Source organism: Anaerophaga thermohalophila DSM 12881, from assembly GCF_000191885.1.
In the GTDB taxonomy this organism is placed as follows: Bacteria; Bacteroidota; Bacteroidia; order Bacteroidales; family Marinilabiliaceae; genus Anaerophaga; species Anaerophaga thermohalophila.
In genome coordinates this window covers 57,672-115,342 of the sequence record NZ_AEWI01000037.1, presented here as the reverse complement: position 1 = coordinate 115,342, position 57,671 = coordinate 57,672, and the positions used below count along the sequence as shown (strand labels likewise).

Below are 57,671 nucleotides of genomic sequence, written 5' to 3'. Positions count from 1 at the left end.
AATTAAACCTCAAAACCTTTGAGGGGAAGTATAAGGTTATGATTATCTGGCAACCTGAGAAAATGCACAATTTTGCTGCCAACAAGCTTCTTAAAATATTGGAAGAGCCACCGCCAAGAACTTTGTTTGTACTGGTTTCGGATTATCCCGCTGGAGTGTTGCCAACGATTTTGTCGCGTACCCAGCAACTGAAGATTCCCAAAATTGATGAAGCATCACTTGCAGAAGCTCTGAAAAGTACTTTCGGTATTACCCGGGAGGAGGCGGAAACAGCAGCCCGCATTTCAAGAGGTAACTTTATCGAAGCCCGTGACATTATAAGCAACAGTGAGGAAAAGCAGTTTTTTCATGATATGTTTGCATCTGCAATGCGTAATGCCTTTTCCGGGAAACTGGATGCCATTAATGATTGGGTCGACAGAGCGGCAGCATTGCCCCGTGAGCAACTGAAGAACCTTTTGCTTTATTGTATTGATATTCTGCGCGAGAGCTATATTGCTAATTATGATATACCGGAGTTGGTCTATGCCACTCCGTCCGAAAATAAGTTTATCGGAAATTTCAAGTCTTTTGTGAACGATCGCAATGTGCAACAAATGGTAAAAGAATATGAGCTGGCTTTGGCCCACATTGAACAGAACGGTAACGCTAAACTTGTACTTTTCGATATGTCGATGAAGATAAGCGGTTTGTTCAGGTTAACCAACAACCTTGTCTGAGTCGATCTTTAGTTAAAATTAATATATACCCAGAGAGTGTTGACCGGGATAACGGACAACGGTCCGCCTGTTTCGCGGCTATTGTTGAGTGGTTGAGTGTCCGATATCAGAAAATACGATATGGGAATCGCCATTATGTTAACTGTGGGTTTTCCGGGGCAAGGCTCTCTTAAAAAAAGTGTTTTTTATGGATACAGAAGCTATTCCGCAAAATAGTAAATGTGATACATGTAGCAGCCGGTGTGGTAAACTTGAAGTGTTTGACTGGTTGTCTGATCTCCCCAGGGCCGGGAAAGAAACGGATATTGTGGAAGTTCAGTTCAAGAATACAAGAAAGGGATTTTATCGGAACAGCAATCATCTTAAACTAAAAAAAGGTGATATTGTTGCTGTTGAGGCGTCGCCGGGGCACGATATCGGGGTGGTTACCCTTACCGGAGAGCTGGTGCTTTTGCAAATGAAGAAAAACAAACAGGATCCCTCTGATTACGAATTCAAAAGAGTTTACCGGAAGGCTAAGCCGGTGGATATCGATAAGTGGGAGGAAGCCAAAGCTCTGGAACATGAAACCATGCTGGAGTCTCGTCGCATTGCCGAAAGGTTGAATTTGAACATGAAAATTGGCGATGTTGAATATCAGGGGGATGGTACTAAAGCAATTTTCTATTACATTGCCGATGAGCGTGTTGATTTCCGGGAATTAATAAAAGTACTGGCCGATCGCTTTAAAGTCAGGATTGAAATGCGACAGATTGGGGCCCGTCAGGAGGCCGGTCGTATTGGCGGAATCGGTCCGTGCGGAAGAGAATTGTGCTGTTCTACCTGGATCACTAATTTCGTTTCTGTAACAACCAATGCGGCCAGGTATCAGGAAATATCTTTGAATCCGCAAAAACTGGCTGGTCAGTGCGGAAAGTTGAAATGTTGCCTCAATTATGAGCTGGATGCATATATTGATGCGCAGAAAGACTTTCCGCCAACAGATGTGCCTCTGGAAACAGAAACAGAAACTTATTATCACTTCAAAACCGATATTTTTAAAAGGCTGATGTGGTTTTCCACCGGAAGTGAAAACACCGGCAATGTGGTGATGCTGGCCGTTGAGAAAGTTAAAGAGATCATTGAACTCAACAAACAGGGCCGTAAAGTAACCAGGCTGGCCTCGGAAACCGTTACTTCTGCCGTGGTTTCCGAAATCGATTATACCAATGTGGTAGGAGAGGACAGTATTACCAGGTTCGATGAACAAAACAAAAAATCGGGGAAAAAGAGAAAAAGTAAACGAAGAAAAAGTTCAAATAAATCCGGAAATGCAATTAATCAGAACAGAAGGCGCAGGAAAAACAGATCATCCAACTCTTCCGGGGATAATGAGGTTTAGTACTTTATTAATATTCCTTGTCTTTATCCTGGCGTTTACCGCCTGTAACCGGGGTACGATTTACGAAACCGGCAAAGCGTTCCGGGATCAGTTGTGGCATAAAGACTCAACACTGGTCTTTAAACCGGTGGTGGAAGATACTTCGCAGGTAATAAATATTGGGTTTTCACTTGAGCACAACAACGACTATCCATACAGTAATTTATGGCTTTTTGTCGATGTGGAAAGTCCTGACGGAAAAATGCAGACCGATACCATTGAATATTTTCTGGCCGAGCCGGACGGTCAGTGGATCGGAAAAGGGAGCGACAAAGAACGAACTTTATACTGGCTTTACAGAAGAGACGTAAAGCTGAGTTCTCCCGGTCAATTGACATTTTCTGTAACTCAGGGCATGCGCCGCGATGAATTGCCTGGCATTCAATCGTTTTCATTATGGATTGAAAAGGCTGAATTGTCTGAGGATAGTTCGGAGAGATGAGTGCGGTATAAAAACAAACAAATTGGTTGTGGGGAAAAACAAGTTAAAAAAATTTGCTGAAATGGCTACTTACCCGCATGTGGTTCAGGTCAGTTTTGATGAAGTTTTCAATGCCGATCATGCATTAAAGGGAAAGTGGAAAAGTGATTTTTTTAATAATGAGCATCCGATCGTACTGGAACTGGGTTGCGGAAAAGGAGAATATACAGTTGGCCTGGCTCGCCGGTTTCCGGAGAAAAATTTTATCGGTGTCGACATAAAAGGTAGCAGGATGTATAGCGGCGCTACCCAATCATTAAAAGAGGGCCTGGAAAATGTTGGATTTCTGCGGACACGAATTGAGGTTGTTCAGTCTTTCTTTGCACCGTCCGAGGTGGATGAAATCTGGCTCACATTTCCTGATCCTCAAATCAAAAAAGCAAGCAAACGTTTAACCAGCACTTATTTCTTAAAACGATATGGTAGTTTTTTGAAACCGGGCGGAATAGTGCATCTTAAAACCGACAGTAACTTCCTTTATACATATACCAGGGCGCTTCTGGAGGAAAATGCCATTACTCCGCTGGCCGATGAGACCGATTTGCATGCAAGCGGATATAAAGACGAAATTACAGGAATCACGACCTATTATGAAAGTAAATGGCTCGAACACGGCATCCCGATAAAATATCTGAAATTCAGACTCCATGATGCTGAACGACTTAAAGAACCTGATATTGAAATTGAACCCGATAGTTACAGGAGCGCAGGAAGAAGTGTGAAGCCCGCGCGTTCAGCAAACAACAATATACTATAAGCGATTGTCATGTCTGAAAACAATGATTTTTTTTCACGGGTTTACGGGGTAGTGAAGCTAATACCTGCCGGCCGTGTTACCACTTATGGTGCTGTGGCTGCCGCCATTGGTTCGCCGGGTGCTGCACGGATGGTGGGATGGGCTATGAATAAAGCTTTTTCGCACACCGGGTATTTACCTGCTCACAGAGTCGTCAACCGCAATGGTATGCTTACCGGAAAACATGCCTTTCCTAATGCGAATACAATGCAGGAATTGCTTGAAAGTGAGGGGGTTAGAGTAAAAAACGACAAAGTGATGGATTTTCAGAAAGTTTTTTGGGCACCTGAGGTGATAGATTTATCTCATCACGAAAACTCATGAAACGAGCATGGCAAAGTTTGCCTTAACAGATTATTAGATTTTTAGATATAAGATTTAAGATGAAACAAGAATGACGGGGTTTACCTCAATAAAGTCAAGTATAAATTCTTACATGCGAGTTCTATTCGACCAATAACTTAAGTAAATTATATACTGATGAATAAATCTGACTCAAATAAACCATTGTTCGCATTCTGAAAAATTTTTTATCTTTGTCCTTATATTTAAAAAGTTTAAATAAATTTAGTTATGAGTTTTTACCCCCAGTTGGTCATTGATGCCTTGAAGCATGTTGTGCATCCCGAAAAGGAAAAAGATATTGTTACGTTGGGGATGGTTGAAGATGATATCCGGATAGACGGTAAACGTATCAGTTTCAGTCTGAAGTTCGACAGAGCTAATGATCCATTTATCTCTTCCATCCGGAAGGCTTCGGTTCAGGCCATAAAAAAATATGTTGGTGAGGACGCCGAAATAGAAGGAAATATTTTTATCAAAGTAAATCCCAGGGCTCCGAAACCGGCTGCAAAGTTTTTGCCTGAAGTGAAAAACATTGTGGCTGTGGCGTCCGGTAAAGGAGGCGTCGGCAAATCAACGGTTGCTGCAAACCTTGCAGTGGCTCTTGCCCGTATGGGATATAGGGTGGGACTCCTGGATGCTGATATTTACGGGCCATCCATTCCTAAAATGTTTCATACCGAAGATGCGAGACCTTTGCTTCGAAAGGTTGAAGGCAAAGACAAAATTATTCCGGTTGAAAAGTACGGAGTTAAGATACTGAGCATTGGGTATTTTGTTGATCCCAATGATGCACTTGTCTGGAGAGGAGCAATGGCTACCAATGCTCTCAAGCAGCTCATTGGTGATGGCGATTGGGGAGAGTTGGACTATTTGTTCATAGATTTTCCACCCGGTACCAGTGATATTCATCTGACTGCCGTACAGACCATCTCCATTACAGGAGCACTCATTGTCAGCACCCCACAGGATGTTGCCCTTGCTGATGCACGCAAAGGAATCAGCATGTTTACCGGCGAGAATATCAATGTGCCTGTATTGGGATTGGTTGAGAATATGTCGTGGTTTACGCCTGCCGAACTTCCCGAAAACAAGTATTATATCTTTGGAGAAGGTGGATGCCGCCGACTGGCCGAAGAGTTGAATGTGAGACTGCTGGGGCAGATACCCATTGTACAGAGCATCCGCGAAGGAGGAGACAGCGGACAACCATCGGCACTGAATCCCGACAGCGTTACCGGTAAAGCTTTCACCTCCCTGGGCGGGGAAGTTGTTAAAGCGGTTGAGGAACGCAACCAAAAACTGCCACCTACCAAAGTGGTTGAAATAAACAGAAAATAATCAGAGTATGGATTTCGACAAGGAAGAACTGACCAGAGAGGTACTGGAAGCATTGGATGTAATCAGGCCCTACCTGCAATCCGATGGGGGAGATATTACATTTGTGGAGCTTACCGATGATCTGCGTCTGAAAGTTAAGTTGACCGGTGCCTGCGACGGATGCCCCATGAGTATTCAAACGCTCAAAGGAGGTGTTGAAATGGTGGTTAAGCAGAGAGTGCCCCGGATATCGGAAATAGTGCCTGTGTGATCGGATAAAAAGCGAAAACGTGAAGTTTATTGAATTAAATTGACTTGTCGTTTTTGAGGGATGTTGCACTATGCTGTTTCAGCAAATTGTAAATGGTAGATTTGCCTATTTTCAGCTTATCAGCAACCACCATTACATTATTGTACTTATTCAGAAAATGCATAATGATTCGTTCGTTGTATTCTTTGAGAGTGAGCTCCTCGTGAAGTAATTCGGGAGTAGATTCCGAAGTACTGAAAACAATGTGTTCTTCCCTGATTGATTCATTGTTAGACAATACTGCCGCCAATTCGGTTATAGATTTTAATTCCCTTACGTTACCGGGAAAATTGTGCATAAGTAGTTTTTTTTTGGCCCCTGGCGTTAAAGTGATTGGAGCCATATTATTCTCCCTGCAGAATTTGTCAAGGAAATAATCGGCAAGCAAAATGATGTCTTTTCCTCTTTCCCTGAGCGGCGGGGTAGCAATTGGCAATCCGATTAAATGGTAGTAAAGGTCTTCTCTGAACCTTTTTTCACTCACTTCCTGAAGCAGGTCCGAACTTGTTGCGCTTATGAACCTGCATTTCACCGGAATTTCCTCGGTGCCACCAATTCTGGTAAATTTTTTCTCTTGTAGAATATTCAGGAACAATAATTGCATTTCCGTATCCAGATCGGTGATCTCATCAATAAATAATGTGCCGTCACCTGCCTCTTCTATCTTGCCTTTGGTCGTCATCAGGGCATCGGTAAAAGCTCCTTTTTCAACACCAAACAGGACGGTTCTCAACTGGTCTTTCATGTGTGAGCTTACATTCAGAGTAACAAAGGGATTATTTTTGCGCGATGAATTATAATGAATGGTTTTTGCTGTCAGCTCTTTTCCTGTTCCCGTTTCTCCGTGCAGCGAAATATTGATGTTTGGGACTTTAATGGCCTTTTCGATGAGGGTAAACGTGTTTTTTATAGCGTAACTGTTACCTATAATGCTTTGCCGAAATTCATAGCGGTCCGAAACTTCATTTTTTAGTTGTGCCAGCTCTTGTTTTAAGCTGTTATGATGTTCTATTTTCTTTAAAGTATGCAGCAATCTGTCTTTAATGTTTTCATCTTTGGTAATGTAATCGTAAGCGCCTTGTTTCAGAAGTTGTACCGCTAAAGGCAGGTTGTCCTGACCCGATATTACAATTATTTCGGTTTCGGGGTTGTTGGATTTTATTTTTTCCATTAGCTCGGTTCCCGATATGTCGGGCAGACCAAGGTCAAGTGTTACAACCTCAACCGAAGATGGTTGTTCATTCAGAAAGCTTTCTCCGTTGAAGTGTACCTTTACCTCATGATACCCGTTTTGTTTAACCACTTGTTCTATGATGCGGTTGAAAAAGGGATCATCTTCTATAATATCTATTCTCATATTCTTTCGAAGGTATGATTATCTTTGTTGTTTTAAAGTATCAGTCAAGTTTTACCAGACACAAGTATAAAAGTATTTTTTCTGATTCATTTTGGGAAATATTTTTGCTGCATGGCAGTTTATAATGTATTATCGGTAGGGATTTTTACATGAAGAAACGAGTCGCGATTACCCGGGACGAGTTCCATCCGACCATAATAAATAAATTTTATACGGATGAAGAAATACCTGACATATATTCTTATTTTGTTTGCCTTCTGGGGTTGTTCTGTGCAGAAGAATACCTGGTTATCGAGGGGATACCATAATCTTACCGCAAGATACAATATTCTTTTCAATGGTGTTCAGAGTTTCGAAGAAGGCCGCGAAAGAATGCGTGAGACGGTAAAGAACGACTATACAGTTGTGTTGCCTGTGTTTGCTTATTGCAAGGCAGCTGGCGGACAGGTGCCTGCATCACAGATGAACAGAGCCATTCGAAAAGGACATAAACTGATCGAAAAACATTCCATCACTGCAAAACCCCGGCGAGAACCTTCAGGAGGCTCAGTGGATTATCGCGATTTTTATAATCAGCGCGAATTCAACCGTTGGGTCGATGATGCCTGGATGCTGATAGGGAAAGCCCATATTTATTCTCAGGAATGGTATGAGGCGATCAGTGCTTTTGATATGGTGCTGCAAATTTTTCCGGAAAAGGATACACGGTTTGAAGCCTTGCTGTGGATGGCAAGAGCTTATATAGAAATGGATGAGTTTGAGAATGCTTCCCGGATTTTACAGCAATATTCATCCGAAATTGGCGATGAAAAAAAGTATTTCGTGCTGGAGCAATCTACCTATGCCTGGTATTGGTTGGCTCAGGGAAAGTATGATAAAGCTATTGATTATTGTTTCAAAGCAGCAGAGAACACGGGCGACCGGTGGGAAAAAATACGCTGGCACTTTGTGCTGGGGCAGCTGGCACAAAGAACCGGAAGAGAAAATATGGCGCTCGAAGCCTTTACCCGGGTCATAAGGTTAAAACCCGATTATGAAATCACCATTCATGCTATGATAGAGCAGGCCCTGCTGGAGGGCAGGCCGGATAATCCTCAAAAAGCCAGAAATAAACTGGAAAAATATGCGAAAGAATTTAAAAACCTTGATTATCGCGATCAAATTTATTACGCTATCGCAGAAACATGGTTCCAGGAGGGCGATACCCTGATGGCGTTAACCAATTTGGAACTGGCTGCAGGGTACGGAGGCCGCAACCGTATCCTGGCCGGGAACATCTATAAGCGAATGGCCGATGTCTATTTTGAATCCGGCGACTATATTGCCGCTGAAGCCTACTACGATTCTACATTAGCATCTCTTCCGTCAGACTATAATGATATTTCTGAGGTTGAAAAGATAAAAAAACGGTTGGAACCGCTCGCTCAAAGTCTCCGAACCATTGAATATGAAGACAGCGTCCTGAGAATAGCGGAACTGCCCGAAGAAGAGAGAAACATCTTTATTGATAATTTGCTTGCTCAAATGCAGCAGAAAGAGGAAGAGAGCGGGTTTATCGATACCACCGACGACGCCTTCTTTTATCGTAATTTTGCCAACCGTGGTAACAGGGAAACGGATGAATCGGGGAATTGGTATTTCTATAACCAAACCATGGTCAGTCTCGGTCAAATGGAATTTGAAAAACGCTGGGGAAGACGCAAGTTGGAAGATAACTGGCGGCGTTCCAATAAACAAGCTCAGGAACAACAGGATGACGGAAATGATCGTATGATGCCTGGCGATCCTTTTGCTGATAGTCAGGCCCGACCGGGTAAAGATACACCGTCAGCAGAAGAAACGATTCAAACCGGGACACCAACCCGGGAAAGTCTTATTTCCGGGCTTCCGCTTACCTCTGAAGAAAAGGCCGTGTCTCACCAGAAAATACAGAAATCGCTCTTCAGTGCAGGAAATATATTGGCCAATAATTTTAAAAAATATTCCGAGGCGGTGACTTTTTATGAAGAGCTTCTGGCTCAATATCCTGAAACACCCTACAGAGAGCAGACTCTTATGGGAATTTACCTCGCTTGCCGCGAATTGAACGATCAAAAATGCATTCAGCATTACGGTGAAGTTATCACAGATGATTACCCCGACAGCCGTTTTGCACAGTTTGTCAATGATCCTGATTATTTCGAAAAGCTGGGTGAATCTGAGCATGAGATGGAGCAGATTTATACCGGTGCTTACAATCATTTTAAAAATGGTGAATGGAATGCCGTTTTGAAGGCAACGGAGCCAATATTCAGGCAACATTATGAACCATTGCTTCCACAGGCTTCCTTGCTGAATGCATTTGCTTATAGTCAGCTTAACAGAGCACAATTGTTCAGGGAATATCTGCAACAAATTGTGGATGATTTTCCACGCACTACCCAGGCTGAAGTAGCCGGATATTGGCTTCAACAACTCAATGAAGGTCAATTGCCCGGAAAAATTGATCTTGCATCGTCACTCCGGAGCAGTGTTTCATCCGCCCAGACAACAGAGACAGCCACTTCGGAGAAATTGGCCTCAGGAAAATTTACGGAAGCACCGGATACAACCCATTATTTGATGATTGTTCTTGATAATGAGACAGATATTAACGAGCTTATGTTTCAGTTGGCCAATTTCAATTTTGACCATTTCGCAACAGGGGGTCTCCAGCTTGAAACGTCGCAGTTGTCGCCTGCGCTCTCAGTTTTGGAAACAGGACCGTTTGCCAATAAACGAACGGGACTCGACTATTTCTTTTCGTTGATCAATCAGCCTTCTGTTTTCAATGTGAACAATGTTAAGGAACCACTTGTAGTGATTATATCCGAAGATAACCGGCAAAAAATAGAGAATGCTACTGATGTCGAAGATTACAAAGCATTCTTTTTGGAGAAATATTTGCAGGGGAGTGATCCTTCGGCCGTTATCATAAATGAAAGTGAAATTCCCGAACATTCCTATACCGAAAGAAACAGATAAAGACTGTCGGGAAAGTTGTTTTGAAGGAGAATTTACCATGGAAGAGACAAAAAAAATCAGGATACTCTGGGTGGACGATGAAATGGAACACCTGAAATCACATCTGATATTTCTAAAGGAAAAGGGATTCATTGTAGAGTCAGCAACCAATGGGAACGATGCTGTTGATATTCTGGAAGAGCATAATTTTGATCTGGTTTTTCTTGATGAAAATATGCCCGGCATGAGTGGCCTCGAAACCCTTTCTCAAATGAAGGAGATCAGACCGAGCCTGCCCGTGATCATGATAACCAAAAGTGAAGAAGAGGACATAATGGATCAGGCCATAGGGAGCAAAATAGCTGATTACCTTATCAAGCCTGTTAAGCCTAACCAGATTCTGTCATCGATAAAAAGACATGTTGACCGCGATCGGCTGGTTTCACAAAAAGCAACCAGCGATTATCAGGCCGTGTTCTCTAACATCGGATTCAGGCTCAGTGACCGGCTCAGCATAAATGAGTGGAGTGAGGTGTATAAAAAGCTGGTTTACTGGGAACTTGAGCTTCAAAGTACCAACAGTCCTATGGATGAGGTATTGAAAATGCAGAAGAGTGAAGCAAACCAGCTGTTTGCCCGAACCGTGAAAGACAACTATGAAAACTGGCTCACCGATAATTCCGGTCCCATGATGTCGCACCGGGTATTCAAAAACTATGTACTTCCGCATCTTGACAAAGGGGAAAGGGTCGTTTTGGTAGTCATCGATAATTTCAGGCTCGACCAATGGGAAACCATTCGTCATGACATACGTCCTTATTTCGATGTGGTAGCTGATAACCTGTATTGCAGTATTTTGCCAACGGCAACTCAGTATGCCCGGAATGCTCTGTTTTCGGGGCTTTTACCCACTCAGATAGAAGAGATTTATCCCGATTTGTGGGTAGACGAGGACGACGAAGGTGGCCGTAATCAATACGAAGAAGAGTTGATAGGTACTTTTCTCAAACGGATGCGGCGTTCTTTTACCTACTCATATCATAAGATTAGTGATACGGAAGCCGGGAGGAGGTTGGCCGATAATCCCGGGCAATTGAAAACCTACGATCTGAACGTTCTGGTGTTCAATTTTATTGATATGTTATCGCATGCCCGGACAGAAATGAAGATGATACGCGAGTTGGCTTCCGATGAGTCGGCTTATCGTTCTTTAACACGTTCGTGGTTTTTGCATTCACCCTTGTTTGATTTACTCAAGAAGCTTTCTGGAGAAAAGGTGCGGGTTATTCTTACCTCCGACCATGGTTCCGTACGTGTACAACATCCTCTGAAAGTGGTGGGTGACCGCAATACTAATACAAATCTGCGCTTCAAACAGGGTAAGAATCTGGCCTACAATGCAAAAGATGTATTTGAAGTAAAAAGACCGGAAAGTGCGTTTCTTCCCCGGGTCAATGTGTCTACTTCTTATATTTTTGCCAAAGGAGATGATTTTTTTGCTTACCCCAATAATTACAACTATTACGTTAATTATTACAAAGACACATTTCAGCACGGAGGTATTTCGCTTGAAGAGATGCTGGTTCCACTGGTACAACTCGTCCCGCTTTAACCGGAACAACGCTTTAATCAGGGTTATACGAACGAATCGTCTTAAATCTGATATCAAATCTAATGATCTGTTGTAAATATATGATGCACATTTTTACCATACAGTCGGAACAGGAAATTGAAAAAGTGGCGAAGGAATTTTTGCCACTGCTACGTGAGCACAAGGTGGTAGCATTTTACGGCGAGATGGGCGTGGGTAAAACCACTTTTATCAAAGGTTTGTGTCGTGTTATGGGGGTAACCGGTACGGTGACCAGCCCCAGTTTTGCTTTGGTTAATGAATATACCACTGATAATGGAACTGTTATTTATCATTTTGATTTTTACCGGTTAAAAAATGTGATCGAAGTTTTTGATATGGGTTATGAGGATTACTTTTTCAGTGACCATATCTGCCTGATTGAATGGCCTGAGAAAGTTGCCGATGTTTTACCCGATAACCGCCTGGATGTTACAATTATTGAAAATCCGGATGGTTCCCGTACCATTCGGGCAACAGAGTAAGCTATATACATCTGCTACGGTCTTCATTTCCATGCTTCAAAATTTCGGAACTCGATATATTTTTTTGTAACTTGACCGCAGAAAATTTCATGTACACGGTTGTTCTATAAAATTCCGGCTGCATCGACAGGTTGCATCTGCGTCCCTGTCTTGTGAATATTTTGAATGATTTGTTTTTTTGGTTACTGTATTTGGTTTTATTAATATGCTGTATGATTGAGTACGGTATAAAAAGCATATTTTTTTCAAAATCATGGCGTTTTAAATTTTTTTACCGGCGTTAACTCATTGTTGTTAGTGAGGTTTCAAAAATTGAAAACAACAATGGGATTGGTAACAAAGATGATTTTTATACCAGTCTCATAAATTATTTCGTAACACATTTAAAATTCGTATCTAACGATTTATCGTATGGGGGACATCGGGGAAAGTGCATCATATTATTTTGCCATGAACCAATCAGGCTTAATGCCCAAAGAGGAGTTAATGGAAGTGAGGAGAAAGCAGAAATCCATGTCTTTTGGTATTCCCTGCGAACGCGAAGATGATGAAAACCGCATTCCTTTAACGCCTCAGGGGGTAGAACTGTTAACAGCCAACGGGCATGAGATTGTGATTGAAAGCGGCGCAGGTAATGCTGCCAGTTATTACGATCATGACTTTTCTGAAGCAGGTGCCCGCATTGTCAATAATCACGAAGATCCATTCCGCTGTGATGTTGTTCTTAAAGTAGCCCCTCCCGATGAAGAAGAACGACAGTTATTATCTCCCGGGCAGCTGTTAATTTCGTTGTTGCATCTTGTGAAACAGGATCGCAACGCCATTCAGCAATTGATGCATAAGAAAATTAATGCATTGGCTTATGAATTTCTGAAAGACGAATCGGAATGCTACCCGGTTGTCAGGAGCATGAGTGAAATAGAAGGATATGCCGCCATTATGATTGCTTCCGAATACCTAAGTAAGGAAAAGGACGGCAAAGGGGTTCTTCTGGGCGGAATCACTGGAATTTCGCCTGCCGAAGTAGTTGTTATCGGGGCGGGAACAGCCGGTGAATTTGCAGTCAGGGCCGCGTTGGGGCTTGGTTGTCAGGTTAAAGTGTTTGATAATTCTTATCGTAATTTGCGTGAGCTTGAGCGAAACGTAGGTCAACGGCTTTTTACTTCCATTCTTCATCCGCAGGTGCTTAGTAAAGCCTTGAAATCTGCCGATGCCGTCATTGGTAGTTTACGGTATTTCGACCCGCAGAGTGGTTTCCTTATTTCGGAAGAACAGATTGCCGGGATGAAACCAGGCTCAATTATTGTCGACCTGAGCATGGGAAATGGGGGATGTATTGAAACTGTGACTGCTTCATCCAACCAACAGGAACCGGTTATAATCCATCATGGGGTTATCCACTACAGGGTACATAATATTTCATCGCGGGTTGCCCGTACGGCGTCTATTGCTCTGAGCAATATTTTTGCCCCGGTTTTGTTGAGACTGGCCATGTCTGGTGGTGTGAGCCAGCTAATAAAGGAGGATATGGGCGTCAGTCACGGTCTTTACCTTTACAAGGGGATCCTGACCAATCGCACTATCGGGGAAAAATTTAATCTTCCTTCCAAAGATATTGGATTGCTGATGGCCGCCTTTTAATTTTTCCGGTCTCTTTATTGTTGTTTTTCTGGTTTGGATGATGATGCTGAAGACTGGAGCTGTCGAATGCTGCCGCTGTTTCCTCTTTTTCCCTGGTACTTATCATCAGAAATGGGTTCTTTTTTGATTTCAGGATGGTATGGAAGAGTGAATTTGAAGGTAGCGCCACATCTTTCGTTTTCATTGTTGTGGCACCATATCTGACCGTTCATGGCACTAACGTAACGTTTGGCAATGGCCAGTCCGAGGCCTGTTCCTCCAAACTGACGGCTCAGACGCAAATCTCCCTGTCTGAAGAGATCAAATATTACATTTTCTTTTCCTTCCGGGATACCTGTTCCGCTGTCCTTTACAAAGAAAAGAATATGTTTTTCCCGCATTTCATAGCCGAAATGAACATATCCTGATGCAGTGAATTTCACGGCATTATCCAGAAGGTGATTCAGTACTTTATAGGTAGCTTCTTTATCAAGTGATACAATGTCTTTCCCGTCGGGCGCTCCAAGGGTGATTTTCAGATTCAGCGGTTTCCCTGTTATAGTGATTTCCGAAAGATAGTTGTTATGAAGCTGCTTCATGATATGGTTGAGTGAGAAGGCTTCCTGTTCTTTTCCGGTATTTTTGGCCTGAAAACGTGAAATATCGATTAAAGAGTCCATGATGTGCAAAAGGCGTGTGCCGTTTTGCTGGATTATGTCGATGTAATGACAACGCTGTTCCGCCGACATGTTTTCGGCACTCAGCAATTCGGTAAACCCCATAATTACATTCATCGGTGTTCGTATCTCATGACTGAGATTGGCCAGAAAAGCCGATTGCAACCGGCTGCTTTCGTCAACAACCTGTTTGGCTTTCGAAATGTTCTGGTTTAGGTTGTCCAGCAGTTGGTTCTTAAGTTTTAGTTCTTCTTCGGTTCTTAAAAGCTCCTTGTTTTTCTTTTCCAGTTTTTCTTTGTTGATGAGATGCCTTAACTCGGAGGCTGCAAAGAAAGAAAAAAACTGAAGAGAGTTAATGGTGGTTAGCGTCGGGTGTTTTTTCTGCGAGAAAACAAAAATTGCTCCTATGGAAATGCCCTCATTGTTTTTGAGTAACATGGCTGTTACCGATTTAGCACTATGTTTTGTGGTTCCGATCGGTGACAAAATTTCAGCGGGATCATTGCTGTGAGCAGTATTATTTTCCAGTAAAGCGCTCAGTAGTTTTGTTTCAAACTGCAGCGATTTTTTTTGCTGATCAATTTTGTCACCATGCGTAAATGCTTCAACCTGGAATTTTTGTTCCGGGGTTAACCGTGCTATCAATATATATTCGGCCTGGCTGGTTTTTGATATTTTGAGTGCAAGGGTGTCAATCGATGAAATGATTTTTGATTCAGGTATGTCAAAATTTAACGAACGAATTAACTCGGTAGCATCTTTGCTTGCAAAAAACCCGGATGGATTTCCTGAGCAACTGAATTTCCTGCGGGAGGGTAAAAATTTCACAATTCTGGCTCTAATATTCATCCGTATAAAATTTATTTATTAAGGTCGGATGGAACTCGCATGCAAGGATTTATACATGTTCTTTTGAGACAATCTTTGTCATGCTCGTTTCATACCTTCAAAAAAAAATTCGTGCTTCAAAAAAATACTTTTACTGAGATTAATCCAAAATCTTTTGACGAATAGCTTTTTAATAGTGATAATTTAACATGTTATCGTTTTCGATTTTGGCAGATATTTGCATGAGTCTGCAACAATGTGATTGGCAAAAGAAACTCAGGTTTTAGGAGTAGACTCATATACTAATAGCCAGCAGCTTGTCCGTCTTTTCTGGACTCTGAAGCACCGATATATATGCCTCTCTCCTGGTCGTACATAATTCCCTGGAATCCACCATAAATACCCAATTCGTAAGTTACTTTATGTCCCATTTGCATTAAGGCTCTTATGGTCTGGTACGGTATGCCTTTTTCTGCATGGATTTCTCCGGTGGATTTCTCTCTGATCCCGGTAGGAGAACTTCCGCCTGAATGTGCAAATCTCGGAGCATCACCTGCTTCCTGAAGATTCATCTTGAAGTCAATCAGATTCATCAATATTTGAACGTGTCCCTGGGGTTGAAAATCGCCGCCCATTACGCCGAAACTTAACCAGGGTTTGTCGTCTTTGGTAACAAAAGCCGGAATGATTGTATGAAAAGGTCGCTTCCCCGGGGCATATTCGTTGGCATCTCCGGGTTTCAGGGAAAAAAGCTCTCCTCTGTTTTGAAGCATAAAGCCCAGCTCCGGGGGAACCATGCCCGATCCCATGCCCCGGTAATTGCTTTGAATGAGCGATACCATATTACCCCATTGATCAGCCACAGTCAGATAAACGGTTTCGCTATGGTATTCAGTGCCGGGTGAATAGGCGCCGGCTTTAGCAGTATCTATCAAAGCTCTTCTTTTTGCAGCATATTCATCGGATAGCAGTTGGTTGAGAGGAATATTTGCAAAATCAGGGTCGGCGATAAATTTGGCTCGATCCTCGAAGGCCAGCTTTTTGGCTTCTGTCACAAGATGTAAATGGCGAGCTGTACCAAAATCTTCAGGGGAAAATTCATAACCTTCAAGAATGTTGAGCATTATCTGAGCGATGATTCCCTGGCCGTTGGGTGGAAGTTCCCACAGGGTATAGCCCCGGTAATCCACAGGTATTGGGTCTACCCATTCGGATTTATGAAGTGAAAAATCCTCTTTACATAAAAATCCGCCCTGGTTTTGTATAAAGTTTACGATGGTTTCCGCAATGGGGCCGTTATAAAAAGCATCTCTTCCTTCTTCTGCTATTAAGCGATAGGTACCGGCAAGATTCGGATTCCTGAAAATATCTCCTTTTTCAGGGGCTTTCCCGTCAATAGAAAAGGTGCTTATTACATTCGGGTATTCAGAAAATCGTTTGAGCGAAAGCGCCCAATAATGGCTGATAAGTTCGGTCACGGGGAAACCTTCTTCAGCATAGGTGATTGCAGGCTGAAGTATTTCTTTCATGGATAATTTTCCGAACTTGTCATGAAGTTCGAACCACGCATCGACACAACCGGGCACCGAAACCGCTAAAGGTCCGTAAGCCGGTATTTTTTCCATCCTGTTTGAAAGAAAGTAATCGATGGTCAGCAACCTGGGGGAACGTCCGCTTCCGTTGATGCCATAAAGATTTTTGGTTTGAGCATCCCATACAATGGCAAACAGATCACCTCCGATTCCGCTTCCCGTGGGTTCCATTAAACCTAATGCCGCATTGGCAGCAATGGCAGCGTCGACGGCTGTTCCTCCCTTCTTAAGAACATCAATGCCAATTTGCGTGGCAAGGGGCTGGCTTGTAGCCACCATTCCTTTTTCGCCGATTACTTCGGACCGGGTGGCGAAGGTTTTCCCGGTAATTCTGTCCTGACCTGATGATACAGAAATAAATGCAAATAAAATTACTACTGTTAGGCACAGGCGTTGAAGGTTTCTCATTTTAATTTATTGTGTAATGCTTAAAGCTGGTTTTCTTAATTTCTCTTGCAATGTAAGAAAAACAAATATGTAAATCAATAGTGTAATCTATTTTTTGGTTCATAAGGTGCCTTTTGCAGATACTAAAATCGCATGGTTTATTGAAAGAGAATTCCCCTGCTAAATTAAGGATCAATAGTTCGTTAAAATGAAGCCAGGACGCATAGTAATACTTTTATTATTAGTGAGTTATGTTAACAGGTCGTTGGATTTACAGTTAGATATAAGATGATCTTGATATACTGAATATTGAGGCCGGTCTAAAAAGCATCTTTGATGCCAATCTCGTTGTTGTTTTAAATTTTTGCATCTTCATTAACAATAAGTTAACTCCGGTACAAAAATTTAAAACGCCTTGATTTTGACAAAGTATACGGCACTCAATATTAATAAGCAAAACCTTTTTGCCATAAAAAGTTGGTTTGCAGTGTATTGTAAAAGTCTGACAGATTGTTGAAGAATAAAAAAACCGTAAAACCAATTGGTTTACGGTTTTTAGTAGCGGGGGCCAGACTCGAACTGACGACCTTTGGGTTATGAGCCCAACGAGCTACCAACTGCTCCACCCCGCAATATATTTTATTACTTTTTGTTCCTGTTTAGCAAGTGCAAATATAAAAGCTTTTGGCGGCTGTTCCAAATGATTTGGGTGTTAAATTTTGATAATTTCTGACTTGCCGGCTGTTGTTTAATAATTCCTGGAAGGAATGTCTATTGTGAAATTTTGTTTCGTAACATCCATAATATTGCTTAATTTTGTCAGGTTAAAGTAGCCCGACAAGCAGAAGTAATAAATTTTATTGAGAATAATCTTTCAGTTTATTGCGAAAAATAGCCTGGTAAGTAAATAGCTGACTTCATATATTAAATACTTGAAATATAGATTTTTTGAATTTTGAGTTAGATGAAGGAGATAATGACAATTGATGTAAAGTGAGATCATGGCAGGTATCAATAGAAAAGAATTCATTAAAAAGCTGAAAAGTAAATATAAGCTGGCCATATTCAACGAACAGACGTACCAGGAAGTATTGGTGATCAGGTTATCTCGTCTCAATGTATTTACCATGGTAGGTTTTTCTGCCATTTTGTTGATTATACTGGTAACACTTCTCATTGCTTTTACGGGGCTGAGAGAATACATTCCGGGTTATCCGGATGCCAAGCAAAGATTGTTGATAGTGCGGAATGCACAACGAGTTGATTCTCTTTTTCTGGAGATTGAAAAGAGAAATAAGTTTATCGACAATATGCAGCAGATTATAGGGGGACAGGTTCCGGAAACGGAAGAGAGAGCAAATCCGGTTAGACAACAGGCTGCTTCGGAGGAAGATCAAACTGAAGATACCGCCGGATGGAAGGATATTGAATTTACCAGGTCGGTGGAAGATTCCATTTTCAGAGCATTGGTTGAGCGGGAAGAAAAATTTAATGTTTCAGAACAGCCGGGAAATGATTTAGGTGCTCTTCTTGAAAATACTTTCTTTTTCCCCCCTTTAAAGGGTATGGTCGTCAATAGATTTGGTGATCCGCGCGGTCATTTCGGGGTGGACATAGTAGCCGGGCCGGGCGCCCGTGTGTCGGCCGTTATGGACGGGGTTGTTATTTTTTCGGGATGGACTGTAGAGACCGGTTATGTTATTCAGCTCCAACATGCCAACAACTTCATTTCAATGTATAAACATAATGAAAGATTATTGAAAACGACCGGTCAACATGTTAAAGCTGGCGAAGCAATCGCTAATGTCGGCAATTCCGGAGAGCTAACAACAGGACCGCACCTGCATTTCGAACTCTGGCATAATGGTATTCCTCTCGACCCTCAGGAGTATATATCTTTCTGATATTAAACAGTTTAGCGGACTCCTGTTCCTTTTAAAAAATGTCGGTTAGTTTTCCTTAAGTTAAGTCAATTTTATATGAAACCAGTCCCGAGTAATCGGGATGAGTTACATTCGACTTTAAAAACAAATTTTATACTGATGAAACGACGTATCGCGATTCTTGGTTCTACTGGGTCTATAGGGACACAGGCGCTTGAGGTAATAGACCAGCATACCGGTCTTTTCGAGGTCGAAGTGCTGACGGCCGCGAAAAATGCCGAACTTTTAACTGAACAGGCGAGGAAGTACCTCCCTAATGCCGTGGTGATCGTCGATCAAAGCAAATATCAGTGGGTTCGTAATCAATTATCAGACTTGCCGGTAAAAGTTTATACCGGCAGTGATGCTCTGGCTCAGGTAGGGGCAATGAGTACCGTGGATATGGTTTTGGTGGCATTAGTGGGATTCTCCGGCCTGCTTCCAACCATTAAAGCCATAGAAGCTGGCAAACCTGTTGCTCTGGCAAATAAAGAAACACTGGTAGTAGCAGGAGATTTGATAATGGAACTGGCGCAAAAAAGGAATGTTCCGGTTTTACCCGTTGATTCAGAGCATTCAGCAATATTTCAGTGTCTTGAGGGAGAAAATAAACGATCTGTCGAAAAAATAATACTCACTGCCTCAGGAGGTCCATTCAGGGGCAGAGATACTGAATTTTTAAGGAAAGTTACCCGGTGCCAGGCACTGAATCACCCAAACTGGAAAATGGGTGACAAAATTACCATCGATTCAGCCTCTTTAATGAACAAAGGATTTGAAGCCATTGAGGCTAAATGGCTTTTTGACGTACAACCCACACAGATTGAGATTGTCGTACATCCTCAATCCATCGTTCATTCGATGGTACAATTTGAGGATGGATCGATTAAGGCACAGATGGGATTGCCTGATATGCGACTACCAATACAATATGCACTTGGCTATCCGGAACGTTTAGCGAATAGATTTCCACGATTTAATTTTTCCGATTACCCAACCCTTACATTTGAAAAAGCGGATGTGAATGTTTTCCGAAACCTCTCGCTTGCATTTGAAGCTATGTGTAAAGGTGGAAATATGCCCTGTGTTTTAAATGCTGCCAACGAAGTGGTCGTAGAGGCTTTTCTGGCTTCGAGAATCGGGTTCGTGCAAATGTCAAACATCATTGAACAAACTATGTTAAAAGCAACTTATGTAGAGAAGCCCGGCTTTTCAGATTATCTGGAATCCGATAGGGAGGCCAGAGCATTAGCTGCTGATTTAGTCAAAAAATAAAGAAAAACAATATATTTGTGACGCTTTCAGTATTTTAAATCTGAAGAAGGTGGATTTTTAACCCTGTTGTTATATGTTTTGAAGCAATTATGAGTGTGGTATAAAAAGCATATTTTTGGCAACAAAGATGCGTTTTAGGACGGTGTCAATTATAATACTATCTAATAAAGGAATTAGTTTTGTGGATCATTTTTTTTGCCTGATTAATAGATCAGGTTCGTTGAAACCAGTACAATAATAAAAGAGCATGGAATTTTTAATAAAAGCATTACAACTCATTCTCAGCCTTTCTATCCTGGTCATTCTTCATGAATTTGGACATTTCTTTTTTGCAAAAATCTTCAAAACACGTGTTGAAAAGTTTTATCTGTTCTTCAACCCCGGGTTTTCCTTATTCAAATTTAAGAAAGGAGAAACCGAGTACGGAATTGGATGGCTTCCGCTTGGAGGATATGTAAAAATAGCCGGAATGATTGATGAATCGATGGATAAGGAACAACTAAAGCAGCCCCCCCAGCCCTGGGAATTCAGGTCGAAGCCGGCATGGCAGCGACTTTTAATTATGGTTGGCGGCGTTTTGGTTAATTTTATTCTGGCATTGTTCATCTTTTGGATGATACTTTTTAAATGGGGTGAATCTTATATCCCTGTTGAGGGTGCCAAATACGGGTATTCATACCATCCTATTGGTCATGAAATCGGTCTTGAAGATGGCGACATCATCCTTTCGGCAGACACATTTAAAGTTGAAACCATTTCTGATGTTGTCCGTTACATTCTTCTTGAAGAACCTGATTCTTTTACTGTTCAGAGGGGTGATTCTGTTTTTCGGTTAACCGTGCCTGACGGTTTGGGACAGCGGTTTCTTTCAGAGGGTGTGAAGCAGTTTGCACAATTCAGGATCCCCTTTGTTGTAGATTCTGTTATCAGCGGAATGCCTGCAGAGGAAGCCGGGATAAAAAAGGGTGACAGCCTGGTGGCCGTTGGTGGCACAGAGGCGCCTTTTTTTTATGAATTTGTAGCAGAATTGAATAAATATACGGGAGATACCACGATAATTTCACTTTACAGGGATGGTGTTTTAATGTCGTTGCCTGTTATGGTCAATAAGTCGGGTAAGATTGGAATTGCACCCAGGTCGCCTTCCAATTACCTTGAAATAAAGACAAACAAATATGGTTTTTTTGAAGCTTTTCCGGCCGGAATCAGTAGAGGTGTCAGCGTGTTGGTGAGTTATGTGAAACAACTGAGACTTATTTTCACCAGGGAAGGGATGCGTCAGGTTGGAGGTTTCGGAACCATTGGCAGTTTGTTCCCGGCCAGTTGGGATTGGCTAAGCTTTTGGAGAACCACTGCCTTTCTGTCGTTGATTCTTGCATTTATGAATATTTTGCCAATTCCGGCTCTTGACGGCGGACATGTTTTGTTTCTTCTTTATGAGATGGTAACAGGCAGAAAACCCGGTGAAAAATTTATGGAATATGCCCAGCTCATCGGAATGATTTTGCTGATTGCGTTACTTTTGTATGCCAACGGAAACGATATTTTCCGATGGCTGAGTGAATAAGTGGCATAAATAATTGTTACAAATATTTTTCATAGACAACACTTTTCACGATTAATTAATACATTTGTGAATATGAGGCAGACTACCTCATCTGCATAACTTTTTAGTTATATAACGACATGTTAATTTTAAACAGGAAAATATGGAACCTTCTTTATTATTTTTGGTCATACCAGGTGGTTGGGAATGGATTGTAATCATTCTGGCCATTTTATTGTTGTTCGGGGGTCGAAAAATTCCCGAGCTGATGAAAGGACTCGGACAGGGAATGAGAGAATTTAAAAAGGCACGGAATGAAGCTGCTGAAGACAAAAGGAATTCTGTGGAAGGGGAGGTCAATTCCGAAAAAGAGAAATCCTGAGCGGAAGGATTATCCAGTGTATGTCTTTAAAATGATCTGATTAGTGTCCGACTTTATCGACGAGCATGAATTAACGAAAGGGAGATTTCTCCCTTTTGTTATCTTTTTTAAACCGCTTTCACTTGGTTTGTATGACTGGACTTCGGGTGTTTAGAGTATTTGTACTTTTGATTTGCATAGCGCAACCGAAATTAACCGAAAAGATATCGGGGAGTAATCGTGTTCCCGTTTATCTGGTCGAATCCAGGATAGAAAAACTGGATTTGCAAACGCCCATACCACTTCATTACAATCAATTTGTTCAGGCTTATATTGATGTTTATACAATTAAGCGACCTGAGCATCTATCCGGTATATTGACCCGTTCCCAGTTTTATTTCCCTATTTTTGAGGAGTATCTGGATAAGTACGAACTTCCGCTGGAATTGAAATATCTGGCTGTGATAGAGTCTGCCCTCGAGCCACAGGCAAAATCCACATCCGGGGCTTACGGACTTTGGCAATTTTTATATCAGGCCTCGCGGATGTTTGATTTAAGGATAACTTCCTATATAGACGAAAGAGCAGACCCTGTGAAATCGACCGATGCTGCCTGTCGTTATCTCAAATATCTGTACGACAACTTTAATGATTGGTTATTGGCTATTGCTGCCTATAACGGTGGCATTGGGGCAGTTAAAGATGCGATAGAAAAATCGGGAGGTGAAACAGATTACTGGAAACTTCGCCCATATCTGCCCGAGCAGGTAAGAGGTTATGTCCCGGCATTCATGGCAATCAATTATGCCATGCAATATCATCATGCCTATAATATTTATCCTGCACCGACGCAATATCGTTATGATGAGTTGCTGACCACCTCTGTCCCCGGGGGTATTTCATTTGACCAGATATCCAGATTAACCGGTATTTCTGTTGAGCTGCTTCGTTTGCTGAATCCCGTCTATAAAATGGACTATATTCCGGTTCAAAAGGAGCCGGTCAGGATTGTCATTCCCGAGGATAAAATTGAAGTTTTCCATCAACAGCGTCCATTTTTTCAGACTGAAGAGCATCCTGCTGTGGAAAATCCGCAGGCTTATGGCGATACCACCGGGCGACAAAAATCTACTCATATTGTGAATCCCGGTGAATTTTTTCATGCCATTGCAATGCAATATGAATGTAGGATTGAAGATATTATGATTTGGAACAATCTGGAAGAAAAGCATCTTTATGCCGGGCAGGAATTAATTGTTTGGGAACCTGTAGAAAAGAAGAAAGACCCGGGCATTCATCGTGCCGGTTCGGGCTTTGAAAGTCAATGGTTTAAGGCTGACATCCAGGGTAAAATATCAGAAGATGAAGTGTCACGGTAAAAATGAAGGTGAAAAATCTTTATCCTTGAGTGGACTCATCCATTTTTTTGTAATTTTACGATAACCTGATAAATTCAAAAAACAAAAACCGGCGGTGTCAAATAATCAGAATAGAAAAAGTATCATCGAAATTTTCACTCAAAACTAATAGTATGACCTTAAAAAATATTACATCTAAACAGATACGGATACTCCTTTCTGCCGTTGCTTTTTTGGTTTTATTTTCATGTAAGGATAAGGGAGGGGCTTATAAACCCAATATTTCTGGTAGCATGGGAGAAATGCTTATTGTAATGAATGACTCGGTAAAAGAAAGTACGGGCGGAAAGACTCTGGTCTCTGTTATGCGTCAACCAATGGTTGGCCTTCCGCAGGCAGAGTCTCTTTTTGATGTGTCTGTTATCCCTCACCGTGCCTTCAGCGAAAGGTTGAAACCTTTTAGAAATCTTATTATTGTCTATCTTGGAAATAACCGGGAGCCTGATATCAGCTTTTATAAAAACAGGTGGGGAAAGCAACATGCCATGGCCGAAGTTTATGCACAAGATACCTGGCAGCTCGATTCTCTCGTTAAGGCCGAAGAGATAAAATTAACCGGTTTTTTTGTCCGGGCTGAACGGGACCGGAGCCAGGCTTATTACAGGAAATACATAAACAAAAACCTGACCGATAAATTTAAAGAAGTCTGGGATGCATTCATGATTATCCCCGTCAATTTTAGTGAAAATAAACCCGGAAAGAATTTTATGTGGATGTCGAATGAAACACCATTAACCAGCCAGGGTTTGTTTGTATATTCATTTGAGTATACCGGATATGAAAGCATCACGGAACCATACTTGTTGAATAAGCGGGATTCAGTTCTTCGTGTGAATGTTCCCGGGCCCTCTGAAGGGTCATATATGACCACCGAAGGCCGGGTGCCCGTAACCTATAAACGCTTTGAACACAACGATCACCAGATAGTTGAAATCCGTGGTCTTTGGCGTGTTGAAGGTGATATGATGGGCGGTCCTTTCGTGAGCTTTGCTCATATTGATCCAGAAAACGGTCGTGTTGTGGTGACCGAGGGATATGTATATGCTCCAGAGAAACCCGAAAAACGAAATCTGGTCTGGCAACTGGAGTCGGTTCTGTATTCTTTCAGATTTTTAGATGATGATCAGGAGGAAGACCAGCAGGGAAGGGAGGAACAATGAATCTTCCTTCATTTTCTGAAGACGATCTGAGAAAAGCTTCAAAACGGGAAGACCTGATACGCGAAACAGCCCAACAAATTATCAAGGACTTTACAGAGTTCGATTTAGCCATCAGTTTTTCCGGTAATATTCACGATTTTTACCAGGAGCTTTTTGTGCAAATGCAACAGCATGTGGCTTACCTGCTTACAGAAAAAACAGAAAAATTTCTTAATTTGCTTTACCGAATCGATGTGGATATTTCAGACATCGAAAGCTATCAGATACAGGTGCCTGAAGTTCCTTTCGATTCTCTTGTCACGGAGCTGATCATTCATCGGGAACTCAGAAAAGTATTAATGCGCGATTTTTTTCGACGTTCAGGAAGATGAAACGGGCATAAATCTTAAATCTAAAAATCTAACCATCTATTTAATATGAGCAGTGAAAAAATAAAAGTTGGCATTACCCAGGGAGACATAAACGGTATAGGATATGAAGTGATATTTAAAACGCTGGCCGATCCCAAGACAACAGAGCTGTATATACCTGTTATTTATGGGTCTTCCAAAGTGGCTGCTTACCATCGGAAAGCTTTGAATATTTCAAATTTTAGTCTGAACAATATACGTTCCGGTGAAGAAGCTCACCCCAAGCGGGTAAATATTGTTAATTGCCTCGATGATAATGTTCGTGTTGAGCTTGGAAAGGCTACCGAAACAGGCGGTATCGCTGCATTTGAAGCGCTTAAAAAAGCGGTGGAGGATTTAAAAAACGGCTTTGTTGATGTACTGGTGACAGCTCCCGTCAATAAAAATGTTATTTTTTCCGACAGATTTAACTTTCCCGGTCATACCGAGTACCTGGCTGAACAGTTTAATGCCACTTCGCATATCATGCTGATGGTCAGTCCGAAGCTAAAAGTTGGCGTGGTGACCGGGCATGTTCCCCTGAAAGATGTTGCAGGATTAGTGACGATGGAAAGAATCCTGGATAAAATCAGAGTGCTGGATAAAACACTCCGTATAGATTTTACCATCAGAAAGCCGCGCATTGCCGTATTGGGACTTAACCCGCATGCCGGAGATAACGGTCTTATCGGGGATGAGGAGATTAATGTTATAACACCTGCTATCGAAGTCGCCAGGAATGAGGGGATAATGGCTCTTGGCCCTTATTCGGCCGATGGTTTGTTCGGGTCTGGTGACGTTGGGAAATTTGATGCGGTTCTGGCCATGTATCACGATCAGGGACTGGCACCGTTTAAAAGTATTGCTTTTTCGGAAGGGGTAAATTTTACCGGTGGTTTACCGGTTGTAAGAACCTCTCCCGACCATGGTACAGCCTTTGAAATTGCGGGCGAAAACAAAGCCGATGAGAGTTCTTTCCGTGAAGCTGTTTATCTGGCCATTGATGTTTTTAAGAGACGTAAAATGAATGAAGAGTTATCTTCCGATCCCTTGAAATCGGTCGATAAGGATGATTATGAAAAGGATTGAAAGATCAAATGAAACGAGCATGACAAGGTTTGTCACAAAAGAACATGTATAAGTTCTTGCATGCGAGTTCCATCAGACCAATAACTTAGACTTATTTTATACTGATGAAAAGCATGTTTAGTGAAACTCAACCATCCAAATTATTATCAGAGTTGTAATAGCCTTTTATAATTCCGCGTTGTGAATTTTTTACGAAGAGAATGATTTCATCACGTTCATTCGAAGCGGGTAGTTCAGCTTCAATACGTTCGATGGCCTGGCTGTAGTTCAATCCTTTCTGGAACATAAAGCGATAGATGTCCTGAATATCCCGGATTTGCTCATTGGAAAAATTGCGGCGACGTAACCCTATGGAATTGACACCTGCATAGGAGAGGGGTTCCCTGCCTGCTTTCACATAAGGGGGGACATCTTTGCCGATCAGACTACCACCGGAAATCATGACATGGCTGCCAATATGAACAAACTGGTGGATAGCCGACAACCCCCCTACAATAGCCCAGTCGTCAATCTTTACTTCACCGGCTACCTGAACACTGTTAACCAGAATAACATGGTTACCTATTACGCAATCGTGCGCTACATGTACATAAGCCATCAGCAGGCAGTTGCTTCCCACAACTGTTTTGCCTTTTGATTTAGTGCCCCGATTTACTGTAACAAATTCTCTGATCGTTGTATTGTCACCAATAATGGCGAGCGAATCTTCGCCTTCGAATTTCATATCCTGGGGAATCGCCGAAATTACGGCTCCCGGAAAAATGTTACAGTTTTTCCCGATTCGGGCACCCTCAAGTATCGTTACATTGGAGCCTATTCTTGTACCTTCCCCGATTTCAACATTTTTATCGATGGTCACGAAAGGTTCGATGGCCACATTGGGGGCTATTTTTGCTTCGGGATGGATGTATGCTAATGGTTGCTTCATAAATGATTGTTACTGCTATGACAGTTTCCCGTTTAAACCTGAAAAACAGGGAAACTTTGTTTTAACCTGTCTTGTAATAATTTATACAAATACCTGAAATTAAAGAAGTTGCTTCGGTTTTGTATGAGGGAGATTTGATGATCACTGTTTATTTTTTGCAATTTGTGCCATGAATTCGCCTTCTGCAACGATGGTGTTGCCGACAAAAGCCGTTCCTTTCATATTGGCAATGCCCCGCCTTATTTCAGTTACGAGTTCAAGCTTAAAGACCAGGGTATCACCGGGGATCACTTTTTTTCTGAATTTGATATTATCAATCTTCAGAAAATAAGTACTGTAAAGTTTCGGATCATCCACCTGGCTTAAAACCAGAATTCCTCCTATCTGTGCCATGGCTTCAACCTGAAGTACTCCGGGCATTACCGGTTCATCGGGGAAGTGCCCGACAAAAAAAGGCTCATTCATGGTCACATTTTTGACACCCACGATTGTTTTATCCTGAAGGTCAATAATTTTATCAACAAGGAGGAATGGTGGGCGGTGCGGAAGAAATCCTTTGATGGCATTGATGTCGTAAACCGGTTCTGCATCAGGATCATAAAATGGGGCATCCTGCTTTAACTGGCGGCGTTTAATCTCTTTTCTGACAGCTTTGGCAAATGCTGCATTTATTTTGTGTCCTGGTTTTTTGGCGATAATCCTGCCTTTTATTGGCATCCCTGCCAGGGTAAGATCGCCGATAACATCTAAAAGCTTGTGTCTGGCCGGCTCATTTGGGAAATGCAGATCAAGATTATTGAGAATGCCTATCGGTTTAACTTCGACCGAGGGTTTGTTAAACAATTTTGCCAACCGGTCCAGTTCCTGCTGATCTACTTCTTTATCAATGATGATAATAGCATTATCCAGATCGCCTCCTTTAATGAGGTTGTGCTTCAATAATGGTTCCAGTTCGTGAAGAAAAACAAAAGTACGGCATTTACTAATCTCCTCTTCAAACTCATCCATGCTTTCGATATTTGCAAACTGATTGGCCAGAATGAGTGAATTGTCGAATGATATGAGTGCCTGAAATGATTGTCCGTCTTCCGGAATGGCGATAATAGAACTGCCTGTTTCCGTGTCTTCAACAATCATTTTTTCTTTTACAATAAAATATTGACGTTCTTCGTCCTGTTCTTCAATTCCTGCTTTTTTTATGGCATCGACAAAAAAGCGGGCGCTTCCGTCAAGAATAGGAGCTTCGGGTCCGTCAACCTCAATTACGCAGTTATCTACTCCCATTCCGCGCAATGCAGCGAGGCAGTGTTCTATGGTGCTGACGCGGGCGTCATTCTCTTCGAGTACGGTTCCGCGTTCGGTAAAAACAACATTGTCGGCCAGAGCCTTTATTACAGGTTGACCTTCTATGTCGACACGTTTAAAACAAAATCCTGTGTTTCCCGGGGCAGGCTTCATAGTTAGCGTAACTTCTGCTCCGGTGTGTAATCCTGTTCCTTTTAATGAAACAGCTTTGCGAATGGTTCTTTGTTTTTCAGCCATTGTATAAAAGATTAGGTCAAACCGTACAGGAATTATTTTCCTGCCGGGTCGTGTTCCTACTTTTCAGCAATTTTTTGCTGAATATCTTGTAGTTGCTTATATAAATCGGGTAATTTTTTGAAAATAACGTATGATCGGTGGTATTGCATTGCATCAAATGCCGGGGACCCCATAAGGGCAGTGTTCTCTTTTTTTATTGGCCCGGCTACGCCGGTTTGTGCAGCGAGCCTGGTTCCGTCGGGCACTTTGAGGTGTCCGGAAATACCTGTCTGACCGCCAAACATGCAGTTGCTGCCTATTTTTGTGCTACCTGCAATTCCTGATTGTGCAGCAATAACCGTGTTATATCCGATTTCAACATTATGTGCTACCTGGACAAGGTTGTCGAGTTTGGCACCTCTCCGGATAATTGTTGAACCCATTGTGGCCCTGTCGATGGTGGTATTGGCACCAATTTCCACTAAATCTTCGATGACGACATTTCCCACCTGTGGAATTTTCTGATATTCACCATCCGGTCCGGGGGCAAAGCCAAAACCATCGGAGCCTATTACAGCTCCTGCATGTAAGATGCAATCGGAGCCTATTTTGCAATGCTTATAGATTTTTACGCCTGAATAGACAATGGTATTGTCACCAATGCTAACACCTTCTCCGATAAAGGCCCCCGGCCATATCTGAACATTTTTCCCGATCTTCGTTTTTTCGCCGATGTAGGCAAAAGCCCCGACATAAACCAAATCTCCCATTTCGGAAGTTTCATGAATGAAAGAGGGTTGTTCAATGCCGGTCTTTTTGGGAAGCGAACTTTCATAGAACTGAAGTAATCTGGCAAGTGCCCGATAGGCATCGTCCACTTTTATGAGGGTCGCTTTTACCGGCTTACCGGGTTTAAAACTTTTGTTAACAATAACTACCGAGGCTTCGGTGGTGTAAATGTAGTGCTCATATTTAGGATTGGCCAGAAATGTCAGCGTTTCCGGCCGCCCTTCTTCAATTTTTGAAACATCTCTGACAACCTGGTTTTCGTTGCCCTCTATTTCTCCCTGAATGAGCCCGGCTATTTGTTTTGCAGTAAATTCCATGTTAAAAAATTTGGCACAAAACTAATAAATATATCTTTCTGTATAAAATATAGTTGGGTATTGTGGCTGTTTTGGCACTAAATAGTGGCTGTCCATAAAGTGCCATTTACTGTGTTGCGATTGCCGCAAAAATACTCATGCTGACATACCGGGACTCCGTTTTTGGCGGCTTCGCAAGGCCCCCGGCATATCTGGGAAGGCATTGCTGCCGGCACTTTCTGAATAAAAACACATATTGTAAAAATCTAACGATCTATTGATTTCGGATAGCAAAGCACATATTTGTTTACCGTTTTTGCGAAAGCTGTATGGTCAAGCATATCCGAGGCATAGGAAATGTCTTTTATTGTTCCGTCCTTATACAGGATATTGATATTTTCCTGTCCCACATTATAGGCACTGTTTGAAATATGGTCTGTGAAAACAAAGTAATCCATTTCATCGGGACCTATATTTTTAATATGTGTTTCTTTTTTTAATGTCATCAGCTTTTCCTGGTCAAACGGCGTATCTGAAATTTCTATTCGCAACAGATTTCTGTCGAGCAGGCTTGACGACAAACGGGAAAGCACCGGATCGTTGTGATCTCTCCACAATTTTAAAGCACTCATAATATCGTTGTCGTCCAGCATGGTAAAATCATCCAGTATCGTTGGGTTACTGAGAAAATCGTTGGTACAAAATCTGTTTTTCAGGAAGGTACTCAAAAATGGCGGGGCGGGTACTTCAGCGTTGTTAAGCGACAGAAATTTGGCTCTGCGCAGCGCGTTGATAAGCATTTTTTCGGCCACCAGGGCGGTTTTGTGAAGATAAACCTGCCAGTACATCAGTCTGCGTGCCACAAGAAATTTTTCAATGGAATAAATCCCTTTGGCTTCTATCACAAGCTCGTTGTTTTTTATTTCAAGCATTTTGATGATACGGTCGGACCCGATAATTCCTTCGGAAACACCAGAGAAGAAACTGTCACGTTTCAGATAGTCCAGACGGTCCATGTCGAGTTGGCTCGAAACCAACTGATGTAAAAAGAGTTTGCCGGTATGCCCTTTGAAAACATCAATGGCTTGCGAAAGCTGCCCTTTAAAATGTTCATTCAAACGATTCATCAACAGCAACGAAATGTCTTCATGGCTAAGATTTTCGATAAGGGTTTGTTCAAGTGCATGAGAGAAAGGGCCGTGCCCGATATCGTGCATCAATATTGCTGCATGGGCTGCCGTCGACTCATCAGGTGAAATAAGGTGCCCCTTGTTTCGAAGGACAGAAATGGCCGATCCCATCAGGTAAAAAGCGCCCAGTGTGTGCTGAAACCTGGTGTGTACAGCCCCGGGATAAACAAGGGATGTCAGCCCGAGTTGTTTTATTCTTCTGAGTCTTTGCAGGTAAGGATGTTCAATTAATTCAAAAAGAATATTATCTGGGATGCTGATAAACCCGTGCACGGGATCATTTACAATCTTTCTCTGGTTATATTGTTGCAGTTCGTTCACTTTACCTTCTTGATTTTGTGATACAAAGAAAGTGATTCGTAGCGAATACAGCAAATGGTACTTTTATGAACAGACACTGTTTTTTATGCTTTGTTAGTTTTTTTGAATATATCAGTACCGGTGGAAATTTCCACTATTGACTATTGACTATTGACTAAAAACTACTGACTATATTACTATTATCATCAAAATGATTTGATTTTAAGGCCAAAAGGTTTTTGCATAATTGTTTTTCATTCCTTATATTTGCAGCGGTTTTTTCACAGTGAGTGGGTAGGGGACAGAAGTCCCCTATTTTATTAATAGATTGTGAATGGTAACAAAGAAACAAATAGTTGAACTCATTGATTCGAAAGTAAAGGAAGACGGATTCTTTATTGTTGATGTCAATGTAAAACCTTCCAATAAAATAGAGGTTTTTATCGACAGCGATAAAGGTGTCCCTATTGAATACTGCGCCGAAGTTTCCCGTCTCATTGAGCATTCACTCGACAGAGATGCCGAAGATTTTGAGCTGCAGGTGTCTTCTCCCGGGATCGGACAACCGTTTAAAGTTATCGAACAATATCACAAAGCAGTTGGCCGTCCGCTGGAAGTATTGACCAAAGATGGAAGCATACAAAAAGGTGTTCTGAAGGAAGTCTTTGAGACTGGATTTGTAATCGAAGAAGAGAAAATGGTGAAAACCGATGGAAAAAAGAAAAAAGAGTTGCAGGTTTTCACGTATGAATTTAGTTTTGATGATGTTAAAAGAGTTAAGGAATTATTGGGATTATGACAGGTGTCGTATCCTGTAATCAATGACAAATAATAACACATAATTGGCTGTGGAGTAGTGCCGAACAAACAAAAGAAGTAACAACGTTTATTTATAAGGCGATGGAAAATATTAATCTGATAGACACTTTTTCGGAATTTAAAGAATTAAAAAACATTGATCGTGCCACCATGGTACGTGTTCTGGAGGATTCGTTCCGGAGTGTTCTGGTCAAAATTTTCGGTAGTGATGAAAATTTTGACGTCATCGTGAATATTGATAAAGGTGACTTTGAAATTTGGCGAAACCGTGAAGTTGTCCCCGACGGAGAGGTGGAAGACCCGAATACCCAGATTTCATTGACAGAAGCAAGAAAATTTGATCCCGATTATGAAGTCGGGGAGGAAGTAGTGGATGAAGTAGACTTTCATAAATTTGGTCGTCGTGCTATTCTGACATTGCGTCAGAATCTTGCCGGACAAATTATGGAACTTGAAAAGGACCAGCTTTACAACAAATATACCGAACGTATAGGCGAGGTGGTTACTGGAGAAGTTTACCAGATATGGAAACGGGAGATGCTCATTCTTGACGATGAAGGAAATGAGCTGATCCTTCCGAGGGAGGAACAAATTCCGGGAGATTTTTTCCATAAAGGTGAAACAGTAAGGGCTGTAGTAATCAAAGTAGAGATGCGGAACAACAATCCGGTGATTATCTTATCGCGTACTTCGCCTGTATTTCTGGAACGTTTGTTCGAATTTGAGGTTCCTGAAATTTATGATGGTCTGATCACCATTAAGAAGATCGTACGGGCGCCCGGTGAACGGGCAAAGGTTGCCGTGGAATCCTACGACGAACGGATTGACCCCGTAGGTGCATGTGTTGGAATGAAGGGATCGCGTATTCATGGTATCGTGCGGGAGCTGCACAACGAGAATATCGATGTCATCAATTACACTACCAACACGCAGTTGTTTATACAGCGGGCATTGAATCCCGCAAAAGTATCGAGTATTAAAATCTTTGAAGACGAGAAACGCGCCGATGTTTACCTTCAACCCGAGGAGGTCTCTCTTGCGATTGGTAAAGGGGGATTAAACATCCGTCTGGCCAGTCAACTCACCGGCTATGAGATAGATGTTTATCGTGAGACAGAGGAAGAAGAGGAAGAAGAAGACGTTTCTCTTGACGAATTTTCAGACGAAATTGAAGGTTGGATCATTGACGAATTGAAGGCAATTGGATGCGATACTGCTAAATCCGTACTTGAGCTGACCGTTGAAGACCTTACTAAAAGAACCGATTTGGAAGAAGAAACCATTCGTGACGTTATTAATATCCTGAAGGCCGAATTTGAATAATTCGTTTATCTTTGTCCCTCAAAGATTTTTTGTCTTTTTTATCAGAAAAACGAAAGTCCTTTATATGGCAGTTGGAACAAGACTTAGTAAAATAGCAAAAGAATGTAATGTAGGGATCAACACAATCGTTGAATTTCTGCATAAAAAGGGATTCGAAATCGAATCCAACCCGAATACCAAGGTTTCGGAGGAGATGTATGATCTTCTGAAACAAGAATATCGTTCGGACCTGACTGTGAAAATGGAATCGCAGAAGTTGGTCGACAGAAAACATAAGGGTAAAAAATCCTCTGTGTCCATCGATGATTTGAAAGAAAATCAGCACGATGAAGATGAAGATGAGGATGTTGAAGATATTGAAGAAGAAGAGGTTGAAAGGCCGGTGAAACCGGTGGGGAAAAAAGAGGAAAAACCAACTGCTGAAGTGTCTTCCCCCAGGCAAAAAATGGATGTTAAAGTTGTCGGAAAAATTGACCTCGACAAGAAGGGGCCATCAGAAAAAGCCAAAAAAGAAGAAAAGGCTAAAAAAGACAAGCAGGAAGCTCAACATCCTGTAAGTGAAGGTTCAGATAATGCAGGGCTGAAAGAGGAGAAGAAAGAAAAAGATAAGCAGGGAGAAAAAGCCGAAGAGAAAACAACAGAAAAGACCAAGGAAACAACCGACATTGATAAAACTGAAGAAGAGAGGAAACAACCCGAAAAGAATGTTGATATTCCGGTAGAACCTTCCAGGGAGAAAGACGTTAAGGAGGTGACGAAAACAGACCTTGATAAAATATCCCCGGACGAAAAAATGGATGTGAAAAAAGAGACAGCCGAATCCAAAAAACAGGAGGCGGAGCCTGCTGCCGAAGCACCGGGTAAAAAGGATGAGGCTGAGGTTGCAGCCAAACATCCTCAGAAAGAAGAGAAGAAAGAGGAAAAAAAGTCGGACGAAAAAGCTGAAAAAGCTGAAAAATCTGTCGAAAAGCCCACTGAAAAATCTCAAGAAACAAAACCTGATATTAAGGCACCGGGTAAAAGCGAAAAAGGATCGGGTCAGGAACAGGGAAAATCTGATAAAGAAAGCTTTATGCCTACTAAGGTGAAAAAATTATCAGGTCCTACCGTGGTGGGTAAAATCAATCTGCCCGAAAATGCCCGTTCTGAGAATAACAACAGAGACCAGCAGCGGAAGAAAAAGAAAAAACGTAAGCGCATCCGCAAAGAAAAAGAGCGGGTGAATATCGATGATAAGCAGCAGCAAGCCCAGGCTGGTGGTAAGTCCCAGGAAAAAAAGGAAAGGCGTAAAAAGTCCAAGGCAAAAAAACGGCCGGCCCGTCCTGAAGTGAGTGAAGAAGATGTTCAGAAACAGATAAAAGAAACTCTGGCACGTCTGACTTCGAAAGGGAAATCCAAGGCTTCCCGGTACCGTCGCGATAAGAGAGATGCTGCAGCCCAGAAAGAGCATGAGGCAAAGGAGCGGATGTCCGAAGAGAGCAAAGTGCTTAAAGTTACTGAGTTTCTGACTGCCAACGAGCTGGCCAACCTGATGAATGTCCAGGTTAACCAGGTGATAGCCACTTGTATGAGCCTTGGTCTGTTCGTTTCGATTAACCAAAGGCTTGATGCGGAAACCATTACCCTTGTTGCCGAAGAATATGGCTACAAGGTGGAATTTATGAGTGTAGACGCAGCCGAAACCATAGAGGAAGAAGAAGATCGTCCCGAAGATTTGCAGCCCCGGCCGCCAATCATTACCGTAATGGGGCACGTTGACCATGGTAAGACATCATTGCTCGACCATATCAGAAGTACAAACGTTATTGCCGGTGAGGCTGGTGGGATAACGCAGCATATTGGCGCCTACAATGTAAAACTGGAAAATGGACGGGAGATTACTTTCCTTGATACACCAGGCCATGAGGCTTTTACAGCTATGCGTGCACGTGGTGCACAGGTTACCGATATTGCCATTATTATTGTGGCTGCCGATGATAATGTGATGCCACAGACTGTTGAGGCCATTAATCATGCTTCGGCTGCCGGTGTTCCCATTGTGTTTGCCATTAATAAAATTGATAAGCCCAATGCCAATCCCAATAAGGTGAAGGAAGAACTGGCCAACATGAATTATCTTGTTGAAGAGTGGGGAGGGAAATATCAATCACAGGAAATTAGTGCCAAAAACGGGACCAATGTTGACCAGTTGCTTGAAAAGGTTTTACTCGAAGCTGATCTTCTCGAACTTAAGGCCAATCCGAATAAGCCTGCTGTTGGTTCAGTTATTGAGTCCAGTCTTGATCGTGGACGCGGATATATTGCCACCCTTCTTGTTCAGTCCGGTACACTCAAAACCGGTGATCTGATCCTTTCAGGACAGTATTACGGTCACGTAAAAGCCATGTTTAATGAGCGAAATCAGAAAATTGAAGAGGTCGGACCTTCACAACCCGTGTTGGTGCTTGGATTAAACGGTGCGCCACAAGCGGGTGAGAAATTCCACGTGATGGAGAATGAGCGCGAAGCCAGGGAAATTGCGACTAAGCGTTCTCAGTTGCAACGTGAGCAGGGACTCAGAACACAAAAGCATATTACCCTCGATGAAATCGGGCGACGCATTGCCATTGGTAATTTCCAGGAGCTTAATCTGGTGGTTAAAGGTGATGTGGACGGCTCTATTGAGGCACTCTCCGACTCCCTGATCAAATTGTCAACCGAAGAGATTCAGGTTAATGTCATCCACAAGGCTGTCGGGCAAATCTCCGAGTCGGATATTATGCTTGCTGCCGCTTCCAATGCAATTGTTATTGGTTTCCAGGTTCGCCCGTCAATGGCTGCACGCCGACTGGCGGAGAAAGAGGAGATAGATATTCGTCTTTACTCTATTATTTATGACGCCATCGAGGAAATTAAAGCGGCTATGGAAGGTATGTTATCACCCGAAATTAAAGAGCAGATTGTTGCAACACTCGAAATTCGCGATACCTTCAGGATTACCAAAGTTGGTACAGTGGCCGGTTGTATTGTGAAAGAGGGAAAAATCAAGCGAAATTCTAAAGTAAGGGTCATTCGCGACGGAATTGTTATTTATACCGGAGAACTTGGTTCACTGAAGCGCTTTAAAGATGATGTTAAAGAAGTAGCTGCCGGTTACGAATGCGGATTGAATATTAAGAATTTCAATGATATCAAGGTAGGCGATATGATTGAGGCCTTCGAAGAGGTTGAAGTTTCAAGAACATTATGATAGCCCGGAAATAATATTTACAATCAAAAAAGGCGCAATTTGTTGCGCCTTTTTTGATTGTAATAACCACGTTAAGTTTTTGCAATTATATATTTTCGGTGTTAAAATTGAAAATTATAACTTCTTTATTATAAATGCTTTGAATCTTTACATTTCTTGCGTTCAGGCATTTTTTAACGAACTTAAGTGCCGGTTTCAAATACTTTTAACTGATGAGTTCCTTATATTGAGAAGCCGAAAGGAGCTCTCCCACCTGATCGGGATTGTTCATTTCAATCTTAATCATCCATCCGCCACCATAGGGCTCTTTGTTGACTAATTCAGGCTTGCTTTCAAGCTCTTCATTGACTTCAACAACCTTTCCCGACACTGGCATGTAAAGATCCGATACGGTTTTAACTGCTTCAATAGTTCCAAAAACTTGTTCTTTTTCAAGTTCTTCGTCTTCTGTTTCAATCTCAACGAAAACAATGTCACCAAGCTCACTCTGGGCAAAATCCGTAATTCCGACAATGGCCGTATTACCTTCAACTTTAACCCATTCGTGGTCTTTGGTGAATTTTAGGTTTTCCGGTATGTTCATAGTTTTTTATTTTATTGATTTTATTCAAAATTAGATATTTTTTCATGAATAATCTAACACAAATGATCGATATATTTTAATCTGCTGTTTCAGACTTTATTGTGCCAGCGAAAATCTGAAGCTGACGCCGACATTTGTATTGTAAGTGGGGTAAGAAGAGGAGATATAGGGGTTGTTGACCTGACGATCGTAGAACAGTTGTACATTAAACCGGTCGCTTAAAACATAATCGGCAGTGATTTTTAGTGTAGTAATCTTTTGTCCTGCTGTCATCTGATTCGATTGTTCCTGTATTTTTCGGATAATAGAAAAATTTTCGCGCAATGAAATGTCGGCCCGCAGGTTGAGGTCTGATGATATTTTTTTCTGGTTGTTCGATTTCCCGAGGATCATGTCCATCTTGTCAAAACGGTAGCCGAGTCCTATAATCCATTCGTCATTGTAATTCTCAATTAACTGGTTGTTATTCAGGCTAAGATGAAGTATTCTGCCTTTTTTGTATTCTGCCCTGGTGCTGAAATTACCCGGCCAGGTAATGTTGAACTGAAGGAAAGGTGAAAACTGTTCGGTTATTGTTACACCATTGATCAGGTACCTTGAGATAAAATTGTTTTGAGCGTCTCTCACAAAACTGAGACCGTCTCCGTTTTCCTGCCATTCGAGGTTGGTCTGGTAATTTCCGATGGTGTAGGTGGATGAATAGGCGTGACTGATATCGAAAGATTTGATGTATTTTTTCAGGAAATCGATCCTGGATAATCCGGTAAAGTTGATGCGCCAGTTGGGTTTAATCTTTGACAGCGACGGGAACGTTTCGGTAAAAATGTTGTCGGCACTTTTCCCGGAATAGGCAGCCAGAAAGGCCGGTACCATCACTTCGCGCGAGGTCAGGTTATACCCGTCTACACCCGATTCGACAGTATGTCCAAGGTCGGGATATCCTTCCGGACTGTAAGGTAGACCGGCTATATTAGAATTCTCGTAATAATCCCCTGTTGTTGGATAGTTGCTTCCGGCTCTTTTTTCGCCAAGCCGGCGGGCTATTATTTCCCTGTTTTTCAGGAACTGATCATACGCGTCCGACTCATAATTTCCCGAATGCTCAATTTTTTCAAAGGCTGTTGCTAAAGTATTGAAACTCATAGAAAAGCTTCCCGACTCCATGGTGTTAAAAACCCCTTTGAATTGATCTCCGTTGAAAAGATAGTATTCGTTAATATTTTTTGAAAAGCGTCTTGTGCCTGTCAGATCAATCCGAAGACCATCAAATGGTTCAATGGTTGCTCTTATATTCAGGTCTTCGGAGTGGGTCATAATATACGGACTGTTTAGGGTGCTGTCGGTTGTCAGCCAGTTGTTTTCGACAGCTTTCATGGCAAAATCCCGGTCCTGGATTCCCAGCAGGAACGGAATACCGGGTGCATTGACACCTTGAACATCAGCATTGCCCAGAAATCCTGATTCGGGCAGATATCCCGGAAGAGAAGTGCCATTGTTGGATGAGTAGGAAACAGAGAGGTTTTTTATGCCGGTGGCTATCCGCACGAGATTGTCGGCGACAATTTTTACCGGTGAAGTTGATGTTTGTTTCTCTCCGGTAATCAAAGTTCGTGCATTGGAAACGTCGCGGGGCGAAGTAAATGTCACCGTGTTGGCATCAATTATCTTGGTTTCTCCTCTTACGGGACGACCATTGCTGTCAAATATACGAACCTGTACATCTCTTGTATCCAGGCGGTGTTGTATCTCGAAAGGCGTGTCTTTTTTGATGTCGAGGCTGTGACTGGTATATCGCAGTTGTTGAGTGCCGCCTGCTCTTTGGTTAGGGCGGGAGAGGTTACGCAGATAATCTACTTTATTGAAAAGTCCGGAAAAGTTGAGTTGGGTATTAGCCTGCATGGTATTGGAATTCCGGATGGTATTCCCCCATTCGTATTCTTCTTCGGTAATGGGCCCCTGTCGCCAGTTAAACTGGGCTCCGTAGTTGATGTTGGCCGATGTCCAGTCCATTAGAGGCAACTTGTTGATTGGGACCCGGTAGCTGGCATTAATGTTGTGCTGATAGTTGGTGGTACGCCCAAAAGACATAAGATTGTGCATTACCGAGTCTTTCCAGTGCTCATATTCATCTTTGTATAAATCTTTGTTGACAGGGCCTTCCGGTTCGTCAATACGGGCATTGGTGATGGTTCTGAAATCGATTTTTAACGATTTAGTAAGGTTATAGGTCATTTCAAAATATCGGTTCCAGTTAAAATCTTTTCTTACCGAAACCGGAATTTTAAAGGTAGGATTGTTCACATTTCGCAGCTGGGATTCATTATAGTCTCGTATAAGTTCCCACCTGTAGTTTAGCTGACTTGGCAAAAGGTAAAAATTGAAATCACGGATAAGCCTGAAAGCCTCTCCGTTGATTTTTTTGAAAGGTTCAATCAACCTGGGCTGGCCGGAATAGTTATAGGCCAGAATACCTCTGTAATTTTTGTTGATTTTGTATTCTGTATTTACGTCCCGGTGACTGGTTTCATTATATGCGTAGGTGGCACTCAGGTTCGAGATATCGTATAGTTTTGTTTCATTGTTTTTGGGTTTAAGTCTGACATTTGTAAAATTGAGACTTTTACGTTTTGTGTAGTCTTCCGACAGATGCCTGATACTGTCTCTTTCTGCTTTGGTGTCTGCATTATCCAAAGCGATATCGATGGGGATGTCAGGATCGAGAGGGTAATATTCGGGTGTGGCAACTTGTTCGCTGACACTGACATACATTGGTGCCGACAACCGTGATTCAGGTCCGAGCAATTTCCCCAGTTCCAGGTTGGTGGCAATATCGTACTGATAATAGTCTTCCTGGCTGCGTTCATTTACACTTTGCTCAATACTTCCAAAGCCAATAGTGCTCACTTTCCCGGCCATTGATACGCTTCCCAGATCGGCCAGTTTTATACTCATCCGGGCATTTGCCGCCCATCCTCCCTCTTCGTTAAAATCGGAAAGGCGGAGTTCGTTAAACCATACTTCGGCGCTTTTATTGTTGATGGAGCTGTTGCGAATACCGATCATTATCGACCGTACATTGGCCAGGTTGGGATTACCTTTTATACTAACTTTATTGCTGGTATTATTGGGATCGGTACGACTGAATTTTTCGTTTATGGCAGCATCGGCATCTCCTGATCCTAAGGCGTCATTGCGTTTCAGTTTAATTTCCTGGAGCAATTCCACCGGAACATTTATCTGGTTATCTTCGGGCCATACTATGTATCTGTCGGCCGTGGAGTTATTACTGTAAGTGCCGTGGGGAGTCAACTTAAGGGGGACTTCATATTCGTAATAATTATTTTTGAAGTCGGAGCCCAAACGGATAAAGGCTGTAATTTCATCATTCTCCAGCGGATATCCTGTAATTTCTTCGGCATGGACTTCCATTTTTATGCGACGATACTGACGCATGTCCATGTTGAGTGTTTTATATACTCCCCGGGCATCCCCTCCGGCCAGTTCTGTTGTTTTCAGTACCATTGACTGTTCGTTGAGCTGCCGTATCTGAGGATTTCCCGGATCGATTATCCGATCAATCCCGGGTGGTAATACATAGTTTACCGGTTTTCTGGTGCCGTTTTCTTCAATATTGACAGTGGCTACTTCGAACTGAGTCCCGGGCGAGGGACTCACCATGTCGTCCGGTTCAAACAAATCGTCCGTATATTTACGCCAGTCGGCCCGTACGAGTTCCATTGTTGCAAAGCGCAAAATGACGGTGTCGGAAAAGTTTTTCAGGAACAGGCGCATGAAACGGATGGAGCTGAAATCGCGTAGTTCTCCTATGGTGGTGTCGGGCTCACTGACCGGTACCTTGAACTGATACCATTTGACGGAACTGCGCTCTCCGTTTTTGAGTTCCACCGTGGATTCAATTTCATCGGTGATAAAATTTTCGCCAACATTCATGTTTCCGGGACGCAGTTGAATTTTGTATTGGTAATAGCTTTCGGTTTCACTCAGGGTATTATCGCGGTTGATGTCTTCCCCGTCGGGGAGGGTAGTAGCTGCCGTGCTGTAGCTTTCGTTGGAATATTCAGATGGCACAGAATTGCCTTCAGGGTTGTTGAAATTTTTATAGCGTTCGAGAATACCGGTTTCTTCCCTGTCGAAATCACTGCCACGATAGTAATGGTAATCGTCGGCAGCGGGATCAATCACTAGATAGAAGTTCCTTTCCCGCTCCGAGTTCATTCCGTTGAGCCCCACATCCTGCATGAAACGTGTTGCGGGATCGTTACTAAAAGCGTTGACCAGACTTTGCCTGGTAGGGACAAACCCCCAAACCGTGCTATCTACATCAAACGGATCCTGGGGGCCGGGCAGTCCCTGCTCAAAGAATTTGCGTGAGTCGCGAAGGATGTCTTCGGATATATTACCCAGGTTGATGTAGAGGTCACCACCACGTTCGGGACTGTCATCGTAAACAAACGGATCCATCATCCAGAATTCGATGTATTCAACGTTCGCAGCCTCAAAGTCGCTGGTTTGTATTTCGCGCATAATACCGGCCCATCGTTGTTCAGGGTTGTTTAGTTTACCTTCGGGGGTGAGATTGGTGTCAAAATTATAGGGGCCGCGTTCGTCGGGATAATAGGCAAGGTTCAAAACCGGAATATTGGTGGGTTCGCCGTAAGCGCTTTCACGATAGGGGAAAATTTCCTTTTCGTAGACCTCTCTCACAAAATGGCTGGACTGTTGATCCGGGTTTTGTCTCAGGTGCGAAGGTGTAAGGTTGTTATTTCGCAGAAAGAGGGGGTCAATGACATACCATGCCAGTTTGGCCCTGTTGAACCCATAAGAAAGATCATTGATGCTGGCAGCCTCAGGAAATATATCGGGCTGCCCCTGGGGCGTACTGGCAAACTTCCATGCGGTCCAGTTTTTTATATCAATGGGAATTTCACTTCCTTCGAAATCGTCGATATACGAGTTGCCTTCTTTTTCGATAACGTTGGGGTGTCCCGGGATAAGTTGGGCAAATTCGCCTTCGAAGGAGATGGATGAAGGTGTGGTGGTTTCAACCAACGGAAGTTTATCGATCCAGGAAGTCAGAGCATTCGATTCGGTATAATAAGCGGCATTGAGCCCCCATATAGTATTGGCGATGGGCTCATCACCAAAGTTAACTTTCTGTGTAAGGGGTCTTTCTCTCAGGTGCATGAGCGTGGCTCCCACGTTAAAGTCTTTATTGAATTGATAGTTGAGATGTGTTCCCAACAATGTTTTTGTTTGCAGGTTAAACATGTCCTGACTTTCAAGTGATACCTGAATGGGTGTACCTGACTCAAGAAGTCCCTCGTTTATGATGCGGATGCGGCCGGTGGTGTAATCGACAGTGTAGTCCTGATTTTCGGTTAGTTTAATTCCTCCCGCGGTTACGACCACAGAGCCTTCGGGAATATTAAAAGCGTTGAGCGAAATTTCGCTGCTGGATGATGATTTGTAGGTTCCCTGAAGTTTGAATTTGTTTCTTTCGGACATTTGCGAAGCATTGGTCAGGGTGGAGTCATAGAGGGCATGAAACACGTATTTGTCTATGAGTTCGGGATAACCCTGCAATTTTTCTTCCAGGTGATTTCCGAATGGTTGTACAACCGGAAAAACGACCCTTCCCTGGTCGGGCAAAATGGTATATCCGGGAACAAAGTCGAATGTACCGTCGGGGTAAGGCTCCAGATTACTGTCGAGGCGGTCGAGTCCCATTATCCCAATCAGCAATTCGCCGTTTAGTCCGCCTTCTTCAGGTTTCGGCCCGTCAGGAAAATAGTTGATGTATGAGCCTTTCGAGTCGTCGAAGTAGACTACGTCCATAATAAAATCATCCGGGCTGACCTGATAAGCACCAATGGCATAAATGTTTTTCATCATCAGGTGCCAGGTCTTGACACTGGGTGCCAGAAGAGTTCCTTTCAGGAGTTTTACATACAGGCTGTTGGGAGCTTCTATGCCGTCGGTGCTTAGCTCGCCGACTCTGTATACTTCACCGTTATAGGTGTATTCGTAGGCTACTGCCAAAACTTCGTCGTTATTAAGCGGACTGTTCAGTGAGATGTATCCGAGCTTTGGATGCAGGGTGTATTCTGATTCTTTGAGGAGGCGTGCATTTTCAATTTTTTCATATTCCCGCGCGCCCCTGAACCCTTGCGATTCGAGTGATGAGAAGGTGGAAGAAACCTCGTTGATATTGCGAATGGCCGAGTAGGTGGTGTTCATCTGTTCGTAAAGGTTGCTGGCTTCGTTCGATGGCAAAGCACCGGGCTGACTGGTCCACAAACCCGGGTTGGTAAGGTTGTCGCCGCTTTCAGCAAGGTCGGCAAAAGCAATAATATTACGGGATTCATCAAAATTATTGCTTCTGTTCGTAACCCAGACTTCTATTTTTGTAATGTTAAAAGGGGAGTTGATTACCGGAAGATGTTTCATGGCTTCATTGTACCTTTCCCTGAAATGGTGAGAAAGAAAGAAGTGCCTGTTTTTATCATACTCATCAACATTGATTTCGAAATCCTGCTGTTGAGCTCCACCCTGGATGTTCATGGTTGATGTTTCCCCTTTTTGTTGAGAGAAGATGGAAGTAACAGTGAGACGGCCGAACTGCATTTCTGTTTTTACTCCGAAAAGACTTTGACTTCCGGTAATAAGTGTTCCCGGCAGGGGTAAAGTTACATTTCCGGCTTCCACTTTTTGCAGTATTTCATCTTCGTGTCCCGAGTATTCGAGGTTTACCTGATTTTCGAAATCAAAAGTAGCATCGGTATTATAATTAATTCCCATTCGGAGCTTGTCACCGATATTCCCCGTAATGTTCATTTGTATTTTCTCCTGGAAATCGAAAGTGGTGGTTTTTCGCATCCGCTCCTGCAAGGTGGGATTATCGATACGGGTATGATTGACACCGATCTGGAGTTCTGCAATTCCCTGCGGACGAATGTTTATGGTTTGACTTCCAAATATACTTTCAACGGCACGGCCGGCTCCGATTCTGATCCCGGATGCGCCCTCACCGGCACCTTCTGTTTCTGCTCTTTGCTGTTCCCAGTAATTGAACATTGATTGTCTTAATTCCTTTTTACGGTATTCTTCGACAGACATTGTATAGGGAAGCTGTACGGGAATATTTCCTACCATTTTATACAGGATAACCAGCCCGGTAGAAGGGTCGTACTCGGCCCGGTATTGAAGATTATCGGGCTGAGGGATGTAAGGCTCCTCTGTTTCAGTATTTTTTGAAATTTGATCGGGCGTAATAATACGGTCTAATTGGAATTGTTCTGCCGTATCGGGGACTTGTGGAATATCGGCCATCCTGGCGGTTGTCTTTAAAGACATGCCAAATGCGTCGCCGGTTGCAAAAACCACGATGGTCAGAGCAGTAAAAAGATATTTGGAAAATGTTTTCTGCATTTAGTAAATTGCGCTGCTATGGTTTAGGTTATAATATCTTGAGCGCCAGTTTTATAATTTCTTCAACTTTACTTCCCGGCTTTTCTCTTAATATTTTGTCAACGACCTTTTGTGAAGGTCCTTTTGAAAAACCCAACATTACTAATGCAGATAACGCTTCTTCAGCGTTTGTATTGTCTTCGGGAACGGCTAATTTTTGTCCTCCTGTTGTTTTTCCTATTTTGTCTTTTAATTCTACAATAACACGTTGTGCTGTTTTGAGTCCGATGCCCTTAATGCTTTTTATCTGGTTTACATTTTCAGTGGCAATGGCTGCCTGAAGCTCATCCGGAGTCATTGAAGAAAGCATCATACGTGCCGTATTGGCCCCAATGCCCGATACCGATATCAAAAGCTGAAAAATCTCTCTTTCTCTTGTGCCGGCAAAACCATAAAGTATGTAGGCATCTTCCCTGATGTTTTCATAGATATATAGAGATGACTCATTCTTTCCTTTCAGGGCTTCATAAGTATTCAACGAAATGTTTATAAGATAGCCGATTCCGTTGTTTTCAAGGACGACATAAGCGGGAGTGGTTTGAGCTATTTTTCCTGATATAAATTCATACATAATTTGAGTTTATCGTTTTGACAATAGTTCGTTAAATTATTGCAATATGCTGTAAGACAATTATTTGAAACAACAATAAGTTTGGCAACAAAGATGCTTTTTAGACCGGGCTCATGATTTATTAACTGAAACTTTCACCTTCTATTCTGCCTTCTGTACTAAGCTTCCGACTTCACTTACCGGCTAACCACTACTGACCAACCACTACTGACCAACCACTACTGACTAACCACTAATTATCCTCTCCTTTTCCCCATCCGCGAGCTTTAAGCGGTACTTCCTCACCTGCATTTGTCTCTAAGATGTATCCTTTTGTTTTGTTGGTGATGTGGCCTGTTAAAAAGACATTGTCGAGTTTCTTTCCTTCTTTTTCAATTTTCCGGTAATCATCGAGCGTAATGGTAAAAAGGATTTCAAAGTCTTCTCCGCCGTTAAGGGCAGCCACTACCGGGTTTATTTCCATCTCGTCGCCGAGTGCCGTGGTTGTATGGTCAATGGGAATTTTGTTTTCGTAGATGTTGCAACCTACATCCGAAGCCTTACACAACCGTAAAAGTGATGCTGCCAGCCCTTCCCGTATCAAAGTCATAGAGGTTGGGCGTATGCCGGCATCTTTCAGCATAGATAATAACCCGATACGGGCTTCGGGTTTGAGTTGTCGCTCCAACAGGTAGTCATAACTTCCGAAATCGGGGTTGGTTTCACTTGTCTCGTTCATTACCTTTTTTTCGCGTTCAAGAAGTTGGAGACCCATAAATGCTGAACCAAGATCGCCGGTAACACATATAAGGTCGTTTTCTCCGGCCCCGAACCGGCTCAAAGGAATGTTTTCTGTGAATCCAAATGCTGAAACAGCAATGGAAAGTCCTGTTAATGAGGACGAAGGTCTGAAACCGATAAGGTCAAGTTCATATTTTTCACAAGCGAGGGAGACTCCATCCATGAGCCTGTCTACTGCTTCGAGCGACATCTTTCCGCTTAGTCCGAGAGCGATACTGATATGTGTTGGTTTCGTTCCCGAAGCTATTACATCGGATATTCCGGAGACGACCGCTTTATACCCCAGATGCTTCAAAGGGAAATAGGTGAGATCAAAATGAATGCCTTCGAGCATCATGGTTTGTGCTGTCACAAGGTTGTCGTCTTTAATCTTTATGATGGCTGCGTCGTTTTCGATGCCTTTAAACGTGGTTTCATGTCGTTTATGAAATATTTTGTCATAACGTTCTATTAAACCGAAAAGACCAATTTCCGACAGAGGGGTGATGGTGTTGCTCATAGCTTCAGTTTTAAAATGCAAAGATATAACAATAGATTTGAACGTTTTATTATCCGATACAAGTAATTTAGTGAGTAGTGCTTAGCGGATAGTTGGTAGTGGTTCGCCAGGAGTGAAACGAGCATGACACAGATTGCCTTAATAGATTATCAGATTTTTAGATATAAGATTTAAGATTTAAGATGAAATGAACATAGATAGGTTTTCCACAATAAGAATATGGATAAATCTTTCATGCGAGTTCCATCCGACCTTAATAAATAAATTATATACGGATGAATAAATGAGTGCAGTATAAAAAGCCTTCAAACTACTGATTTTCACCATTTTACCCCTGCTCCTAAAGGGGAACTGCTAAAAATCAGCAGTTTGAAAAAGTCCCCTTTAGGGGATTTAGGGGTCAAAAGGCTTTTTAAACTGCACTCATAAATTAAAGCATACGGTTCCTGTCCGCCAAAGAGACAAGGCTTATACGGATTAAATTCCTGTCTGAATTTAGATTTAATCTAAATGTTTGGTATCTTTGCGAATTCATTTTTTACATCCATAAATGTTATTAATCCTTAATCCATTGAACCCGGTTTGTTGGGTTGTTGTTAGTTAGTAGTAGAAATGCGACAAAAGAGTCCTGAAACGAGCATATCCATGCGTTGGATTTTTAGATATAAGATAAGCGCCGTATATAAATTTCTCTGTGAATCTCTGTGATTTGCTCCGTGCACCTCTGTGTGACTCAATGAGAAACAATACTTGCAACAGCAAGGGTTGAATTCAGATTTTCCAAAGAATTATTTTTTAGACGCTTTCAAGCTATTAGATCAATAGCTCAGGCTGAAATGAATTGATTAGAATTAGTGGGATATGGCAACAGAACAAGATAAAATACTGGAAGAAGTAACAAGAGGTGAATATAAATACGGTTTCCATACCGATATTGAGATGGATTCGCTTCCAAAAGGTCTGAATGAAGATGTGATCAGGGAAATATCCAAACGAAAAGGAGAGCCCCGGTTTATGTTGGAGTTCAGACTGGATGCTTATCGTAACTGGTTGAAAATGAAAACTCCCGGTTGGGCACATCTTAATATTCCTGAAATCGATTTTCAGGACATCATTTACTATGCTGCTCCCAGGCGTAAGCCTAAGCTTAACAGCCTGGATGAGGTTGACCCCGATCTGAAAGCTACGTTTGATAAGCTGGGTATTCCGCTTGAAGAACAGAAGCAGCTTGCAGGAGTGGCCGTTGATGCCGTCATGGATAGTGTTTCGGTGAAAACTACATTTAGAGAGACATTGGCCGAAAAGGGGATTATTTTCTGCAGTATTAGTGAAGCAATACGTGAATATCCCAATTTGGTGAAGAATTATATAGGCAGTGTTGTTCCACCTGATGATAACTATTTTGCTGCATTGAATTCGGCGGTTTTCTCAGACGGCTCATTTGTGTACATTCCCAGGGGAGTACACTGTCCTGTTGAGTTGTCTACCTATTTTCGGATAAATGCCCGGGATACCGGACAGTTCGAGAGAACACTTATAATTGCCGAGGACGACAGCTATGTCAGTTACCTGGAAGGGTGCACCGCCCCCATGCGAGACGAGAACCAGCTTCATGCCGCAATTGTGGAAATTGTTGTTATGGAACGTGCCGAGGTAAAATACAGCACCGTTCAGAACTGGTATCCCGGCGACAAAGACGGGAAAGGTGGTATCTATAATTTTGTTACAAAACGGGGCTTGTGCAAGGGAGACTATTCAAAAATTTCATGGACGCAGGTGGAAACAGGTTCGGCCATTACCTGGAAATATCCAAGCTGCGTGTTGATGGGCGACCACTCTTCCGGTGAATTTTATTCGGTTGCGCTTACAAATAATCATCAACAGGCGGATACAGGAACCAAAATGATTCATCTCGGGAAGAACACCAAAAGTCTGGTGGTATCCAAAGGTATTTCGGCAGGGAAAAGCCAGAACAGTTACCGTGGTTTGGTAAAAGTATCCAAAAGGGCCGAAAATGCCCGTAACTTTTCGCAGTGCGACTCGCTGCTTCTTGGCGACAAATGCGGCGCCCACACTTTCCCGTATCTTGAGATCAATAATAACACTGCTAAGGTTGAGCACGAGGCGACTACTTCAAAAATTGGTGAAGACCAGATATTTTACTGCAACCAGCGTGGCATTGATACCGAAAATGCGGTTGGCCTGATCGTTAACGGATATGTGAAGGAGGTCATCAATCAGTTGCCTATGGAGTTTGCCGTTGAGGCTCAGAAACTGCTTGAAATCAGTTTGGAAGGTAGTGTGGGTTAATGGTAAATAATTCTTAAGTCAAATTTTTTCATTCAGACAACGTATGCTTTCGATTAAAAATTTACATGTAAAGATAGATGATAAAGAAATACTCAGGGGTATTGACCTGAAAGTCAAGCCCGGAGAAGTACATGCCATTATGGGACCCAATGGCTCCGGCAAAAGTACACTTGCTTCAGTGCTTGCCGGCAACGAAATGTTTGAAGTGAGCGAAGGTGAAGTACTATTTAATGGTCATGATATCCTTGACATGGCCCCTGAAGACCGTGCCCGTGAGGGGCTGTTTCTGAGTTTCCAGTATCCGGTGGAGATTCCGGGCGTGAGCATGGTTAATTTCCTGAGAACGTCTCTCAATGAAATCAGAAAGTATCGGGGACAGGAGCCGATTTCTGCCAGTGATTTTCTGAAGCTGATGCGTGAAAAGATGAGTCTGGTTGACATTGATTCCAATCTTACCAACCGGTCAGTTAATGAAGGCTTTAGCGGCGGAGAAAAGAAAAAAAATGAAATTTTTCAGATGGCCATGCTCGAACCTAAACTGGCCATCCTCGACGAAACCGACTCGGGATTGGATATTGATGCCCTCAGGAATGTAGCGCACGGGGTTAATAAGTTGAAACGACCCGACAATGCCACTATCCTGATTACCCATTATCAGCGGTTACTTGAGTATATTGTCCCCGATTATGTGCACGTTCTTTATCACGGGCGGATTGTGAAAACAGGAGGAAAAGATTTGGCACACGAACTCGAAGCCAAAGGATACGACTGGATTAAAAAAGAGTTTGAAGACCGTTGAAGTGTGATTCCTTTTTTGAGTTGAATATTAATAAGCTGATTGAATGGATAATGTAATTAAAAATATAATAGGAAGGGATGTGACTCTGGATGGTTTGTTCGAAGAAAACCGCCCCCTGATCGAAGGCAACTCTTCCTCCGTTATGAATGCATTGCGTGCCGATGCTTTTGAAGCATTCAGGAGGCTGGGCATACCATCGAATAAGGTTGAAGATTATAAGTACACAAACCTTCAGCCGCTCTTTTCGGGAGATTATACCCTGAGTCTGACCCCGGATATACTCGTTGAAAATGTTGAAGATATTTTTTCCTGCGATGTTGATTCGCTTGATTCGTTCACCATTTTTGTTGTAAATGGCTGGTATTATGCACGTAATAAACCCGACGGTCTTCCTGAAGGTGTCCGTATCGGGAGTCTGGCGCAACTGGCCAAAGAAGACCCGTCATTTCTTGAGAAATATTATGGTAAGAATGCACCTTATCTTTCCGATGGCATTGTGGCTATGAATACCATGTTTGCCAGTGACGGGTTTTACATTCACATTCCACGGGGAGTGACGGTTGAAAAACCTGTTCAGGTTGTCAATATTCTGATGTCGGAGGAACCGTTAATGACCACTCAGCGTAATCTTATTGTTCTTGAAGAAGACAGTGATGCACGTGTAATGGTGTGCGATCATACACTGACATCGGATAAGTTTGTGATCAACAATGTTACTGAAGCTTTTGTGGATAAAAATGCCCGGTTGGATTTTTACAATCTTCAGAATCAGCATAATGCAACAACTCAGGTGGCCGGTTTTTACTTTGAGCAGAAGGAAGACTCGTACGTGAAGACCAATAACCTGACTTTGCATACAGGCGTAGGAAGAAATAATATTACACTTAAACTGGCCGGAACACATGCTGAAGGACATTCATACGGACTCTACCTGCTGGATAAGAATCAGCATGTAGACAATTTTTCCTTTATTGATCACGCGGTTCCGGATTGTTTCAGCGATGAGCTCTTTAAAGGGGTGCTCGACGACCATGCAACAGGTGCTTTTACCGGAAAAATAATGGTTCGTCCTGATGCACAGAAGACCAACGCTTACCAGACGAACAATAACCTGTTGCTGACCAATGATGCAAAAATTAATACCAAGCCACAGCTGGAGATTTATGCCGATGATGTGAAATGCAGCCATGGAGCTACAGTGGGACAACTTGACGAAGAAGCCATGTTTTACCTGCGCAGTCGCGGAATCAACAGGGAGGAGGCCACAATCCTGCTGATGTACGCCTTTGCTTACGAGGTGATTGAGAAGATACAAGTGGAACTTCTTCGTGAGCAGATACGTACTTTAGTTGAAAAACGCTTCCGGGGAGAACTCGACAAGTGCCACTCGTGCGTGGTATGTGGTCAAAAAGGCACCGGTGTATCCTGCATGTAAAAGGTGACAAAATATTTTGAAATACGTTCCGGTGCCTGTTGTTTGTGATCTGCAGGTACCGGATTTATTATATATAAAGCTATGGGTCTTAATATCCAGGAAATAAGAAACGATTTTCCCATCCTTGCCGAAAAGGTGTATGGTAAGCCGCTCGTCTATTTCGACAATGCGGCCACTACCCAGAAGCCGCTTTCGGTAATTGAAGCCGAAGCTGATGTATACCGCCGTATCAACAGTAATATACACAGAAGCGTACACCATCTCGGTAATCTGTGTACTGAAGCTTTTGAAGAGGTACGCAAAAAGGTAGCGGGTTTTATCAATGCCGGAAGTAACGAAGAGATCATTTTCACCAAAGGTACAACCGAGTCAATTAATCTTTTAGCCACTTCGTTAGGGGAGCATCTTTTTTCGGAGGGCGATGAGGTGATTCTGACAGAAATGGAGCATCATTCCAATATTGTGCCCTGGCAATTATTACAGAAACGAAAAGGGATACATATAAAGGTTGTCCCCGTTACCGATGATGGTGAACTGGATATGGATGCTTTCGGGAAACTCTTTTCAGGCAAAACAAAAATTGTTTCCGTAACCCACATTAGCAATGTTATGGGAACAATCAATCCGGTTGGGAAAATGATAGAAAAAGCCCATGCTTTTGATGTTCCGGTGATCATTGACGGGGCCCAGGCCATTCATCATCTTCCTGTTGATGTGCAGAAACTCGATTGCGATTTTTATGTGTTCAGTGCACATAAAATGTATGGGCCCACAGGTGTGGGGATTCTTTACGGAAAACGTGAGTGGCTCGAAAAAATGGAACCATACCAGGGTGGCGGGGAGATGATTGACAAGGTTTCATTTTCCGGGACAACATTCAATGAATTGCCCTATAAATTTGAGGCCGGCACCCCAAATTTTGCGGGCGTTATAGCACTTGGGGCAGCTCTGGAATACCTGGAAAGCAAAAACCTTAATGATATTTGGGATTATGAACACGATCTTTTCGAATATGGCATGAAGAAAATGAAGGCTGTTCCGGGCATTCGTCTGATTGGGCAAGCTTCAGATCATACCAGTGTTATTTCATTCCTTTTGGGGAAAGCTCATCCGTTTGATGTGGGAACACTGCTCGATAAACTGGGATTTGCATTGCGCACCGGCCATCATTGTGCGCAGCCTCTGATGGATCGTTTTGGTATTCCGGGAACGGTCAGAGCCTCTTTTGCTTTTTACAATACCCGCGACGAAATCGACCGTCTTGTCGGGGCTTTGAACCGGGTAGGTACAATGCTTGAATAGTGTATCGGGGCATTCGTATGAAGTTCTTATCTTTGTAAAAAAAGAATCATGACGATAAACGAAAAACAAGACGAAATAATAGAGGAATTTTCTGCCTTTGACGACTGGATGGATAAATATTCCCTTCTTATTGAGATGGGAAACGAACTGGATTCGTTCGATGAAGCACACCGGAAAGACCAGAACCTGATAGAAGGATGCCAGTCAAAAGTTTGGCTGCATGCAGAGTTGAACGACGGGAAAATAGAATTTCAGGGAGATAGTGATGCCATTATTGTGAAAGGTATTGTAGCACTTTTGCTGCGCGTTCTTTCAGGACATACACCCGATGAAATTCTGGATGCCGATCTTTATTTTATAGATAAAATCGGGCTAAAAGAACATTTGTCGCCTACCAGGAGCAACGGGCTGGTGGCCATGATAAAACAAATAAAAGCCTATGCTCTTGCTTTTAAAGTGAAGCAGAACTGATGTTTGGTATTGTTTAGCAATACTCCGTAAAAAGAGTCTGAATTCATAAACTCCCTGTGATCCTGTGCTAAAGCTACGGATTCCGGGATACCCAAAGTTTTTGTTATGAGAAATGTTAGTTTTGATTTGTTGTAAAAATTAGATTATCACTATTATATGAATGAGTGCAGTATAAAAAGCATATTTTTGTCAAAATCAAGGCGTTTTAAATTCTTGTAACGGAGTTAACTTGTTGTTAATGAGGATGCAAAATTTAAAACAACAACGAGTTTGGCAACAAAGATGCTTTTTAGACCGGGCTCATCAATTGTTTTATCTAATATCTAACAACCTAACAACCTAACAACCTAACATCTAACATCTAACAATCTAACAATCTAACATCTAACATCTAACAATCTAACAATCTAACATCTAACAATCTAACATCTAACAATCTAACAATCTGTTGTTATGGAAAAAGAATTCTTAAATATAGAAAGTGATATTGTAAAAGTTCTGAAAACTGTTTATGACCCGGAAATTCCGGTCAATATTTATGATCTGGGACTGATTTACGAGATCGAAGTGCGCGATGAAGGTAAGGTTAAAATTGTGATGACACTTACGTCTCCCAATTGTCCTGTTGCCGAGTCGCTTCCGGAAGAAGTTTACGAAAAAGTGCTTGCTGTGGACGGGGTAAACGATGTGGAGTTGCATCTCACTTTTGATCCACCCTGGTCGAAAGACATGCTTTCTGAAGAGGCCATGCTTGAACTGGGACTTTTATAATCGAGTTTGTTTCTGAAAGAATCTTTTGGTAGTGGATGCATAATGGGTAATATTTATGGATTTAGTGGCCGTCGAACGCGGGCAGTTAATAAGGCAGGAAGCCCTTCGCCTTGGTTTTGATGATGTGGGTTTTGCCCCTGCTGAAGAGATTGGAGAAGAGGCCGGTCATTTCAAACGATGGCTTGGGAGAGGGTATCATGCCGGGATGGATTATATGGCCCGGAATGTAGCGAAACGTACTGATCCGCGTAAGTTGGTCGAAGGAGCAAAATCCGTTGTTGTTGTCCTTCAGAATTATATGCCCCCCCGCAACGAAAAATTAGAATCAGGACTAAAACTGGCAAAATATGCTTACGGTCGCGACTATCATAAAGTAATGAAGAAGCGACTAAAAAAACTGATGTCTTTTATTCAGTCGGATGTGGATACCGCTGCAGAAGGGCGTTTCTTTGTTGATTCGGCTCCTGTCCTCGAACGTTCGCTGGCAATCCGTGCCGGTCTTGGCTGGCGGGGCAAGAATACCAGCCTCATTCATCCACGCCTTGGTTCTTTTGTTTTTATTGGCGAAATAATTCTGAATATTGAACTTCCTACGGGCAAACCGGTAAAAGATGCCTGCGGGGGATGTTCACGATGTATCGATGCCTGCCCGACCAATGCCCTGATGTCTCCATACCAGCTCGATGCCAACCGGTGCATTTCGTATCTCACAATTGAAAACAAAGGTGATATTCCCGAATCCTTTAAGGGCCGATTCGACGGGTGGTTCTTTGGTTGTGATATCTGCCAGGATGTTTGTCCCCGGAACTGGAAAGCACGTCCACACAAAGACCCCGACTTTAGTCTCCGGACTGAATTTCGCGATATGACACGTGAAGAATGGATGACAATGGATGAAAATATTTTTGATGACATATTCAAAGGTAGTCCCATTAGACGTGCCGGATTTTCGGGAATAAAGCGAAATTTGAAATTTGTTACAGAGGATCAATCTCAGCCGCCTTGTTAAAGGATTATTGTCATTTTTCAGTGTCATAAACGGTAATGACTACCCGTCTTTCACTTCTTGGACCATCAAATTCACACAAAAAGATATTTTGCCATGTAGATAATCCTAACCGTCCTTCAACAATAGGAATGGTTTCAGAAGGGCCAGTAAATCCGGCCTTGAGATGAGAATCACCGTTGTTGTCCTGAGCATCATGTTGCCATACGCCATGCGGGATCATCTTTCGAAGCCAGTTTAAAACATCGGTTTGTACCGACTCGTCCCAATTTTCCTGAATCATTATGCCGGCCGTTGCCCCCTGAACATAAACATTTGCCAGGCCCGTCTGAATCTTACATTGAGCAACAAATGCCTCAACCTGACGGGTGATGTCAACCAACTGATCATGACTGTGTGTGGTAATGATTATCGTTTTTTGCATCATTCTTGATGTTTTCTGGATTTTGCAAGGCAAAATAAATCATTGTATGAAATTCCTCAAAATCATTGTAAAAAGTAGTTGTTGTATTTTTGAAATTTTTCAGAAATTAACTATTTTTAGCATATTAAATGTCGTCTTTTTTGCTTTAACACAGATAAACGGAAGTTGTCTGTTTGTGAACTTTATTTCCGTGTAATTAGTTATTATATAGCCCGTTAAAAAAGACGAAAAGCAATGATGCGAAGTTTTTATTAGAATAATATGCAAAACAAGGACTTCAATCTTGTTACCAGTGATGGGACATTTCTCATTGGGCGGTTCTGGAAACCGGATACAGCACCACATGCTGTTGTTTGCCTGGTACACGGGATTGGTGAACACTCCGGACGTTATGATAATTGGGCACGGCGCTTTACTGAGCAGGGAATTATGGTATATTCTGTCGATTTAAGAGGGCACGGGTTATCAGAAGGACGCAGAGGTCACATTTCCCGATTGTCTGATTTCCTCGACGATATTGGCAGTCTGGTAAAGCGGGTGAAACATAACTGGGACGAACTTCCTGTCTTTTTGTATGGTCACAGTATGGGCGGCAATCTTGTGCTGAATTTTTTGCTGAGGAAACGTCAGGATTTTTCCGGAGCAGTCATAAGTTCACCCTGGTTAAAACTGAAACATCCTCCCTCTGAAATTGTTTTGAGAACGGCAGCTTTGGCAGATCACTTTATGCCGGGACTCAGGTTGAATACCGGGATCAAATCATCTCAACTTACATGTGTGGAAAAAACACAGGTCGAAAGTGACCGCGACCCGCTCATGCACCACAAAATTTCGTTACGTTTGTTTTTTGAATTGTCACGTGGTGCTGATGAAGTTTTTGGCAAGGCAGCGCGTATAACAATTCCTGTATTTCTGGCACACGGCACCGATGATGACATTACCGATATCGGAACCACTCAACAACTGGCAGAGAAAATCGGGGGAAATGCCACTTTTTACAAAGTTCAGGGTGCACGCCACGAAATACATAACGAACCAGGAGCAAATGAGCTTTTTTCAGAGATATCTTTATGGATGGAAAAATCATTGAAGTATTTGGAACATGCCGTATGAATTCAGAACCATCGTTGAACCGGGCAAATTTGATGCAGCAATAGATGTTGGATCAAAGGTGATGCTTATTGGTTCTTGTTTTACCGACAATATAGGTTCCAGGTTTGTTGAAAACCGGTTTAAGAGTCTGGTTAATCCTTTCGGAATTATTTACAACCCTGTCTCCATTGCCCGGCTACTCAATCGTGTCATAAATCATCAATATTGCCTGCCCGAAGAACTTGTCAGACATGACGGTCTTTGGCACCATTTCGATTTCCATGGGAAATTTAGTGGTTATGTAAAAGATGAAGTTTGTGAAAGAATTAACAAAACGATTGAGGAAGCGATCGACTTTTTGGAATCGGCCGACTTTCTGTTACTTACGTTCGGCACTTCTTTCGTCTATGAGCGTAACGACACATCTGAAATAGTGGCCAATTGTCACAAATTTCCAGACGACTATTTTTCACGATACCGTCTTGAACCAGACGAGATGATTTCCATATATAAAGAACTTATCGTTTCTTTACGGGTTTTTAATCCCGATCTGAAAATAATTCTTACCGTTAGTCCCGTCAGACATTGGAAAGACGGGGCACATGGGAATCAGGTAAGTAAAGCAGCCTTGTTTCTTACCATTGATAAATTGTGTGAGTTGTTTGAAAAAACATGGTATTTTCCTGCTTATGAAATAGTTATGGATGATTTGCGGGATTATCGTTTCTATGATGAAAAAATGCTAAATCCTTCTGTTAGTGCCGTTAATTATATCTGGATGCGATTTACTGAGGCACTGTTTACTCCCAGGGCCATTAAATTCCTGAAAAGAATTGAAAAAGTGAAACGTGCAAGAAACCACCGTTTTATAAATCCCGATCATATCGTTCAGAGTCATTTTGCGTCAACGGTACTGGAAATTATTCATGATATTGAAAATGAGTTTGAAGAAGTGGATTTGACAGAGGATAAACGATATTTTGAAGGGTTTGTTTAATTTAATTGATAAAAATTTTAGATTTTGAAAATTATTTTTTATCTTAGAAAAGGAATTCCTTCGGAGTTGGTGACGTTTGGGGTGAAATAATCTTTTATAAAGAGAGTCTTAGGTTACCGGGTCTTTTAGGTTTAAACAGCCTGTTGTGATCCTGGTTGACATTATTGGAAGCGGTCGTTGATAAGGTCAAGGACAGGAGGCAGCTTTGTCTTAAGATTTTTTCATATCAAACGATAAAGAGTTCAATCCAAAAAGTCTCTTTTTGCCGATTTATTGCACAGGAATCGTTTAAATCCACACGAACAATCGGTTAACTCCGGTTTAAAGTGCCTTTTACCCTGTTCCTGACAAAAAACACTTTTAAGAAAGTTCTTGCAGATTGCTTTTTGACAGGTTTCTCATTAACTTATAGCAGGGTTACACGATATTATAAACTAACCTAAAAATTATTATATGGCTTACTATGAATTGGATAAGGCGCGGCTTGTCAACCTTGAGTATTCTTTATACAGGGAAATTTTGCGTACAAACCGGGCCGGGTCGTATTGCAGCACAACGATAATAGGGTGTAACACCCGGAAATATCACGGGCTTTTGGTTTGTCCGCTCGAACAGTTTGGGGGAGAACATCATGTTCTCTTG

The 57,671-nt window shown here is 42.4% G+C and carries 44 protein-coding genes and 1 tRNA gene (2 of these 45 cut by a window edge); 32 read left to right on the top strand and 13 right to left on the bottom strand.

All coding sequences use genetic code 11. The annotated features are described in order from the left end of the window. From ATH1_RS0111600 to ATH1_RS0111570, 7 genes are all read left to right on the top strand, one after another. Window positions 1–719, top strand: the 3' portion of a protein-coding gene (locus tag ATH1_RS0111600) for a DNA polymerase III subunit (protein WP_029164101.1). 421 nt of this gene lie to the left of the window's left edge; 719 of the gene's 1,140 nt are visible here — the last part of the coding sequence; its start codon lies off the left edge, out of view; the stop codon is at window positions 717–719. Window positions 720–906: 187 nt separating this feature from the next. Next, window positions 907–2,100, top strand: coding sequence for a PSP1 domain-containing protein (locus ATH1_RS0111595; protein ID WP_010421808.1), 1,194 nt, complete (start codon window positions 907–909; stop codon window positions 2,098–2,100). Further along, complete coding sequence (locus ATH1_RS0111590) at window positions 2,090–2,581, top strand: gliding motility lipoprotein GldH (protein WP_010421806.1); 492 nt, start codon at window positions 2,090–2,092, stop codon at window positions 2,579–2,581. Before ATH1_RS0111595 ends, ATH1_RS0111590 begins: the two co-directional genes overlap by 11 nt. Window positions 2,582–2,609: 28 nt before the next feature. After that, complete coding sequence (trmB, locus tag ATH1_RS0111585; RefSeq protein ID WP_010421802.1) at window positions 2,610–3,377, top strand: tRNA (guanosine(46)-N7)-methyltransferase TrmB; 768 nt, start codon at window positions 2,610–2,612, stop codon at window positions 3,375–3,377. Between the two features lie 9 nt (window positions 3,378–3,386). Further along, complete coding sequence (locus ATH1_RS0111580) at window positions 3,387–3,740, top strand: MGMT family protein (protein WP_010421800.1); 354 nt, start codon at window positions 3,387–3,389, stop codon at window positions 3,738–3,740. A 249-nt stretch (window positions 3,741–3,989) separates the two neighbouring features. Next, window positions 3,990–5,099 carry an Mrp/NBP35 family ATP-binding protein gene (locus ATH1_RS0111575; RefSeq protein WP_010421796.1) on the top strand — a complete coding sequence of 370 codons (1,110 nt, stop codon included), beginning with the start codon at window positions 3,990–3,992 and terminating at the stop codon, window positions 5,097–5,099. A gap of 7 nt (window positions 5,100–5,106) precedes the next feature. Then, on the top strand, window positions 5,107–5,349 hold the full coding sequence (locus tag ATH1_RS0111570) for a NifU family protein (RefSeq protein WP_010421793.1): 243 nt from the start codon (window positions 5,107–5,109) through the stop codon (window positions 5,347–5,349). 34 nt (window positions 5,350–5,383) lie between these two features. On the opposite strand, the gene ATH1_RS19395 is transcribed toward ATH1_RS0111570, so the two are convergent. After that, on the bottom strand, window positions 5,384–6,745 hold the full coding sequence (locus ATH1_RS19395) for a sigma-54-dependent transcriptional regulator (RefSeq protein ID WP_010421790.1): 1,362 nt from the start codon (window positions 6,743–6,745) through the stop codon (window positions 5,384–5,386). Between the two features lie 216 nt (window positions 6,746–6,961). On the opposite strand from ATH1_RS19395, the gene porW reads away from it, so the two are divergent. From porW to ATH1_RS0111540, 4 genes are all read left to right on the top strand, one after another. Next, on the top strand, window positions 6,962–9,748 hold the full coding sequence (porW, locus tag ATH1_RS0111560) for a type IX secretion system periplasmic lipoprotein PorW/SprE (protein WP_010421788.1): 2,787 nt from the start codon (window positions 6,962–6,964) through the stop codon (window positions 9,746–9,748). After that, window positions 9,702–11,339, top strand: coding sequence for a T9SS response regulator signal transducer PorX (porX, locus tag ATH1_RS0111555; RefSeq protein ID WP_010421786.1), 1,638 nt, complete (start codon window positions 9,702–9,704; stop codon window positions 11,337–11,339). The genes porW and porX overlap by 47 nt, the downstream gene beginning before the upstream one ends. Window positions 11,340–11,419: 80 nt before the next feature. Further along, a complete protein-coding gene (tsaE, locus tag ATH1_RS0111550) occupies window positions 11,420–11,842 on the top strand; it encodes a tRNA (adenosine(37)-N6)-threonylcarbamoyltransferase complex ATPase subunit type 1 TsaE (protein ID WP_211208081.1) in 423 nt (140 codons plus the stop codon). 411 nt (window positions 11,843–12,253) lie between these two features. Continuing rightward, window positions 12,254–13,483, top strand: coding sequence for an alanine dehydrogenase (locus ATH1_RS0111540; protein ID WP_010421778.1), 1,230 nt, complete (start codon window positions 12,254–12,256; stop codon window positions 13,481–13,483). Window positions 13,484–13,497: 14 nt separating this feature from the next. Here ATH1_RS0111540 and ATH1_RS0111535 read toward each other — a convergent pair whose 3' ends face one another. The 3 genes from ATH1_RS0111535 to ATH1_RS0111525 all read right to left on the bottom strand — a co-directional run bounded on the left by ATH1_RS0111535 (window position 13,498) and on the right by ATH1_RS0111525 (window position 17,578). Next, the gene (locus ATH1_RS0111535) at window positions 13,498–14,988 is read right to left on the bottom strand and encodes a sensor histidine kinase (protein WP_010421775.1); all 1,491 of its coding nucleotides are present in this window, start codon (window positions 14,986–14,988) and stop codon (window positions 13,498–13,500) included. Window positions 14,989–15,269: 281 nt separating this feature from the next. After that, the gene (gene ggt, locus ATH1_RS0111530; RefSeq protein WP_010421772.1) at window positions 15,270–16,967 is read right to left on the bottom strand and encodes a gamma-glutamyltransferase; all 1,698 of its coding nucleotides are present in this window, start codon (window positions 16,965–16,967) and stop codon (window positions 15,270–15,272) included. 538 nt (window positions 16,968–17,505) lie between these two features. Then, window positions 17,506–17,578 (bottom strand) — tRNA-Met (locus tag ATH1_RS0111525). Window positions 17,579–17,947: 369 nt separating this feature from the next. Between ATH1_RS0111525 and ATH1_RS0111520 the strand changes: the two genes are divergently transcribed. From ATH1_RS0111520 to pdxA, 8 genes are all read left to right on the top strand, one after another. Next, complete coding sequence (locus ATH1_RS0111520) at window positions 17,948–18,850, top strand: M23 family metallopeptidase (RefSeq protein ID WP_010421769.1); 903 nt, start codon at window positions 17,948–17,950, stop codon at window positions 18,848–18,850. Between the two features lie 138 nt (window positions 18,851–18,988). Then, window positions 18,989–20,143: a 1-deoxy-D-xylulose-5-phosphate reductoisomerase gene (locus tag ATH1_RS0111515; RefSeq protein WP_010421766.1), complete on the top strand. Its 1,155-nt coding sequence runs from the start codon at window positions 18,989–18,991 to the stop codon at window positions 20,141–20,143. Window positions 20,144–20,390: 247 nt separating this feature from the next. Then, window positions 20,391–21,710 (top strand): RIP metalloprotease RseP, encoded by a 1,320-nt coding sequence (gene rseP / locus ATH1_RS0111510; RefSeq protein ID WP_010421765.1) that lies wholly within the window; start codon window positions 20,391–20,393, stop codon window positions 21,708–21,710. A 142-nt stretch (window positions 21,711–21,852) separates the two neighbouring features. Next, entirely contained in the window at window positions 21,853–22,071 is a 219-nt protein-coding gene (gene tatA / locus ATH1_RS0111505; protein ID WP_010421762.1) for a twin-arginine translocase TatA/TatE family subunit, read from the top strand. Between the two features lie 131 nt (window positions 22,072–22,202). Further along, window positions 22,203–23,429 (top strand): lytic transglycosylase domain-containing protein, encoded by a 1,227-nt coding sequence (locus ATH1_RS0111500; RefSeq protein WP_010421758.1) that lies wholly within the window; start codon window positions 22,203–22,205, stop codon window positions 23,427–23,429. 152 nt (window positions 23,430–23,581) lie between these two features. Continuing rightward, on the top strand, window positions 23,582–24,628 hold the full coding sequence (locus ATH1_RS0111495; RefSeq protein ID WP_010421756.1) for a DUF4837 family protein: 1,047 nt from the start codon (window positions 23,582–23,584) through the stop codon (window positions 24,626–24,628). Beyond that, window positions 24,625–24,999 (top strand): hypothetical protein, encoded by a 375-nt coding sequence (locus ATH1_RS0111490; protein WP_010421753.1) that lies wholly within the window; start codon window positions 24,625–24,627, stop codon window positions 24,997–24,999. The genes ATH1_RS0111495 and ATH1_RS0111490 overlap by 4 nt, the downstream gene beginning before the upstream one ends. Window positions 25,000–25,044: 45 nt before the next feature. Further along, window positions 25,045–26,106: a 4-hydroxythreonine-4-phosphate dehydrogenase PdxA gene (gene pdxA / locus ATH1_RS0111485; protein ID WP_010421750.1), complete on the top strand. Its 1,062-nt coding sequence runs from the start codon at window positions 25,045–25,047 to the stop codon at window positions 26,104–26,106. 127 nt (window positions 26,107–26,233) lie between these two features. On the opposite strand, the gene lpxA is transcribed toward pdxA, so the two are convergent. The 4 genes from lpxA to ATH1_RS0111460 form a co-directional block, all read right to left on the bottom strand. Beyond that, window positions 26,234–27,034: an acyl-ACP--UDP-N-acetylglucosamine O-acyltransferase gene (gene lpxA / locus ATH1_RS0111480; protein WP_010421746.1), complete on the bottom strand. Its 801-nt coding sequence runs from the start codon at window positions 27,032–27,034 to the stop codon at window positions 26,234–26,236. Window positions 27,035–27,175: 141 nt separating this feature from the next. Next, window positions 27,176–28,576 (bottom strand): bifunctional UDP-3-O-[3-hydroxymyristoyl] N-acetylglucosamine deacetylase/3-hydroxyacyl-ACP dehydratase, encoded by a 1,401-nt coding sequence (locus tag ATH1_RS0111475; protein ID WP_010421744.1) that lies wholly within the window; start codon window positions 28,574–28,576, stop codon window positions 27,176–27,178. A gap of 56 nt (window positions 28,577–28,632) precedes the next feature. Next, complete coding sequence (gene lpxD, locus ATH1_RS0111470; RefSeq protein ID WP_010421742.1) at window positions 28,633–29,661, bottom strand: UDP-3-O-(3-hydroxymyristoyl)glucosamine N-acyltransferase; 1,029 nt, start codon at window positions 29,659–29,661, stop codon at window positions 28,633–28,635. A gap of 245 nt (window positions 29,662–29,906) precedes the next feature. Further along, window positions 29,907–31,151, bottom strand: a complete 1,245-nt coding sequence (locus tag ATH1_RS0111460; protein ID WP_010421741.1) for an HD domain-containing protein — start codon at window positions 31,149–31,151, stop codon at window positions 29,907–29,909. Between the two features lie 313 nt (window positions 31,152–31,464). Between ATH1_RS0111460 and rimP the strand changes: the two genes are divergently transcribed. From rimP to infB, 3 genes are all read left to right on the top strand, one after another. After that, a complete protein-coding gene (gene rimP, locus ATH1_RS0111455; RefSeq protein ID WP_010421740.1) occupies window positions 31,465–31,929 on the top strand; it encodes a ribosome assembly cofactor RimP in 465 nt (154 codons plus the stop codon). A 101-nt stretch (window positions 31,930–32,030) separates the two neighbouring features. Beyond that, window positions 32,031–33,272 carry a transcription termination factor NusA gene (gene nusA, locus ATH1_RS0111450; protein ID WP_010421738.1) on the top strand — a complete coding sequence of 414 codons (1,242 nt, stop codon included), beginning with the start codon at window positions 32,031–32,033 and terminating at the stop codon, window positions 33,270–33,272. Between the two features lie 64 nt (window positions 33,273–33,336). Next, on the top strand, window positions 33,337–36,501 hold the full coding sequence (gene infB, locus ATH1_RS0111445; protein ID WP_010421736.1) for a translation initiation factor IF-2: 3,165 nt from the start codon (window positions 33,337–33,339) through the stop codon (window positions 36,499–36,501). Window positions 36,502–36,706: 205 nt separating this feature from the next. On the opposite strand, the gene gcvH is transcribed toward infB, so the two are convergent. The 4 genes from gcvH to thiL all read right to left on the bottom strand — a co-directional run bounded on the left by gcvH (window position 36,707) and on the right by thiL (window position 46,422). Then, on the bottom strand, window positions 36,707–37,084 hold the full coding sequence (gcvH, locus tag ATH1_RS0111440; RefSeq protein ID WP_010421734.1) for a glycine cleavage system protein GcvH: 378 nt from the start codon (window positions 37,082–37,084) through the stop codon (window positions 36,707–36,709). Window positions 37,085–37,180: 96 nt separating this feature from the next. After that, window positions 37,181–44,533 (bottom strand): T9SS outer membrane translocon Sov/SprA, encoded by a 7,353-nt coding sequence (gene sov, locus ATH1_RS0111435; protein WP_010421731.1) that lies wholly within the window; start codon window positions 44,531–44,533, stop codon window positions 37,181–37,183. A gap of 28 nt (window positions 44,534–44,561) precedes the next feature. Next, entirely contained in the window at window positions 44,562–45,143 is a 582-nt protein-coding gene (ruvA, locus tag ATH1_RS0111430) for a Holliday junction branch migration protein RuvA (RefSeq protein ID WP_010421729.1), read from the bottom strand. A 232-nt stretch (window positions 45,144–45,375) separates the two neighbouring features. Beyond that, window positions 45,376–46,422, bottom strand: coding sequence for a thiamine-phosphate kinase (gene thiL, locus ATH1_RS0111425; RefSeq protein ID WP_010421727.1), 1,047 nt, complete (start codon window positions 46,420–46,422; stop codon window positions 45,376–45,378). Between the two features lie 861 nt (window positions 46,423–47,283). On the opposite strand from thiL, the gene sufB reads away from it, so the two are divergent. The 7 genes from sufB to queG all read left to right on the top strand — a co-directional run bounded on the left by sufB (window position 47,284) and on the right by queG (window position 54,519). Continuing rightward, entirely contained in the window at window positions 47,284–48,732 is a 1,449-nt protein-coding gene (gene sufB / locus ATH1_RS0111420) for a Fe-S cluster assembly protein SufB (protein WP_010421725.1), read from the top strand. Between the two features lie 43 nt (window positions 48,733–48,775). After that, window positions 48,776–49,531: a Fe-S cluster assembly ATPase SufC gene (gene sufC / locus ATH1_RS0111415; RefSeq protein ID WP_010421723.1), complete on the top strand. Its 756-nt coding sequence runs from the start codon at window positions 48,776–48,778 to the stop codon at window positions 49,529–49,531. A 43-nt stretch (window positions 49,532–49,574) separates the two neighbouring features. Next, a complete protein-coding gene (gene sufD, locus ATH1_RS0111410; RefSeq protein ID WP_010421721.1) occupies window positions 49,575–50,966 on the top strand; it encodes a Fe-S cluster assembly protein SufD in 1,392 nt (463 codons plus the stop codon). Between the two features lie 81 nt (window positions 50,967–51,047). Beyond that, entirely contained in the window at window positions 51,048–52,268 is a 1,221-nt protein-coding gene (locus tag ATH1_RS0111405; RefSeq protein WP_010421720.1) for an aminotransferase class V-fold PLP-dependent enzyme, read from the top strand. Window positions 52,269–52,316: 48 nt separating this feature from the next. Further along, complete coding sequence (locus tag ATH1_RS0111400) at window positions 52,317–52,739, top strand: SufE family protein (protein ID WP_010421718.1); 423 nt, start codon at window positions 52,317–52,319, stop codon at window positions 52,737–52,739. Window positions 52,740–53,192: 453 nt separating this feature from the next. Continuing rightward, entirely contained in the window at window positions 53,193–53,510 is a 318-nt protein-coding gene (locus ATH1_RS0111395; RefSeq protein ID WP_010421716.1) for an SUF system Fe-S cluster assembly protein, read from the top strand. A 55-nt stretch (window positions 53,511–53,565) separates the two neighbouring features. Beyond that, window positions 53,566–54,519 carry a tRNA epoxyqueuosine(34) reductase QueG gene (gene queG, locus ATH1_RS0111390; RefSeq protein ID WP_010421714.1) on the top strand — a complete coding sequence of 318 codons (954 nt, stop codon included), beginning with the start codon at window positions 53,566–53,568 and terminating at the stop codon, window positions 54,517–54,519. Between the two features lie 10 nt (window positions 54,520–54,529). Here queG and ATH1_RS0111385 read toward each other — a convergent pair whose 3' ends face one another. Continuing rightward, window positions 54,530–54,940 (bottom strand): secondary thiamine-phosphate synthase enzyme YjbQ, encoded by a 411-nt coding sequence (locus ATH1_RS0111385; RefSeq protein WP_010421713.1) that lies wholly within the window; start codon window positions 54,938–54,940, stop codon window positions 54,530–54,532. Window positions 54,941–55,201: 261 nt separating this feature from the next. Between ATH1_RS0111385 and ATH1_RS0111380 the strand changes: the two genes are divergently transcribed. From ATH1_RS0111380 to ATH1_RS0111370, 3 genes are all read left to right on the top strand, one after another. After that, complete coding sequence (locus tag ATH1_RS0111380; RefSeq protein ID WP_010421711.1) at window positions 55,202–56,053, top strand: alpha/beta hydrolase; 852 nt, start codon at window positions 55,202–55,204, stop codon at window positions 56,051–56,053. Further along, entirely contained in the window at window positions 56,043–57,029 is a 987-nt protein-coding gene (locus ATH1_RS0111375) for a GSCFA domain-containing protein (protein WP_010421709.1), read from the top strand. The genes ATH1_RS0111380 and ATH1_RS0111375 overlap by 11 nt, the downstream gene beginning before the upstream one ends. A gap of 453 nt (window positions 57,030–57,482) precedes the next feature. Continuing rightward, window positions 57,483–57,671: the 5' end (the start) of an amylo-alpha-1,6-glucosidase gene (locus ATH1_RS0111370; protein WP_010421707.1), read on the top strand. 1,749 nt of this gene lie beyond the right edge of the window; 189 of the gene's 1,938 nt are visible here — the first part of the coding sequence; the start codon lies at window positions 57,483–57,485; the stop codon falls past the right edge of the window.

Coding starts and splice junctions, on each gene's coding strand:
- gcvH (WP_010421734.1), bottom strand. CDS start 37,084: ATGAACATACCGGAAAACCTAAAATTCACCAAAGACCACGAATGGGTT.
- sov (WP_010421731.1), bottom strand. CDS start 44,533: ATGCAGAAAACATTTTCCAAATATCTTTTTACTGCTCTGACCATCGTG.
- ATH1_RS0111595 (WP_010421808.1), top strand. CDS start 907: ATGGATACAGAAGCTATTCCGCAAAATAGTAAATGTGATACATGTAGC.
- tsaE (WP_211208081.1), top strand. CDS start 11,420: ATGATGCACATTTTTACCATACAGTCGGAACAGGAAATTGAAAAAGTG.
- ATH1_RS0111490 (WP_010421753.1), top strand. CDS start 24,625: ATGAATCTTCCTTCATTTTCTGAAGACGATCTGAGAAAAGCTTCAAAA.
- pdxA (WP_010421750.1), top strand. CDS start 25,045: ATGAGCAGTGAAAAAATAAAAGTTGGCATTACCCAGGGAGACATAAAC.
- tatA (WP_010421762.1), top strand. CDS start 21,853: ATGGAACCTTCTTTATTATTTTTGGTCATACCAGGTGGTTGGGAATGG.
- sufB (WP_010421725.1), top strand. CDS start 47,284: ATGGCAACAGAACAAGATAAAATACTGGAAGAAGTAACAAGAGGTGAA.
- sufC (WP_010421723.1), top strand. CDS start 48,776: ATGCTTTCGATTAAAAATTTACATGTAAAGATAGATGATAAAGAAATA.
- thiL (WP_010421727.1), bottom strand. CDS start 46,422: ATGAGCAACACCATCACCCCTCTGTCGGAAATTGGTCTTTTCGGTTTA.
- ATH1_RS0111375 (WP_010421709.1), top strand. CDS start 56,043: ATGCCGTATGAATTCAGAACCATCGTTGAACCGGGCAAATTTGATGCA.
- ATH1_RS0111405 (WP_010421720.1), top strand. CDS start 51,048: ATGGGTCTTAATATCCAGGAAATAAGAAACGATTTTCCCATCCTTGCC.
- porX (WP_010421786.1), top strand. CDS start 9,702: ATGAAAGTGAAATTCCCGAACATTCCTATACCGAAAGAAACAGATAAA.
- ATH1_RS0111575 (WP_010421796.1), top strand. CDS start 3,990: ATGAGTTTTTACCCCCAGTTGGTCATTGATGCCTTGAAGCATGTTGTG.
- nusA (WP_010421738.1), top strand. CDS start 32,031: ATGGAAAATATTAATCTGATAGACACTTTTTCGGAATTTAAAGAATTA.
- ATH1_RS0111590 (WP_010421806.1), top strand. CDS start 2,090: ATGAGGTTTAGTACTTTATTAATATTCCTTGTCTTTATCCTGGCGTTT.
- ATH1_RS0111475 (WP_010421744.1), bottom strand. CDS start 28,576: ATGGCTGAAAAACAAAGAACCATTCGCAAAGCTGTTTCATTAAAAGGA.
- ruvA (WP_010421729.1), bottom strand. CDS start 45,143: ATGTATGAATTTATATCAGGAAAAATAGCTCAAACCACTCCCGCTTAT.
- ATH1_RS0111500 (WP_010421758.1), top strand. CDS start 22,203: ATGACTGGACTTCGGGTGTTTAGAGTATTTGTACTTTTGATTTGCATA.
- rseP (WP_010421765.1), top strand. CDS start 20,391: ATGGAATTTTTAATAAAAGCATTACAACTCATTCTCAGCCTTTCTATC.
- ATH1_RS0111395 (WP_010421716.1), top strand. CDS start 53,193: ATGGAAAAAGAATTCTTAAATATAGAAAGTGATATTGTAAAAGTTCTG.
- lpxD (WP_010421742.1), bottom strand. CDS start 29,661: ATGGAATTTACTGCAAAACAAATAGCCGGGCTCATTCAGGGAGAAATA.
- ATH1_RS0111380 (WP_010421711.1), top strand. CDS start 55,202: ATGCAAAACAAGGACTTCAATCTTGTTACCAGTGATGGGACATTTCTC.
- queG (WP_010421714.1), top strand. CDS start 53,566: ATGGATTTAGTGGCCGTCGAACGCGGGCAGTTAATAAGGCAGGAAGCC.
- porW (WP_010421788.1), top strand. CDS start 6,962: ATGAAGAAATACCTGACATATATTCTTATTTTGTTTGCCTTCTGGGGT.
- ATH1_RS19395 (WP_010421790.1), bottom strand. CDS start 6,745: ATGAGAATAGATATTATAGAAGATGATCCCTTTTTCAACCGCATCATA.
- ATH1_RS0111535 (WP_010421775.1), bottom strand. CDS start 14,988: ATGAATATTAGAGCCAGAATTGTGAAATTTTTACCCTCCCGCAGGAAA.
- ggt (WP_010421772.1), bottom strand. CDS start 16,967: ATGAGAAACCTTCAACGCCTGTGCCTAACAGTAGTAATTTTATTTGCA.
- sufD (WP_010421721.1), top strand. CDS start 49,575: ATGGATAATGTAATTAAAAATATAATAGGAAGGGATGTGACTCTGGAT.
- rimP (WP_010421740.1), top strand. CDS start 31,465: ATGGTAACAAAGAAACAAATAGTTGAACTCATTGATTCGAAAGTAAAG.
- ATH1_RS0111385 (WP_010421713.1), bottom strand. CDS start 54,940: ATGCAAAAAACGATAATCATTACCACACACAGTCATGATCAGTTGGTT.
- ATH1_RS0111570 (WP_010421793.1), top strand. CDS start 5,107: ATGGATTTCGACAAGGAAGAACTGACCAGAGAGGTACTGGAAGCATTG.
- lpxA (WP_010421746.1), bottom strand. CDS start 27,034: ATGAAGCAACCATTAGCATACATCCATCCCGAAGCAAAAATAGCCCCC.
- ATH1_RS0111515 (WP_010421766.1), top strand. CDS start 18,989: ATGAAACGACGTATCGCGATTCTTGGTTCTACTGGGTCTATAGGGACA.
- ATH1_RS0111400 (WP_010421718.1), top strand. CDS start 52,317: ATGACGATAAACGAAAAACAAGACGAAATAATAGAGGAATTTTCTGCC.
- ATH1_RS0111540 (WP_010421778.1), top strand. CDS start 12,254: ATGGGGGACATCGGGGAAAGTGCATCATATTATTTTGCCATGAACCAA.
- ATH1_RS0111495 (WP_010421756.1), top strand. CDS start 23,582: ATGACCTTAAAAAATATTACATCTAAACAGATACGGATACTCCTTTCT.
- infB (WP_010421736.1), top strand. CDS start 33,337: ATGGCAGTTGGAACAAGACTTAGTAAAATAGCAAAAGAATGTAATGTA.
- ATH1_RS0111580 (WP_010421800.1), top strand. CDS start 3,387: ATGTCTGAAAACAATGATTTTTTTTCACGGGTTTACGGGGTAGTGAAG.
- ATH1_RS0111520 (WP_010421769.1), top strand. CDS start 17,948: ATGGCAGGTATCAATAGAAAAGAATTCATTAAAAAGCTGAAAAGTAAA.